50 protein-coding genes and 1 pseudogene (1 of these 51 cut by a window edge) are annotated in these 57263 nt (G+C 72.3%); 12 read left to right on the forward strand and 39 right to left on the reverse strand.

From position 1 onward, the window contains the following. The 7 genes and pseudogenes from ACFV2J_RS08855 to ACFV2J_RS08885 all read right to left on the reverse strand — a co-directional run. Nucleotides 1-258, reverse strand: a pseudogene (locus ACFV2J_RS08855) (dihydropyrimidinase); the annotation flags it as partial. Between the two features lie 145 nt (nt 259-403). After that, on the reverse strand, nt 404-1246 hold the full coding sequence (locus ACFV2J_RS08860; RefSeq protein ID WP_385094988.1) for a nitrilase-related carbon-nitrogen hydrolase: 843 nt from the start codon (nt 1244-1246) through the stop codon (nt 404-406). 145 nt (nt 1247-1391) lie between these two features. Further along, nucleotides 1392-2951, reverse strand: a complete 1560-nt coding sequence (locus ACFV2J_RS08865; protein WP_385094991.1) for a PucR family transcriptional regulator — start codon at nt 2949-2951, stop codon at nt 1392-1394. Nucleotides 2952-2977: 26 nt separating this feature from the next. Next, nucleotides 2978-4261 (reverse strand): aspartate aminotransferase family protein, encoded by a 1284-nt coding sequence (locus ACFV2J_RS08870; RefSeq protein WP_385094994.1) that lies wholly within the window; start codon nt 4259-4261, stop codon nt 2978-2980. Further along, entirely contained in the window at nt 4258-5100 is an 843-nt protein-coding gene (locus ACFV2J_RS08875; protein ID WP_385094997.1) for a nitrilase-related carbon-nitrogen hydrolase, read from the reverse strand. Before ACFV2J_RS08875 ends, ACFV2J_RS08870 begins: the two co-directional genes overlap by 4 nt. 180 nt (nt 5101-5280) lie before the next feature. Then, nucleotides 5281-7116 (reverse strand): hypothetical protein, encoded by a 1836-nt coding sequence (locus ACFV2J_RS08880; RefSeq protein ID WP_385437864.1) that lies wholly within the window; start codon nt 7114-7116, stop codon nt 5281-5283. Between the two features lie 56 nt (nt 7117-7172). Next, a complete protein-coding gene (locus ACFV2J_RS08885; RefSeq protein ID WP_385088490.1) occupies nt 7173-7445 on the reverse strand; it encodes a helix-turn-helix domain-containing protein in 273 nt (90 codons plus the stop codon). Between the two features lie 32 nt (nt 7446-7477). On the opposite strand from ACFV2J_RS08885, the gene map reads away from it, so the two are divergent. Next, nucleotides 7478-8245 carry a type I methionyl aminopeptidase gene (map, locus tag ACFV2J_RS08890; RefSeq protein ID WP_385088492.1) on the forward strand — a complete coding sequence of 256 codons (768 nt, stop codon included), beginning with the start codon at nt 7478-7480 and terminating at the stop codon, nt 8243-8245. Nucleotides 8246-8327: 82 nt separating this feature from the next. Here the strand turns inward: map and ggt are convergent, their stop codons facing one another. After that, nucleotides 8328-10145, reverse strand: coding sequence for a gamma-glutamyltransferase (gene ggt, locus ACFV2J_RS08895; protein ID WP_385088494.1), 1818 nt, complete (start codon nt 10143-10145; stop codon nt 8328-8330). A 104-nt stretch (nt 10146-10249) separates the two neighbouring features. On the opposite strand from ggt, the gene ACFV2J_RS08900 reads away from it, so the two are divergent. Beyond that, nucleotides 10250-11041 (forward strand): hypothetical protein, encoded by a 792-nt coding sequence (locus tag ACFV2J_RS08900; protein WP_385088496.1) that lies wholly within the window; start codon nt 10250-10252, stop codon nt 11039-11041. Nucleotides 11042-11177: 136 nt separating this feature from the next. Further along, a complete protein-coding gene (locus tag ACFV2J_RS08905) occupies nt 11178-12746 on the forward strand; it encodes a CocE/NonD family hydrolase (RefSeq protein WP_385088498.1) in 1569 nt (522 codons plus the stop codon). Nucleotides 12747-12793: 47 nt separating this feature from the next. Here ACFV2J_RS08905 and ACFV2J_RS08910 read toward each other — a convergent pair whose 3' ends face one another. The 8 genes from ACFV2J_RS08910 to pcaC all read right to left on the reverse strand — a co-directional run bounded on the left by ACFV2J_RS08910 (nt 12794) and on the right by pcaC (nt 19584). Further along, on the reverse strand, nt 12794-13609 hold the full coding sequence (locus ACFV2J_RS08910) for an amino acid ABC transporter permease (RefSeq protein WP_385088514.1): 816 nt from the start codon (nt 13607-13609) through the stop codon (nt 12794-12796). Between the two features lie 113 nt (nt 13610-13722). Next, a complete protein-coding gene (locus tag ACFV2J_RS08915; protein WP_385088500.1) occupies nt 13723-14367 on the reverse strand; it encodes an amino acid ABC transporter permease in 645 nt (214 codons plus the stop codon). An 11-nt stretch (nt 14368-14378) separates the two neighbouring features. Beyond that, nucleotides 14379-15296, reverse strand: coding sequence for a glutamate ABC transporter substrate-binding protein (locus ACFV2J_RS08920; RefSeq protein WP_385088502.1), 918 nt, complete (start codon nt 15294-15296; stop codon nt 14379-14381). Nucleotides 15297-15313: 17 nt separating this feature from the next. After that, nucleotides 15314-16057: an amino acid ABC transporter ATP-binding protein gene (locus tag ACFV2J_RS08925; protein WP_385088504.1), complete on the reverse strand. Its 744-nt coding sequence runs from the start codon at nt 16055-16057 to the stop codon at nt 15314-15316. Between the two features lie 158 nt (nt 16058-16215). Next, the gene (locus tag ACFV2J_RS08930; RefSeq protein WP_168530852.1) at nt 16216-16656 is read right to left on the reverse strand and encodes a DUF6278 family protein; all 441 of its coding nucleotides are present in this window, start codon (nt 16654-16656) and stop codon (nt 16216-16218) included. A gap of 76 nt (nt 16657-16732) precedes the next feature. Then, nucleotides 16733-17512 carry an exodeoxyribonuclease III gene (locus ACFV2J_RS08935; protein ID WP_385088506.1) on the reverse strand — a complete coding sequence of 260 codons (780 nt, stop codon included), beginning with the start codon at nt 17510-17512 and terminating at the stop codon, nt 16733-16735. A 73-nt stretch (nt 17513-17585) separates the two neighbouring features. Continuing rightward, nucleotides 17586-18221: an MBL fold metallo-hydrolase gene (locus tag ACFV2J_RS08940; protein ID WP_385088508.1), complete on the reverse strand. Its 636-nt coding sequence runs from the start codon at nt 18219-18221 to the stop codon at nt 17586-17588. A 64-nt stretch (nt 18222-18285) separates the two neighbouring features. Further along, nucleotides 18286-19584: a 4-carboxymuconolactone decarboxylase gene (gene pcaC / locus ACFV2J_RS08945; RefSeq protein ID WP_385088510.1), complete on the reverse strand. Its 1299-nt coding sequence runs from the start codon at nt 19582-19584 to the stop codon at nt 18286-18288. 163 nt (nt 19585-19747) lie between these two features. On the opposite strand from pcaC, the gene ACFV2J_RS08950 reads away from it, so the two are divergent. Then, complete coding sequence (locus tag ACFV2J_RS08950; protein WP_385088512.1) at nt 19748-20689, forward strand: helix-turn-helix domain-containing protein; 942 nt, start codon at nt 19748-19750, stop codon at nt 20687-20689. Nucleotides 20690-20792: 103 nt separating this feature from the next. Here the strand turns inward: ACFV2J_RS08950 and ACFV2J_RS08955 are convergent, their stop codons facing one another. The 6 genes from ACFV2J_RS08955 to ACFV2J_RS08980 all read right to left on the reverse strand — a co-directional run bounded on the left by ACFV2J_RS08955 (nt 20793) and on the right by ACFV2J_RS08980 (nt 27421). After that, a complete protein-coding gene (locus tag ACFV2J_RS08955) occupies nt 20793-21704 on the reverse strand; it encodes a dioxygenase (RefSeq protein WP_385091904.1) in 912 nt (303 codons plus the stop codon). After that, nucleotides 21701-22756 carry a maleylacetate reductase gene (locus tag ACFV2J_RS08960; RefSeq protein ID WP_385091907.1) on the reverse strand — a complete coding sequence of 352 codons (1056 nt, stop codon included), beginning with the start codon at nt 22754-22756 and terminating at the stop codon, nt 21701-21703. Before ACFV2J_RS08960 ends, ACFV2J_RS08955 begins: the two co-directional genes overlap by 4 nt. A gap of 6 nt (nt 22757-22762) precedes the next feature. Further along, entirely contained in the window at nt 22763-24556 is a 1794-nt protein-coding gene (locus ACFV2J_RS08965) for an FAD-dependent oxidoreductase (RefSeq protein WP_385091910.1), read from the reverse strand. Nucleotides 24557-24873: 317 nt separating this feature from the next. Next, complete coding sequence (locus tag ACFV2J_RS08970; RefSeq protein WP_385091913.1) at nt 24874-25548, reverse strand: 3-oxoacid CoA-transferase subunit B; 675 nt, start codon at nt 25546-25548, stop codon at nt 24874-24876. Further along, the gene (locus tag ACFV2J_RS08975) at nt 25545-26219 is read right to left on the reverse strand and encodes a 3-oxoacid CoA-transferase subunit A (RefSeq protein ID WP_385091916.1); all 675 of its coding nucleotides are present in this window, start codon (nt 26217-26219) and stop codon (nt 25545-25547) included. The genes ACFV2J_RS08970 and ACFV2J_RS08975 overlap by 4 nt, the downstream gene beginning before the upstream one ends. Beyond that, nucleotides 26216-27421, reverse strand: coding sequence for a thiolase family protein (locus tag ACFV2J_RS08980; RefSeq protein WP_385091919.1), 1206 nt, complete (start codon nt 27419-27421; stop codon nt 26216-26218). The genes ACFV2J_RS08975 and ACFV2J_RS08980 overlap by 4 nt, the downstream gene beginning before the upstream one ends. Nucleotides 27422-27504: 83 nt before the next feature. Here ACFV2J_RS08980 and ACFV2J_RS08985 point away from each other — a divergent pair, with 83 nt between their 5' ends. Beyond that, nucleotides 27505-28392, forward strand: coding sequence for a LysR family transcriptional regulator (locus ACFV2J_RS08985; RefSeq protein WP_385091921.1), 888 nt, complete (start codon nt 27505-27507; stop codon nt 28390-28392). Between the two features lie 217 nt (nt 28393-28609). Here the strand turns inward: ACFV2J_RS08985 and ACFV2J_RS08990 are convergent, their stop codons facing one another. From ACFV2J_RS08990 to ACFV2J_RS09030, 9 genes are all read right to left on the reverse strand, one after another. Further along, nucleotides 28610-30634 (reverse strand): SWIM zinc finger family protein, encoded by a 2025-nt coding sequence (locus ACFV2J_RS08990; protein WP_385437879.1) that lies wholly within the window; start codon nt 30632-30634, stop codon nt 28610-28612. Nucleotides 30635-31023: 389 nt separating this feature from the next. After that, a complete protein-coding gene (locus ACFV2J_RS08995; RefSeq protein ID WP_385437882.1) occupies nt 31024-33981 on the reverse strand; it encodes an SNF2-related protein in 2958 nt (985 codons plus the stop codon). 96 nt (nt 33982-34077) lie between these two features. Beyond that, on the reverse strand, nt 34078-34659 hold the full coding sequence (locus ACFV2J_RS09000) for a sugar kinase (RefSeq protein ID WP_385437884.1): 582 nt from the start codon (nt 34657-34659) through the stop codon (nt 34078-34080). Next, a complete protein-coding gene (locus ACFV2J_RS09005; RefSeq protein ID WP_148013102.1) occupies nt 34656-35801 on the reverse strand; it encodes an ROK family glucokinase in 1146 nt (381 codons plus the stop codon). The genes ACFV2J_RS09000 and ACFV2J_RS09005 overlap by 4 nt, the downstream gene beginning before the upstream one ends. Nucleotides 35802-36377: 576 nt before the next feature. Further along, nucleotides 36378-37196 (reverse strand): ATP-binding cassette domain-containing protein, encoded by an 819-nt coding sequence (locus ACFV2J_RS09010; RefSeq protein ID WP_385090680.1) that lies wholly within the window; start codon nt 37194-37196, stop codon nt 36378-36380. Continuing rightward, complete coding sequence (locus ACFV2J_RS09015; RefSeq protein WP_385437889.1) at nt 37193-38254, reverse strand: ABC transporter permease; 1062 nt, start codon at nt 38252-38254, stop codon at nt 37193-37195. Before ACFV2J_RS09015 ends, ACFV2J_RS09010 begins: the two co-directional genes overlap by 4 nt. After that, a complete protein-coding gene (locus ACFV2J_RS09020) occupies nt 38251-39255 on the reverse strand; it encodes a sugar ABC transporter substrate-binding protein (RefSeq protein ID WP_385090683.1) in 1005 nt (334 codons plus the stop codon). Before ACFV2J_RS09020 ends, ACFV2J_RS09015 begins: the two co-directional genes overlap by 4 nt. Nucleotides 39256-39395: 140 nt before the next feature. Further along, nucleotides 39396-40391 (reverse strand): sugar ABC transporter substrate-binding protein, encoded by a 996-nt coding sequence (locus tag ACFV2J_RS09025; RefSeq protein ID WP_385090685.1) that lies wholly within the window; start codon nt 40389-40391, stop codon nt 39396-39398. A gap of 272 nt (nt 40392-40663) precedes the next feature. Beyond that, entirely contained in the window at nt 40664-41401 is a 738-nt protein-coding gene (locus ACFV2J_RS09030; protein WP_385437983.1) for a GntR family transcriptional regulator, read from the reverse strand. 128 nt (nt 41402-41529) lie between these two features. On the opposite strand from ACFV2J_RS09030, the gene ACFV2J_RS09035 reads away from it, so the two are divergent. Then, the gene (locus tag ACFV2J_RS09035; RefSeq protein ID WP_385090691.1) at nt 41530-42540 is read left to right on the forward strand and encodes a Gfo/Idh/MocA family oxidoreductase; all 1011 of its coding nucleotides are present in this window, start codon (nt 41530-41532) and stop codon (nt 42538-42540) included. Nucleotides 42541-42681: 141 nt separating this feature from the next. Here the strand turns inward: ACFV2J_RS09035 and ACFV2J_RS09040 are convergent, their stop codons facing one another. Both ACFV2J_RS09040 and ACFV2J_RS09045 read right to left on the reverse strand, forming a co-directional pair. Continuing rightward, on the reverse strand, nt 42682-43854 hold the full coding sequence (locus ACFV2J_RS09040) for a cytochrome P450 (protein ID WP_385090694.1): 1173 nt from the start codon (nt 43852-43854) through the stop codon (nt 42682-42684). 44 nt (nt 43855-43898) lie between these two features. Next, nucleotides 43899-44570, reverse strand: coding sequence for a response regulator (locus tag ACFV2J_RS09045; protein WP_385090697.1), 672 nt, complete (start codon nt 44568-44570; stop codon nt 43899-43901). 136 nt (nt 44571-44706) lie between these two features. Between ACFV2J_RS09045 and ACFV2J_RS09050 the strand changes: the two genes are divergently transcribed. Beyond that, the gene (locus ACFV2J_RS09050; protein ID WP_385090699.1) at nt 44707-45735 is read left to right on the forward strand and encodes an aldo/keto reductase; all 1029 of its coding nucleotides are present in this window, start codon (nt 44707-44709) and stop codon (nt 45733-45735) included. Nucleotides 45736-45945: 210 nt separating this feature from the next. Here ACFV2J_RS09050 and ACFV2J_RS09055 read toward each other — a convergent pair whose 3' ends face one another. The 3 genes from ACFV2J_RS09055 to ACFV2J_RS09065 form a co-directional block, all read right to left on the reverse strand. Further along, nucleotides 45946-47250, reverse strand: coding sequence for a histidine kinase (locus ACFV2J_RS09055; RefSeq protein ID WP_385098359.1), 1305 nt, complete (start codon nt 47248-47250; stop codon nt 45946-45948). A 426-nt stretch (nt 47251-47676) separates the two neighbouring features. Then, nucleotides 47677-48069 (reverse strand): ribonuclease domain-containing protein, encoded by a 393-nt coding sequence (locus ACFV2J_RS09060; protein WP_385097669.1) that lies wholly within the window; start codon nt 48067-48069, stop codon nt 47677-47679. A gap of 87 nt (nt 48070-48156) precedes the next feature. Continuing rightward, nucleotides 48157-49062, reverse strand: a complete 906-nt coding sequence (locus ACFV2J_RS09065; protein WP_385097672.1) for a DMT family transporter — start codon at nt 49060-49062, stop codon at nt 48157-48159. Between the two features lie 234 nt (nt 49063-49296). On the opposite strand from ACFV2J_RS09065, the gene ACFV2J_RS09070 reads away from it, so the two are divergent. After that, on the forward strand, nt 49297-50304 hold the full coding sequence (locus ACFV2J_RS09070; RefSeq protein WP_385437896.1) for a CorA family divalent cation transporter: 1008 nt from the start codon (nt 49297-49299) through the stop codon (nt 50302-50304). Between the two features lie 99 nt (nt 50305-50403). Here ACFV2J_RS09070 and alc read toward each other — a convergent pair whose 3' ends face one another. Together alc and allB are read right to left on the reverse strand one after the other, a co-directional pair. Continuing rightward, complete coding sequence (gene alc / locus ACFV2J_RS09075; protein ID WP_385088534.1) at nt 50404-51519, reverse strand: allantoicase; 1116 nt, start codon at nt 51517-51519, stop codon at nt 50404-50406. Between the two features lie 152 nt (nt 51520-51671). Beyond that, complete coding sequence (allB, locus tag ACFV2J_RS09080; protein WP_385088536.1) at nt 51672-52994, reverse strand: allantoinase AllB; 1323 nt, start codon at nt 52992-52994, stop codon at nt 51672-51674. A gap of 297 nt (nt 52995-53291) precedes the next feature. On the opposite strand from allB, the gene ACFV2J_RS09085 reads away from it, so the two are divergent. After that, on the forward strand, nt 53292-54107 hold the full coding sequence (locus ACFV2J_RS09085; RefSeq protein WP_385088532.1) for an IclR family transcriptional regulator: 816 nt from the start codon (nt 53292-53294) through the stop codon (nt 54105-54107). A 285-nt stretch (nt 54108-54392) separates the two neighbouring features. Then, nucleotides 54393-55868: a PLP-dependent aminotransferase family protein gene (locus tag ACFV2J_RS09090; RefSeq protein WP_385088530.1), complete on the forward strand. Its 1476-nt coding sequence runs from the start codon at nt 54393-54395 to the stop codon at nt 55866-55868. A 15-nt stretch (nt 55869-55883) separates the two neighbouring features. Here the strand turns inward: ACFV2J_RS09090 and ACFV2J_RS09095 are convergent, their stop codons facing one another. Further along, nucleotides 55884-56198 (reverse strand): DUF5955 family protein, encoded by a 315-nt coding sequence (locus ACFV2J_RS09095; RefSeq protein ID WP_148013112.1) that lies wholly within the window; start codon nt 56196-56198, stop codon nt 55884-55886. Between the two features lie 198 nt (nt 56199-56396). Between ACFV2J_RS09095 and ACFV2J_RS09100 the strand changes: the two genes are divergently transcribed. Both ACFV2J_RS09100 and aceB read left to right on the forward strand, forming a co-directional pair. After that, nucleotides 56397-56996: an NTP transferase domain-containing protein gene (locus ACFV2J_RS09100; RefSeq protein WP_385088528.1), complete on the forward strand. Its 600-nt coding sequence runs from the start codon at nt 56397-56399 to the stop codon at nt 56994-56996. 187 nt (nt 56997-57183) lie between these two features. Next, nucleotides 57184-57263: the beginning of a malate synthase A gene (aceB, locus tag ACFV2J_RS09105; protein WP_385437901.1), read on the forward strand. 1546 nt of this gene lie beyond the right edge of the window; 80 of the gene's 1626 nt are visible here — the first part of the coding sequence; its start codon is at nt 57184-57186; the stop codon falls past the right edge of the window.

A 57263-nucleotide genomic window follows, 5' to 3' on the forward strand; every position in this document is an offset into this window, starting at 1 on the left:
CCCCGGGGGCCCCCTCTCTAGGGTCTGGTGGGGGTTGGGGCCGCCCACCGGAACTCCCTTGGGGGGGGGGGCGGCCCGCCGGCCCGGGATCACGTACTTCCCGGCGGCGTCGATGGTCCGCTCGGCCGTCCACGACTCGGCCGTCGGGGTGCCGCTCGCGGCGAGCGCGACGACCCGGCCGTCCTCGATCAGGACGTCGGCGTGCATCTCGTCGGACGCGGTGATGACGAGGCCACCACGGATGACGGTACGGCTCATGCTCCCTCTCCTTCCGGTCGTGCGTGCACTGGGGGAATTCCGAAGCTGTCAGAAGCTGAGGTCAACGCTGTTTCCTCGGGGGCCCGACGAGTGGGAGGGCCCGTGGGCCCGGCCCCCGCCGGCCGGGCCCACCGGGGGCCGTCCGTCAGGGAGCCGTCAGCGGCCCGTAGGCCCCCGGGGCGCGGTCGCGGTAGAACTGCCACCGGTCGCGCACCTCGCGGAGTCTGGCCATGTCCAGGTCTCGGACGACGAGTTCGGACTCCTTGTCGCTCGCCACCTCGCCGACGAACTGTGCCTCCGGGTCGACGAAGTAGCTCGTCCCGTAGAAGTCGTCGTCGCCGTACTCCTCGACACCCACCCGGTTGATCGCGCCCACGAAGTACTCGTTGGCGACGGCCGCGGCGGGCTGTTCCAGCTGCCACAGGTAGCCGGAGAGTCCGCGCGAGGTGGCCGAGGGGTTGAAGACGATCTCCGCACCCGCGAGGCCCAGCGCGCGCCAGCCCTCCGGGAAGTGCCGGTCGTAGCAGATGTACACACCGATCCTGCCGACGGCCGTGTCGAAGACCGGCCAGCCGGAGTTGCCCGGCCGGAAGTAGAACTTCTCCCAGAACCCCGCGACCTGCGGGATGTGGGTCTTGCGGTACTTGCCCAGGTAGGTGCCGTCGGCGTCGATCACCGCCGCGGTGTTGTACAGGACCCCGGGCTGCTCCTCCTCGTACATCGGCAGGACGAGGACGAGGCCCAGTTCCTCGGCGAGAGCCTGGAAGCGCCGGACGATCGGGCCCTCCGGGATCTGTTCGGCGTACGCGTAGAACGCCTTGTCCTGGACCTGGCAGAAGTAGGGCCCGTAGAAGAGCTCCTGGAAACACAGGACCTGTGCGCCCTGCGCGGCGGCGTCGCGGGCCGCCTGCTCGTGGACCTGGATCATCGACTCCTTGTCGCCGGTCCAGGCGGTCTGGAAGACGGCGGCGCGGATCACTCTGCTCATCGGGACCTCCGGTCGCTCGGTGTGCGAGGAGCCTAGGAAGCCCGGCGGACGGCTTTGAGATGCACCGTGTCACGTCTGAGGTGCGTTGTCGTTCCACGGTGTCACCCCCACGTCGTCGCATGTTTCACCTGAGTCATCCGGTGTTTCACCGTTGTTGAGCGTCGTGCGCGAGGAGCGCGATGTGCACGGAGGCCGCCTGTTCGAAGTCGTCGAGGTCCACCGCGAGGCGTGCCTCTATCGCCTCCAGCCGTCGGTAGAGCGCGGGCCTGCTGACGTGGTGGAGCTGCGCGGTGCGGGACTTGTTGCGGCCCGTCGCGAGATACGTCCGCAGCACGGGCAGCAGCTCCGACTCCGCGTCGGCCCCGCACAGCAGCCCGTCCAGCTCCCGTTCGGCGAAGGACTGGACGTGCGGGTCGTCCCTCAGCAGCCGTACCAGACCGCGCAGATGGACGTCACGCAGCCGTACGGGCACCGGACGGTCCTCCCGGCCGACGGGCGGGTCCGCGGCCGCCTCGGCGACGTGCAGGGCCTCCCGCAGGCCGCCGGGGACGTCCTCCCAGGCGTGGCGCGCGGCGGCGGCCGCCACGGTCACGGGGGCGCCGGTCTCGTGGCGCAGCCGGGCCGCGAAGTGCGCGGCCAGTGCCTCGGCGTCCTGGTCACGGGCGAGGCTGAGCAGCACGGCGGTCGCACCGTCGGCGAGTTCGGCGACGAGTCCGGACAGGCCGAGCAGCCTGAGCACCCGGTCCAGCCGGGCGGGGTCGCCGTCCCGGACGGCCAGTGGCACGAACAGCCGCCGGTTCACGGGCAGTCCGGCCGCGCGCGCACGCGGGAGCAGCTGCCGCGCCGGTACGACTCCGCTCACCAGGTCGGTGAGCAGGCTCTGCGCGGACTCCTCCTCCCAGGTGTGCGCGGAGCCGGCGAGCATCCGGTGCAGGACCAGTGCCTCGGCGGCCCGGTCGGCGAGCAGCCGCCCGGTCACCGCGTCGCCGCGGTGACCGCACAGCACGATGCGGCCCCAGCGCTCGCCCCGCCCGCCCAGCTCGGCCCGGATCCACCCGTCGCCCTCGCTGCCGCCCGCCTGCCGGGCGATGCGCTCCCAGTCGCGCAGCACGTCGTCCACCGCGGACCGCTCGCCCGCGGTGGCGAGGACCCGGTGGGCGAGGTTGGTGACGACGACGGGGCAGGCCGCGTGGCCCGCGATCTCGTCGAGGATGCGCTGCATGGGAGCGCCGGAGGTGATGAGGCCGGTGAGCGCGGTGCGTACGGACTCGGAGAGACTCACGGCCGCGAACTTGCTGGAGACCAGCCGGGACTGCACCTCTTCCGTCAACTCGGCGAAGGGGAAGGGCCGGTGCAGTACGACCATGGGCAGCCCGCACCGCTCGGCGGCCCGGCGCATGACGTCCGGCGGTGCGGGGAAGGCCCGGCCGAGTCCGAGGACGACGGCCGCGGCCTCCGCGCGGTGCAGCGAACGGATGTACTCGGCCTGCGCGTCCGGGTCGCCGGCCAGCAACACCCCGGTGGTGAGCACCATTTCGCCGCCGCTGAGCATCACGCCCACGTCGGCCGCCTCGGCGACGTGCACCCAGCGCACGGGCCGGTCGAGGTGGCCCGCGCCCGCCACCACCTCGGGCTCTCCGGCGAGCACCCGTTCCAGGGTGAGGACCTGGCGTACCGACAGGGCGGTGTCCGAGGCGGTGGTCATGGCGACGTTCCCTTGCTCGGGTTCTCTTACCGGGTGCACCTCAGCGCGCGATCCAGGATCGCCGCGCCCTCCTCCGCCTCCGCGACGGTGAGGGACAACGGCGGTGCGATGCGCAGCACGCTGGTGTCGTGACCGCCGCCCTTGCCGATCAGCAGGCCCTCCTCGCGGGCCGCCTCCAGCACGGCGGCGGCGCCCTCGGGATGTGCCTCGTCGGTGCCGGGCTTCACCAGTTCGACGCCGATCATCAGCCCGCGGCCGCGGACCTCCCGTACGCCGTCGACCTGCGCGGCGATCGCCCGCAGCCGCTCGATGAGCAGCCCGCCGACGCGCCGGGCGTTGCCCTGGAGGTCGTGTTCGAGGAGGTAGCCGAGGTTCGCCAGTCCCGCCGCCATCGTGACCGGCGAGCCGCCGAAGGTCGAGATGGAGTTGGAGTCCAGGCAGTTCATGATCTCGGCGCGGGCGACCACGCCGCCGATGGACATGCCGTTGCCGATGCCCTTGGCGAAGGTCAGCATGTCCGGCGGGCCCGCGGCGTCGTGCGCCTGCCAGCCCCAGAAGTGCTCGCCGGTGCGCCCCCAGCCGGTCTGCACCTCGTCGGCGATCCAGAGGATGCCGTGCTCGTCGAGGACCTCGCGGAAGGCCGCGTAGAGGCCGTCGGGCGGGATCGTGAACCCGCCGACTCCCTGGACGGGTTCGGCGATCAGGGCCGCCGGCGGCCGGACGTGGCCGAGCAGGTCCCTGAGGTCCTCGACGCAGGCCGCGATGAACTCGGCGTCGGACAGGCCCGCGTAGGGGCCGCGGGTGCGGACGCCACCGTGGACGTACAGCGTCTGAAGCGGCGACAGCGAGGTCGGCGACCAGCCCCTGTTGCCGGTGATGCCGACCGCGCTGAAGGAACGCCCGTGGTAGCTGTTGCGCATCGCCAGGATCTGGTTGCTGCGCCGGTGGGCGGTGGCGAGCAGCAGGGCCGTGTCGTTGGCCTCGGTCCCGGAGGTGGTGAAGAAGACACGGGCGTCCGGGATGCCGGACAACTGGGCGATCCGCTCGGCGAGTTCGACCATCGGCCGGTTGAGGTACAGCGTGGAGGAGTGGATGATCCGGCCGGCCTGCTCGCTGACGGCCTTGGTCACCTCGGGCAGCGCGTGCGCGGTCATCGTCGTCAGGATGCCGCCGAAGAAGTCCAGGTACTTCTTGCCGTCGGCGTCCCAGACGTGGCGGCCCTCGCCGTGGGTGATCTCCAGCGGGTCCTGGTAGTAGAGGGCCAGCCAGTCGGGCAGTACCGCCTTGTGACGTGCGTACAGGTCGCTCACGGCCGCACCAGCCCCTCGTACGCGTCGGGCCGGCGGTCGCGGTAGAACGCCCACTGCTGACGCACCTCCTCGATCAGGTCGAAGTCGAGGTCACGGACGACGAGTTCCTCGGCCTTGTCACTCGCGGTCTCCCCCACGAACTGGCCGCGCGGGTCGACGAAGTACGAGGTCCCGTAGAAGTCGTTGTCCCCGTACTCCTCCTGCCCGACCCGGTTGATCGCCGCGATGAAGTACTCGTTGGCGACGGCCGCGGCGGGCTGTTCCAGCTGCCAGAGGTAGGCGGAGAGGCCGCGGGAGGTGGCGGAGGGGTTGTAGACGAGCTGGGCGCCGTTGAGGCCGAGTTGCCGCCAGCCCTCGGGGAAGTGGCGGTCGTAGCAGATGTAGACGCCGATCCGGCCGACCGCGGTGTCGAAGACGGGCCAGCCCAGGTTGCCGGGTTTGAAGTAGTACTTCTCCCAGAAGCCCTTGACCTGGGGGATGTGGTGCTTGCGGTACTTGCCGAGGAAGGTGCCGTCGGCGTCGATCACGGCCGCGGTGTTGAAGTAGAAGCCGGACTGCTCGACCTCGAAGACGGGCACGACGACGACCATGCCGGTCTCGCGGGCGAGTTCCCGCATACGGGTCACGGTCGGCCCGTCGGGCACGGGCTCCGCCCAGCGGTAGTGCTCGGGCTCCTGGACCTGGCAGAAGTAGGGGGCGTTGAAGACTTCCTGGAAGCCGATCACCTGCGCGCCCTGCCGGGCCGCCTCGCGGGCGTGCTCCTCGTGCTTGGCGACCATGGATGCGGTGTCGCCGGTCCAGGTCGCCTGGACCAGAGCGGCACGTACGACGTTGGCCATGAGCTGCTCCTTCGACGGGACGTCAGAGAGCCTCTACGCCCGTAGACAAAGGCGGTAGAGGCTCGAAAGTAAGCCCCCTGGACAGCCTTGCCAAGACCATCGGGGTTAACCCGCTGAGTCGATCACGTTTCACACCCCTGTGGGTGAGAGGCTGACCGGGGCGTGGGCCGCCCGGGTGACTCAGGCGGTGAAGCCCGCCACCCGGAGGGCGTGCACCAGGTCCCAGTGGCGTTGTTCCGAGATCCCCCGGGCGGCGTCCAGCAGGAGCGGCACGAGCCGCGCCGGGTCGTGCCCGGCGCTGCGGGCGGCCTCCTCGGGGGTACGGACCCGTACGTAGGCGTCGAGCAGTGCCCGGACCTCGCGCCGCCGGCCCTCGTCGGCGAGGCCGAGCACGGCGGCCCCGATCTCCGGTGCGGGGCGGGCGACACCCTGGCGCAGCATCTGCTGTCCGTCGTCGTCGCGGCCGGCCGCGACGAGCGCGTCGGACGCGGCGACCAGCCGGTCCGCGGGGAGCGAGGCGGCCTCCCACAGCAGGGTCGCCCAGTCCGCGCCGAGGCCCGCGTCGTGCAACCCGGCGGCGAGCAGGGGGAAACGGGCGGCCGGCCAGTACGCGGCCTCGACGAGCGTGGCGTGCGCCTCACCGCTGCGGCCCTCGGCGCGCAGGCGGACCAGGGCCCGGACGGTCTCGGCGGTGGCCCGGCGGGCGTCGTCGTCCAGGGGCTCGGTCCGTGGTTCCGCCCGCTCCTCGGCGACCCCGGCGAAACGCGCGCCACGCGGTGTGCGGCGGTTCGGCGCGGCCGGGGCGGAGGGCAGGGGCGCCGGCGTCCCGGGGACCGGCTCGGGGGTTTCGCCGGCCTCGATCATCCCGGCGAACCGCGCGCTGCCCCGGGGACGGCGCCTGGAACGCTTTCCGGGCGCCGACGCGGGGGCGGGGGCGGGCCCGGGGATCGTGGAGTGCGCGGCCGGCGGCCGGGGCCCCTCGTGGGGCCGTACGGCGCCGGAGCGCTCCTCCGGCCGGACCTCGGGGTCGTACGCGTCGTACCCGGGGCCGGACGCGGGCGCGCCGGACCCGAAGCCGTCCCCGCCCGCGGCGGCGCCGGCATCCGTGAAGGTCTCACCGGCCCCGGGGCCGCCCGCGTCACGGGCGTCGGCCCGACTGCCGGGACCGCCGCGGGCGAAGGCGTCGCCGCCGCCACCGGGACTGCCGGCACCACCGGGACCGCCGGGACCGCCGGGACCGCCGGACTCGTCCGCCCCGGTGGCGGGGCCGCTCGGGGCGGGCCAGTCGTCGGGCGTGCCGGAGCCGCCGCGGTGGAAGGCTTCCGGGCCAGGCCCCGGAGAGGCGGCCGACGGGTCGTAGGGGCCCGGCCCCGCGGTCTCGGGCCGGGCCGGCGCCGAGGGGTCCGCGAACGGCGCGCGTCGCCCCCTCCACTCGGCGACCGCCGCCCGGCGTACGCCCCCGGCGGCCCCCGGGAGGTCCGGCGCGCCCGACACGTGGGTGCGCAGGGCGCTTCGGTCGAGGTCCTCCATACGGTGACGGAGTTCGGCGCAGCGGGCCGTGGCCCGTTCGTGGTCGTCGCGGGCCCAGGCCAGGTCCAGTCGTACCGAGTCGGCGTCCTGAGGGGTGGCGGCCTCCCCCAGCAGCCGGTTCAGGCCGGTGCGGCGGTCCGCCGCGTAGCGCTGTTCGCGGAGCATCACGTCGAGACGGTCACCGAGGGCGTCGCGCCCGCCGGGCCGGGCGTCGTACGCGGCGAGCGAGGCACCGTGCAGCGAACGGGCCCGCCGTGCCTCCTGTGCCGCGGCCCCGCCGCCGTACTCCGCGTCGAGGTCCTGGAGGAGCGCCTCCACCACGTCCCAGGGCGGCACCTCCCGGCCGTCCAGACAGGCCCGCATGCCTTCGGGGTCACGCTGCCAGAACACCCCGCACCAGCCGCCGCCCTGATCGAGCCGTCGCATCAGCCCGTCCAGATAGCTCGCGAACTCCCGTATCGCCTCGGGGAGTTGATCCACAGCCATCACACAACTCCCCGCCCGACTGGAGTACTCCGGTCCGGTAGAAAACACCCTCCGTGTTACGGGACGGCTACGGGGAGTTTTCGGGCCGGACGCAGAGTCCCGCGATCGAGGTCGTCCATGGACAGCCCGAGCGCCCTCGCCAGCGCCGCCACGGTGAAGAAGGCGGGGGTGGGCGCCCGGCCGGTCTCGATCCTGCGCAGGGTCTCGGCGGAGATCCCGGCGGTCGCCGCGACCTCCGCCATGCTCCGGCCGCCACGGGCCTCACGCAGCAACCGCCCGAAGCGTGCGCCGCGTTCGCGCTCTTCGGGGGTCAGCGGGGTACGCACCATGACCCCATTCTAATACCGGTATAGTAATTGGCATGGTGGAACTCAAGACGGACACTTCGATCGACGCGATGCACGAGGCGGGACAGGTCGTGGGCAGGGCGCTCACGGCGGTACGGGAAGCGGCCGCCGTGGGCGTCTCGCTGCTGGAGCTGGACGAGGTCGCCCACCAGGTGCTGCGCGACGCGGGCGCCCGCTCCCCCTTCCTCGGCTACCGGCCCTCCTTCGCACCCACCCCGTTCCCCGCCGTCCTCTGCGCCTCCGTGAACGACGCGATCGTGCACGGCATCCCCACCGCCTACCGGCTGCGCGACGGTGACCTCGTCTCCATGGACTTCGGCGCCGAACTCGGCGGCTGGGTCGGCGACTCGGCGATCAGCTTCGTCGTCGGCCGGCCGCGCGCCGCCGACGTGCGCCTGGTCGAGACCGCCGACCGCGCCCTCGCGGCGGGCATCGCGGCGGCCGTCGTCGGCAACCGCATCGGGGACATCGCGCACGCCGTCGGCACGGTCTGCCGCGCGGCGGGGTACGGCATCCCGGACGGCTTCGGCGGCCACGGCGTGGGCCGCCGCATGCACGAGGACCCGCCGGTCCCCAACGAGGGGCGCCCCGGCCGCGGTCTGCCGCTGCGCCACGGCATGGTCCTCGCCATCGAGCCGATGCTCATCGGCGGCGGCACCGACGGCTACCACGCGGCGCCGGACGGCTGGACCCTGCGCACGGACGACGGCTCCCGCGCGGCCCACGCCGAGCACACCGTGGCCATCACGGACTCGGGGCCCCGCATCCTGACGGCGCGCTGACCCCGGGTCCGTGCGAGCGTGTCGTGCACGGCGCGGGAGACCCGCGCCGTGCACCGCGTGCTGCGATCCGCCCCTCGTCCCGCTACGACGCGGGGCGCACCACCATCGCCGATCCTCCCCCGCGCCGTACGGTCTCCGCGGCGGCCAGCCACCTGCCGTCCGCGAGGCGCTGGACGCCCGTCGCCGCGCCGATCTCGGGGTTGAGCTTGAAGGAGTGCCCGAGCGCCTCCAGACGGGACCTGAGCGCGCTGTCGTAGAGTCCCGGTTCCAGTTCCGTCTGTGCCGCGTTGCGCTGGCTGGCGCGCGGCGCGGCGATCGCGTCGACGAGCGGCAGTCCGCGGTCCAGGAATCCGGTGAGCGTCTGCAGCACGGTGGTGATGATGGTCGCGCCGCCCGGCGAACCGAGCGCCACCACCGGCCGGTCGTGCCGGTCCAGCACGATCGTCGGCGAGATCGACGAGCGCGGCCGCTTGCCGGGTCCCGGCAGGTTCGGGTCGTGCACGGCCGGGTTTGCCGGGGTGAACGAGAAGTCCGTCAACTCGTTGTTGAGGAGGAAGCCGCGGCCCGGGACGGTGATGCCGCTGCCGCCGGTCTGCTCGATGGTCAGCGTGTACGAGACCACGTCGCCCCACTTGTCGGCGACCGTGAGGTGCGTGGTGTTCTCGCCCTCGTACGTCGTCGGAGCGGCGGTCCCGGCGGTGGAGCAGGCCGCCGGGTGGCGCGGGTCGCCCGGTGCGAGCGGGCTGGTCAGCACCGAGTGGTCCTTGACGAGGCACGCGCGTGAGTCGGCGTACCTCTGCGAGAGCAGTTCCTTCGTGGGGACGTTCTCGAAGGCGGGGTCGCCGACCCAGCGCCCCCGGTCGGCGAACGCGATCCGGCTGGCCTCGATGTAGTGGTGCAGGTACTGCACGTCGCTCGCCCTGGAGAGGTCGGTCCTCTCCAGGATGTTGAGAGCCTCGCCGACCGTGGTGCCGCCGGACGAGGAGGGCGCGATCGAATAGACCTTCCGGCCGCGGTACGAGGTCTCCGTCGGCGCCTGCTTCTTCGCCCGGTACGCCGCCAGGTCCCTGAGCGACAGCTTGCCCGGCCGGGCGTTGTAACCGGAACCGGCCCCCACCGGCGGCTTGTTCACCGTGGCGACGATGTCCTTGCCGAGGTCGCCGTGGTAGATCGCGCCGACGCCCTTCGTGCCCAGCTCCTCGTAGGTGCGGGCGAGGTCGGGGTTGGTGAAGGTCGAGCCGACGGCCGGGAGCGAGCCGCCGGGCAGGAACAGCTTCGCGGTGGCCGGGAAGTTCTTGAAGCGGGCCTGGTTGGACTCCGTCTGGGAGCGGAAGGTCGCGTCGACCTTGAAGCCGTCCCGCGCGATCCGTTCCGCGGGCTTGAGCACGCTGCTCAGCCGCCTGCTGCCCCAGCTGTCCAGCGCCGTCTGCCAGGTCGCGGGTGTACCCGGCGTCCCGACGCTCAGGCCGCTGGTGACGGCGTCCGCGAAGGCGAGGGGCTGTCCGTTCTCCAGGAACAGGCCCGAGTCGGCGCTCAGCGGCGCCGTCTCGCGGCCGTCGATCGTGTGCACCGTACGGGACTTGGCGTCGTAGTAGACGAAGTAGCCGCCTCCGCCCACGCCGGAGGAGTAGGGCTCCGTGACGCCGAGGGCCGCGGCCGTGGCGACCGCCGCGTCCACCGCGTTGCCGCCCTTCCTGAGGACCTCGATGCCCGCGGCGGAGGCGTCGGCGTCCACGCTCGCCACCGCGCCGCCGTACCCGACGGCGACCGGTACCTTCGCCGGCGTGCCGACGGCGGACACGGCGGCCTTCCCCGCACCCGGGGGCGCTGCCGCACCGACCGAGACCACCGCGGCCGAAACCGCCAAGACCGCCAGATTCCGCGCAACAGGGCGACGCATCCGTACCTCCAGTCAACAGCCGTCCGCGCAGCGTAACTTCACCTCCGCCCTTCCGTCAGGACCCCCTCGAACACCGTTGCGCATTGCGGCTAGCATGCGCGCCCATGAATGACGACGTGCGCAACATCGTCCTCGGCGTGCTGGCTGCGGGCATCAGCGCCGCCCTCGGCTGGCTCGCCCGCACCTATCTGTGGAAGCGGAGGCTCCGGCGCAAGCAGGCGTTCTTCGGGCTGCCCGACAACTCCGAGTCGTTGCTGGTGGTCAACCGGGAGGCGGGCGGGCCCGAGCTCACGGTGATGCGGCACGACGTCTTCGCACTGCTCGAACTGTCCGCGCTGATCAAGGACTGCGGTGCGCACGCCCAGGTCATCGCGCACGACGCGACCCAGCAGGGCTTCGGGGAGCGGACGGAGTTCTGCGTGGGCGGTCCGTCCTCGAACCGGAGGATGGCGGCACATCTGCACTCCCTGCTTCCGGGCGTCGAGGTGAACGTCGACGCCGAACCGGGCCCGGAGCGCGGCGCGTTCCGGATCGGCAGCGAGCGCTACCTCCTGGAGTCGGGCAAGGGTGAGTACGTGATCCTCGCCCGGCTGGTCGCCGGCCAGGAGCGCGGGACTCGGCCGGTGTTCCTCTTCTGCGGCCAGCGCGCGATCACCAACCAGGCCGCGACCCGCTACCTCGCCCGCAACCACGAGCGGCTGGCCCGCAAACACGGCGGGAACTCCTTCGTACTGCTCCTGAAGGTGGTGAACTCGCAGGCGTACGGACCCGACGTGGTCGAACTCGTCGCGGACGTGACCCGCGCCGCGCGGGCCCCGCTGCCCACACCGGCGCCGGACCCGGCGCCCGCGCCTGCACCCGCGCGCACCGCACGCACTTCGCGCCGCGCGTCGTAGAAACCGGTACACAACGGACCCACCCGCCACCTTACCGGAACCTTTACCGGTGCGTAACTTACCGACGGGTTACTTCTGGTAAGCCCCCGCGGTTACCGTCGGGTCACTTTCCCCCCACACGAGTGAGGAGTGGCCCGTGGGACACCGTCGCCATGCCCTGCGCACGACCGCCGTCGGTGCCGTCTCGGCGGCCCTGATCACCGGCGGCTCCCTCGGGCTCGCCCCCGCCGCCGGGGCGGCCGCGGACGGCGTCCGTTTCGTCGACATCACCGGCGACGGCGGCACGGTCCTCAAGGGCAACGTCGTCACCCCCGCGGACGCCGACGGCAGCCGCACCTACCCGCTCATCGTGCTGCCCACGAGCTGGGGCCTGCCCCAGGTCGAGTACCTCGCACAGGCCCGGAAACTCGCCGACTCCGGCTATGTGGTGGTCGGTTACAACGTCCGAGGCTTCTGGCAGTCCGGCGGCGAGATAGAGGTGGCCGGGCCGCCCGACGTGGCCGACACCTCCAGGGTGATCGACTGGGCGCTCGCCAACACCCCCGCCGACGCGCGGCGGATCGGCGTGGCCGGGGTCTCGTACGGCGCCGGGATCAGCCTGCTGGCCGCCGAGCACGACAAGCGGATCAAGGCGGTCGCCGCGCTCAGCGGCTGGGCCGACCTCATCGACTCGATCTACTCCGGCCGCACCGAGCACACCCAGGCCACCGCCCTGCTCGGCGGCGTCGGCGCCGTCACCGGCCGCCCCAGCGCGGAGCTCCGCGGGATCCTCTCGGCCTTCTTCTCCTCGGACCTCTCGAAGGAACAGGAGATGATCGCCTGGGGGCGGAAACGCTCCCCCGAGACCTACGTCGACCAGCTCGACAAGAACGGGCCGGCCGTCTTCATGGCCAACGCCTGGGGCGACACGATCTTCCCGCCCAATCAGTACGCCCGCTTCTACGAGGAGCTGACCGGCCCCAAACGCCTGGAGTTCCGCCCCGGCGACCACGCCACCGCCGAGCTCACCGGTCTGTTCGGAGTCCCCAACGACGTGTGGACGGACACCGGCCGCTGGTTCGACCACTACCTCAGGGGCGAGGACAACGGAATCGACCGCGAGCAGCCGGTCCAGCTCAAGTCCCGCTCCACCGGCGGTTACGAGGGCTACCCGGACTGGAAGTCGGTCGGCGCCACCACCCGGAAGGTCGCGCTGGCGGGCACCACCACGATCCACACGAACGTCGACTCGGGCGCGGACGGCGGGATCATCTTCCTCTCCAGCCTCCTGGACCAGGTGGCCCGGATCCCTCCGACGGCGGCCGTCCCGCTGCTGCCGCGCCGCTGGGCGGCCGTCTGGCAGTCGGAACGGTACGCGAGCGCCCAGCAGGTGCGCGGCACCGCCCGGCTGCACACCACGCTCACCCCGACCGAGGAGAGCGGCACCCTCGTCGCCTATCTGTACGACGTGGGGCCGCTCGGCCTCGGCAGGCTGGTCAGCAACGCGCCGTACACCTTCCACGGGCGGACGCCCGGCGAGTCGTTCGGCGTCGACCTGGACCTGTACTCCACGGCCTACGACGTCCCCGCGGGACACCGGCTCGCCCTGGTCGTCGACACGGTCGACCCGCTCTACAGCGAGCACAACCCGCCCGGCGCGCAGCTGACCTTCTCCTCACCGGCGAACGACCCGTCCTACGTGTCGATTCCCCTGCGCGAGCAGTGATCTCCGGCTGCCGCCGGCCGGGCCTGGCCCTGTGAGCTGCTGCTCCCCTATGGGGCGGTGGGGGGCCGGCCCCCACCCCGCAGCAGCGTCCCTGGTTCGGCCGGTGCCACCTTCACGGCCTCGGTCTTGGGACTGCGCCGCTCCCACCGGGACACCCACCGGGCGAACCAGGAGAGCAGCATGCACATCCCGATGTAGATCGGCGAGATCACCATCACCACGGGGATGAACGGCAAATCGTAGTCCAGGTTGGACGCGATCAGTTTCCCGGCGTGGAGGAACTCCTCATAGGTGATGAGATAACCGAGCGAGGTGTCCTTCAGGGCCACCACCAACTGGCTGATGATGGCGGGCAGCATCGCCCGTACGGCCTGCGGTACGAGGACATGGGACATGACCTGGGTCTTGCGCATGCCGAGCGCGAACGCGGCCTCCCGCTGGCCGCGGTCGACGGAGTTGACGCCGGAGCGGAAGACCTCGGCGAGCACCGAACCGTTGTAGAGCGTCAGTCCGGCGACCAGCGCGGGCAGCGGCTGCACCTTGAGCGCCACGAAGATGAAGAAGATCATCACCAGTACGGGCATGGCGCGGAAGAACTCGACGACCAGTGTGGAGATCCAGCGCACCGGGCCGTGGTCGGAGAGGCGCCCCGTGGCGAGCACCGCGCCCAGCGCCAGCGAGAACACGGCGGCCAGCGCGAAGGCCTTGAGCGTGTTGCCCAGTCCGCGCAGCAGGAGTTCCTGGATGCCCTTGTACTCGAAGGGCGTCCACTTCGTGTGGGTGAACTGGCCGGTGTCGAACAGGAGATACAGGATCCAGCCGATCAGGGCGAGGATCAGGGCGGTGGACACGAACCCGTACATCCGGTGCCGTCGCCGGGTCCTCGGCCCGGGGACGTCGTAGAGGGCGGTGGACCGGTGGGTGGCGGACCGGCGGGCCGGGGGCCGGGGGGCGGCTGGCTGATGGGCGGTGGCGGTCATCGGGCGACTCCCCAGCGCTTTTCGAGAACATTGAAGACCGCGCTGATGGCGAGGGTGATGATCAGGTACCCGACGGCGATCCAGACGAAGGTCCAGACGATGTTGTAGCCGAGCTCACTGAGCGTCTTGTAGGTGCCGAGCAGTTCGGTGACGCTGAACGCCCCGGCGATGGCGGAGTTCTTGGCGAGCGCGATGAGGGTGGAGCCGATCGGCGGGATCACGGACCGGAAGGCCTGCGGCAGGACGACCAGCGAGAGCGTCTGCCGGAACGTCATGCCGAGGCTGCGGGCCGCCTCGCCCTGTTCCCTGGGCACGGTGTTGATGCCGGCGCGCAGCGCCTCGCAGATGAACGCCGAGGTGTAGCAGCCGAGTGCCAGGACCGCGAACACCTGGAAGGGCAGCACGAGTCCGAAGCGCGGCAGGCCGAGCAGGACCGCGAAGAACAGCAGGGTCAGCGGGGTGTTGCGCAGCACGGTCACCCAGGCCGTGCCGAGGGCCCGCAGGGAGGCGACCGGCGCGACCCTGAAGGAGGCCATCAGGAAGCCGAGCAGGAGCGCCAGCACCGAGGCGTAGACGGTGAGTTCGACCGTGCCGAGGAATCCCTCGGCGAAGGTGGAGAAGTTGTCTGTCAGTACGTTCACGTCGGCCTCGTTCAGCTCGCCGGGTAGCGGTCGATGGCGGGCGGGGCGGGCGCGGGTACTCCGGAGAGCCCGAGCGTGGCCTCGTACGCCTTCTTCCAGTCGCCGTTCTTCTCCCGGGCCTCCAGCGCGTCGTCGAGTGCGTAGCGCAGCGCGTTGTCGCCGCGCGGGACGCCGATGCCGTAGGGCTCCTTGGAGAACGGCTTGCCGACGACCTTGAGTTCGTCGGGGGCCTTCGCCGCGTAGCCGATCAGGATCGCGTCGTCGGTGGTGACGGCGTCGACCTGGTAGGTGAGCAGGTTGTCGACGCAGACCGAGTAGGTGTCGTAGGCGACGAGTGTGGCCTTCGGGTAGTCCGTCCTGATGCGCTGGTACGGCGTCGAACCGGCCGCCGAGCAGACACGTCTGCCGGCCAGGTCCTGGGGTCCGTGGATGTCGTTCTCGTCCTTGCGGACCAGCAGGGACTGACCGGCCATGTAGTACGGGCCGGCGAAGCCCACGAGCTTCTTGCGCAGGTCGTTGATGGTGTAGGTGCCGACGTAGTAGTCGATCTGGCCGTTCTGCAGGGCGGTTTCGCGGTTGGCCGAGGCGACCGTCCTGAAGTTGACGGTCTTCGGGTCGAAGCCGAGCGAGGCCGCCATCATCCTGGCGATCTCGATGTCGAAGCCGGCGTAGGCGCCGGTCGCCGGGTCCCTCTCTCCCAGGTACGGCTGGTCCTCCTTGACGCCGACGTTCAAGTGGCCGCGCCTGCGCGCCCGTTCCCAGGTGGGTGAGTCGGGGAGCTCGAAGCCCTTCGCGATTTCGTAGGTGGGCAGCTTCTCCGCGGCCGGTCCCTTGGCGGGCGGGCTGCCCTCCTTGCCGCAGCCGGTGACGGTGGCGAGCAGCGCGGTGACCGCCACCAGGACGAGGCGCACACGTGTGGTACGGATCATGCGGTGCACTCCCCCGCTCAGTGCTTGAGGATCTTGGAGAGGAAGTCCTTGGCGCGGTCGCTGCGCGGGTTGGTGAAGAACTCCTCGGGGGCGCGGTCCTCGACGATGCGGCCGTCGGACATGAAAACGACACGGTTGGCGGCGGAGCGCGCGAAGCCCATCTCGTGGGTGACGACGACCATGGTCATGCCGTCACGCGCGAGTTGCTGCATGACCTCCAGGACCTCGTTGATCATCTCCGGGTCGAGCGCCGAGGTCGGTTCGTCGAACAGCAGGGCCTTGGGGTCCATGGCGAGGGCGCGGGCGATGGCGACGCGCTGCTGCTGGCCGCCGGAGAGCTGTGCCGGGTACTTGGGGGCCTGCGCGGCGAGGCCGACCCGGTCCAGGAGTTCACGGGAGCGCCGGTCCGCGTCCTCCCGCTTGCGTCGGCGGACCTTGATCTGGGCCAGCGAGACGTTCTGGAGAACCGTCTTGTGCGCGAAGAGGTTGAAGGACTGGAAGACCATCCCGACCTCGGCACGGAGCCCGGCGAGCGCCCTGCCCTCGTCCGGCAGCGGCCGGCCCTCCAGCCTGATGGCCCCCGACTGGACGGTCTCCAGGCGGTTGATCGTCCGGCACAGCGTCGACTTGCCCGACCCCGACGGGCCGATGACGACGACCACCTCCCCCTTGGCGACGGTGAGGTCGATGTCCTGCAGGACATGCAGCTCGCCGAAGTACTTGTTCACACCCTGCAGTTCGATCAGAGGATCGACAGCCATGCCCGGCCCTACCCACTCTCAGCTGTGTCGCAGATGCCGAAAGCTATACGGGCAAGATGGCGCTTAATACCCGACACGCACTTTTCGGGCATTAGCCGTATTTATCAAATTTCAGGTTTGCGGCGCGGCACTTGGGGGCGGGAGCGAGGGCCGCCGGGTCACCCCTCGGACACCTCCGCGTACAGCTGGGACAGCTCGGGGGCACCGCTGGCCGCCCAGGTGTGACCGGAGGCGACGACGTCGATCTCGCGGCCCGAGGTCAGCCGCACGACCGGCTGGCCGTTGGGCCAGATCTCCCAGGCGGCACCGGAGACCGTGCGCACGATGACCGAACCGAGGTAGAGGCCCGCGTCGTTACCGAGCCAGGGCAGGCTCTCCTCGTCGTCGCGCCAGCGCGGCAGCAACTGGTCCAGCGCCTCCAAAGAGGTCGCGGAGTCGTCGAGTTCGACGCCCGCCTGATGCGCCTGCGAACGCAGCAGCTCACACTCGGCGAGGAGTTCGGCGATGCCCGCCGGATCGTGGTCGCCCTCGGTGAACACGGCCACCCCGAAGGCGAGACCGTGCTTCTTGCGCCAGGTGCCCAAAAAAGGGATGTTCATACGCCCAGCGTGTCATTCCCTCCCTCCGGCACACCACAGGCGCGCCCCGGAACGCACCCGGCCGCCCGAGGACGGATCACACGTCGAGGTCCACCACGACCGGCGCGTGGTCCGAGGCCCCCTTGCCCTTGCGCTCCTCACGGTCGACGTACGCGTCGCCGACCGCCTTGGAGAACGCCTCGTTGCCGTACACCAGGTCGATGCGCATGCCTCGGTTCTTGGGGAAGCCGAGCTGGCGGTAGTCCCAGTAGGTGAACGGGTGGTCGTACTTGAGGGGGCGGGGGACCACGTCCGACAGGCCCGTCTCACGCAGCGAGGTCAGGGCGGCGCGCTCGGCCGGGGTGACGTGCGTGGCGCCGTCGAACAGGGAGATGTCCCAGACGTCGTCGTCCGTCGGCGCCACGTTGTAGTCCCCGAGGACGGCGAAGGGCCTGCTGCCCGCCGCGTCACCCGCGACCGCCGCCTTGAGGGCCTCGAACCACTGGAGCTTGTACGCGTAGTGGGGGTGGTCCACCTCACGGCCGTTCGGCACGTACACCGACCAGACGCGGACCGGGCCGCAGGTCGCGGAGACGGCCCGGGGCTCCTCCACGCCCTCGTAGCCGGGGTCGCCCGGCAGTCCCCTGACCACGTCCTCCAGGCCGACGCGCGAGAGCACCGCCACGCCGTTCCACCGGCCGGTCGCGTGCACGGCCGCCTCGTAGCCCAGCTCGCGCAGCGCGTCGACGGGGAACTGCTCGGCGGCGACCTTGGCCTCCTGGAGGCACAGCACGTCCGTGCCGCTGCTCTCCAGCCAGGCCAGCAGCCTCGGGAGGCGGGCGGTGATCGAGTTCACGTTCCAGGTCGCGATGCGCATACCCGACAACCTACCGGGCGGGTACGACAACGGGTCCCCGCGGCCCGCTCGGGCCCGGGGCCCGCCCCCGCGCTCAGATCTCCGCCGACGTCCCCGGCGCGAGCCGCAGGTGCTCGGCGCCGCCCAGGGCGCCGATCTGGTGGTCGTAGATCGGCCGGGCCAGGTCCGTCAGCAGCGCGTCGTGGATGTCGTACGCGCGCTGGGGCCTGACCTCGCGGACGTACTCGATGACCTCGGCGATCTTGTTCCACGGGGCCATCACCGGGAGCATCAGCGTCTCGACCGACCCGTCGGGGACGGTCAGGGCGTCGCCCGGGTGGAAGACCCGGCCGCCGTCGACGAGATAGCCGACGTTCGTGATGCGCGGGATGTCCGGGTGGATCACGGCGTGCAGCTCGCCGTGCACCTGGACGTCGAAGCCGGCGGCGGTGAACGTGTCGCCGTGGCCGACGGTGTGCACCCGGCCCGGGAAGGCGGCGGTGAGCCGGTCCGCGACCGATTTCAGGGTCCAGACCTCGGTCCCGGGGGCGGCCTCCAGAACGGCCCGCAGCCGCTCCTCGTCGAAGTGGTCGGGGTGCTCGTGCGTGATCAGGACGGCGTCCGCGCCGACGGCCGCGTCCTTCTCGCTGAAGACGCCCGGGTCGATGACGAGCGCGCGCCCGTCCTTCTCCAGGCGGATGCAGGCATGCGACTTCTTCGTGAGCTTCATGGATCCATCCTGCCCCCGCCGGGCGGCCCGGGGCCTGCTCAGCCTGGTGCTCCTGCCCGGATGATCACTCCTGGGGCGTGGTCTCCTCCCGGATCACCGCCTGCGCCACCCTGAACGCGCTGTTCGCGGCCGGGACACCGCAGTACACCGCCGCCTGGAGGAGCACTTCCTTGATCTCGACCGGGGTCAGGCCGTTGCGGAGGGCGGCACGGGTGTGGAACGCGAGCTCGTCGAGGTGGCCGCCCGCGACCAGCGCGGTGAGCGTGACACAGCTGCGCGAGCGCCGGTCGAGGCCCGGCCGGTCCCAGATCTCGCCCCAGGCGTAACGGGTGACGAACTCCTGGAAGTCCGCGGAGAACGCGTCCGCCGAGGCCAGCGCCCGGTCCACGTGCGCGTCGCCGAGCACCTCGCGGCGGACCTTGATCCCCGCGTCGTACGGGTCGGCCCGGCCCACGCTGTCGGGCTGGGCGAGGACGGCCGGGGCGATCTCGGCGACCGGGGCGAGGGGCGGCGGCGAGGCGAGCGCGGGCTTCACCGGGGCCGCCGTGATGGCCACCTGGCCGGTCGACGAGTCGTAGGCGGGCTGCCAGGCGGTGGAGAAGTGCCGTACCAGCAGGTCGGTGACGGCCGCGGGCTGCTCCACCGGGACCAGGTGCGAGGCGCCGGGCACCACCGCGAGCCGGGCGTCCGGGATGCCGGCGACCAGGGTCCGCGCCTCGGCGGGTCCGGTGACCTGGTCGTCGGAGCCCACGAGGACGAGGGTGGGGGCGCCGATCCGGCCCAGTTCGGCCCGTACGTCGAACGCGGCGAGCGCCTCGCAGGCGGCGATGTAGCAGCCGGGGTCGGTGGTGCGCACCATCTGCACGGCCCACTCGGTGATGGCCGGCTGGGCCGCGGCGAACCCGGCCGTGAACCAGCGTTCCGGCGAGGTGCGCGCGATCGGGTCGAGTCCGTTGGTCCGCACGATCACCCCGCGCTGGCGGAACTCGTCGGCGGATCCGAAGCGGGGGGACGCGGCGATCACCGCGAGGGAGGCGATCCGCTCCGGGTGGCGCAGGGCCAGTTCGATCCCGAGGGCCCCGCTGAACGCGCAGCCCGCGTAGCCGAAGCGGTGCACCCCGAGCGCGTCGAGTGTGGCGAGCAGCCGCCCCGCGAGTTCGGCGAACGAACCGGCCGGGTAGGCGGGCGCCCCGCCGTGGCCCGGCAGGTCGAACCGGAAGATCCGCCAGTTCTTCGCCAGCTCCGGGACCTGTCGGTCCCACATGTGCCAGGTGGTGCCGAGCGAGGGGCCGAGGATGAGGACCGGGGCGTCCTCCGGTCCGTCAAAGCGGTATTGCAGGTGTTCAGGCGTCGTCGTGCTCACCCGTTCACGTTCCCACATCCCACATTTTCTCATGCCGGGGGTTCGGGACGCCCGCCAAACCTCCCCACACCTTCGCGCCCCCTCGCAGCTCCTCCACGCCGGGCTTCACGCCCCCCTCCTGACGGCCCCGGGCCTCGGCGGGGAACGCCGTTACCCTGGGGGGATGACAAGCGGGATGGGAACCGGCCCTGTTCGCTTCAGCACGGTCGGTCTCCCGGAGGGCCAGCGTGTCGCCCTGTGGGAGGCGCACAACGCGGCGTCCCTCATCGGTGTGCACTGCCGCTCGCTGCGTGACGACGCGCTCGAGGCGACCGAGATCAACCTCCAGCTGCCGCACGTCCACCTGGCCCGTGTGGCGGGCAGTCCCCATGTCGTGGAACGGACCCGGTCGGTGGTCCGGGACCTGCCGTCCGAGGCGATCGCGTGCTACTTCGCGCTCGCCGGGGACGCCTTCTTCTACCACGACGACGGAGTGCGGGTGCTGCACCCGGGGCAGCTGATCGTCTGCGACGCGGACCGGCCCTTCATACGGGGTTTCTCGCAGGGGCTGGAGGAGCTCGCGGTGAAGGTGCCGCGGTCGGTCTGGCAGGAGCTCGGCGGCCCTCCGCTGTCCCGGCCCATGGTCTTCGACGTCGACGAAGGGGCCGCGCAGGCAAGGGCTCTGGCCCGGATGGTCGACCGGGCGGTGCTGCCGAAGTCCGCGGAGGCGGTGGAGGAGGACATCGTGCTGGAGCTGCTCGGCAGCGTGGTGTCGGGCCGCCCACCGACCACGGCGGCCGTGCACCTCGCGACGGCCCGGGCCTACATCGACGAGCATCTGACGGAGCCCGGACTCTCCGCGGCGCAGGTCGCCCGGGGTATCGGGGTCAGCGAACGGCATCTGTCCCGCGTGTTCGCGCACGGCGGTGAAAGCCTTCCGCAGTACCTCATCGGCCGCCGTCTCGACCGCGCCCGCGCGATGCTCGCGGCGGGCCGGGCCGGGAGCGTCGCCGAGGCGGGAGCGGCCTGCGGTTTCGGGTCGGCCTCCTACTTCTCGCACCGGTTCAAGGAGCGGCACGGCGTGGGCGCCGCCGAGGTCCTGCGTGGGGGACGCGTCGGGCGGTGAACACGGGACCCGGCCGCCGGCGCGGATGCCGGCGGCCGGTCGGCGCGCTCCGCCCGGGCCCCGCGGCCGTCCGGGACGTCCAGGTGCGGTCGGGGGGCGGCGGTCAGGTGCCGTCGGGGGCGAGCACGATGTCGAACCGCACCCGGGACCAGGCCCGGTCACCGAGGTCACGTCCGTCCGGGGTCGGGCTGCCCGGTCCCTGGGGGTGGAAGTCCTTGACGAGGGACTCCTTCACGCCGAAGACGGCGTCGCCGTCGAGGTGTTCGTCTCCGCGGACGAAGATGTGGGTGACGAGGGTGCGCAGCGCGGGGGCGCTGACCATGAAGTGGAGGTGCGAGGCGCGCATGGGTGACCGGCCGGTGGCCGCCAGGAGCTGCCCGACCGGACCGTCGTGCGGGATGGCGTACGGGGTGGGGGTCAGCCCCCAGAAGCGGTAGCGGCCGTCGGTGTCGGTGAACAGGTGGGCTCGCGCGGCGGTGCGGTCGTCGTCGTACTGGGTGTCGTAGAAGCCGTCCTCGTCCGCTTCCCACACCTCGACGCGCGCGCCGGGGACCGGGGTGCCGGCGGTGTCGGTCACGGTGCCCTCGACCCAGCACGGTTCGCCCACGGCGCCGAAGGCCATGTCGCCCCCCGGCTCGATGCCGGGACTGTCCTCGACGAAGAACGGTCCGAACACGGTGGCTTCCGTCGCCTCGCCGTAGGCCTCGTTGTTGACGGCGACGGTCTGCATCGAGACGCCGAGGACGTCCGACAGGAGGATGAACTCCTGGCGCCGGTCGTCGGTGATGTGACCGGTGCGGGTGAGGAAGTCGATGCCCAGGTCCCATTCCTTCTCGGTGAGCCGGACGTCCCGGACGAACGCGTGCAGGTGCTGGACGAGGGACTCCAGCACCTGCCGCAGCCGCGGATCGGTGCAGTCGGCGAAGGACTCCAGGACTCGGCGTGTGACCTCGGCCTCGATGTCCCGCTGCTTGTCGCCGGGGGCGTCTTCGGTGGTGTCGGGGGTGTGGGTCATCGCGGTTCGGCTCCTTCCCAGGCCGTGCGGAGCAGGTCGGTGATCGCCGGCAGGGTGACAGGGCTCGGGTTGCCGGCCGGGGCGGCGGCGACCACGGCCTCGGCCGCGGCGGCGATGCCGCCGGACGGCATGCCGAGGTCGCGGAGCGAGCGCGGTGCGTCGAGCCGGTCGCGCAGCCGGGCGAGGCCCTCCCGGGCGGTGGGTGCGCCGAAGGCCTCGGCGAGGCGCTTCTCGGCCTCGGGCGCGGCGGTCCCGTTGAAGGCGAGGACGTGCGGGAGGACGACGGCGTGGGTGGCGGCGTGCGGGAGGTTGAACATGCCCCCCAGCACGTGGCAGATCTTGTGGTGGAGCCCCGATCCGGCGGACGCGAAGGCGAGGGCGGACAGGTACGCGCCGTAGAGCGCCTGCTCACGGCCCGGCAGTGCGCCGGGTTCCTCGACGACCAGCGGCAGTCCGGTGCGGAGCGCCCGGACGCCCTCCGCCGCGAGGGCCTGGTTGATGGGGTCGGCCCGGGGGGCCCACAACGAGTCGACGCAGTGCGCCACGGCGTTCAGGCCGGAGGCGGCGCTCAGGGCGGCGGGCAGGGTCAGCGTCAGCGCGGCGTCGTAGACGATCACGCGCGGCAGGACCCTGCGGTCGGTGCCGGTGGTCTTGGCGGAGCCCTCGGTCAGTCCCCAGACGGGGGTGGCCTCGGAACCGGCGTAGGTGGTGGGAACGGCGACGATCGGCAGCCCGGTGGTCAGCGCGACCGCCTTGGCCAGGCCGGTGGTCGAGCCTCCGCCGACGCTGACCAGGACGTCGGCGTCGTGCGCGGCGGCTGCCGCACGGGCCCGTTCGGCGACCTCGACGGGGACGTGCATCACGACGTCGTCGTGCCGGTGGACGACGGGCAGGCCGTCCGTGACGCGCTCGGCGATCTCGCCCTCACCCGCGCCGGCGATCACCATCACGCGGCGCGCGCCGAGGAAGTCGATCTCGTCCGCGAGGCTCTCCGCCGCCTCACCGGAGGCGAAGCGCACCCTTTGCGGCAGGGTGTCGTGGAGGAAACGCATCGTGGCTCAGTCCCTTCCCAGGATGGAGAGCAGGGCCTGTCGCAGCCGGCCCTCGGGGTCTTCGGGCAGCGTCATGGAACGCCACGCGATGTGCTTGTCCGGACGCACCAGCAGCACTCCGCTCTCCTCGACCTCGCGCAGCTTGGCCCAGTCGTAGTACAGGTCGGTGACCTCGCGGCCCGGGCCGATGACGACCGTCTCGAGTGGGACGCCGAGTTCCTGGGCGATCTTCTCGCCCGCCCGTGCCCACGCCTCGCCGGCGATACCGGTGAGCAGTGTCCACCGGGTGTAGGGCGCCAGGTCCATCAGCGCGAGGCGCCGGCTGCTGTCGCCGACCCAGGCGTGCGGCAGGTGGGAGCCGGGAACCGTGGACATCTCGTAGTAGAGGTCCGTGTCCCGGGTGGGGGCGGGGAGAGCGGAGCCGTCGGACAGGACGGCCGAGGAGGCGTAGAACTGGCCCAGTTCGACGCCGTGCGCGTTGAACTCGTAGTTCTTCAGGTCCATGGCCCGTACGAGCGCGGCCCGTTTGGCGGCGCCCGCGGGGGTGTTGTCCTTGCGTTCCTCGATCGCGGCTGCCATGTCCGCCTCGGTCCGCGCGTCCAGGACGCCGAGGGCTTCGAATATGTCCACGAACTCCCGGCTGGAGCGGTTGGCCCGCTTCACGATGCGTTCCGCGACGGGGGCGCGTTCGTCGGTGTAGGTGTCCAGCAGTGCCGGAGCGGCCTGGCCCCTGAGCACGGCGGCCAGTTTCCAGGCGAGGTTGTAGGCGTCCTGGACCGACGTGTTGGAGCCCAGGCCGTTGCTCGGCGGGTGCCGGTGCACGGCGTCGCCGGCGCAGAACACCCGCCCGAGGTGCAGGCGGCTCGCGTACATCTCGTTGTTGCCCCAGAGGCTGGTGCCCGTGATCTCGACGTCCAGGTCCGGCATGCCGAGGAGGTTCCGTACGATCTGGATCGCCGCCGGCTCGTCGACGACGGGGGGCTCCTCCGCGATGTCGTAACCCCACACGATCAGCCACTCGTTCCAGGGGCGGATCATGCGGACCAGACCCGCGCCGATGCCGCCCACGTTCGACCCCGGCTGTACGACCCAGTACAGGACCGAGGGCCGGTGGGACACGTACGGGGAGATGTCCGCCTTGAAGGTGATGTTCATCGATCCGGCGACGTCCATCGCGCCCTCGAACGGCAGACCGATGTCGGCGGCCACCTTCGAGCGGGCACCGTCGGCGCCGATCAGGTACTTGGCGCGGATGCTGTACCGCGCGCCGGTCAGCCGGTCGAGGACCTCGACGGTGACGCCGTCGGCGTCCTGGGTGTGGGAGAGGTACTCGGTGGAGAACCGTGTGTGGGCGCCGCGCTGTGCCGCGTTCCGTACCAGGATCGGTTCCAGGTAGGTCTGGGGGATGTCCACGGTCAGGCAGGGGGACGCGAGCCGGTAGTCGGCCTCACGGTCGGGGCGGGTCCCCCAGGTGTGGATGCGGCCGATCTCCTCCCCGGTGATGCTCGTGCAGAACACGGTGTCGCCGACCAGGCCGTGCTCGGTGGCGTCCGCGAGGACCTGGGACTCGACACCGAGGTCGCGGAAGACCTCCATGGCGCGCTGGTTGGTGATGTGCGCGCGGGGCGTGTTCGCGGTCCACCGGTACTTGGTGATCATGATGGTGTCGATGCCCAGGGTCGCCAGCAGCAGCGCGGCGCTGGCGCCGGCCGGCCCGGATCCCACGACGACGACCTCGGTGGTCACAACGGAGTCGGAGGGCGGTTCTGTCTCTGGGGTCCCGTCGTTGAATTCCGGCATGTTCGTGATCGCCTTTCGTGAATCCGGCGTCATTGCCGGAGACGTCAGTGTGGAACCGGGTGGGCGGCCACGGAATGGCGTGAGGCGATGTCGGCGGGAACGCCAAGGAGTGGCGGATTCGGGAAGGACGGCGGCCGCGGGACGCGCCGGACACGGCCCGGCGAGGACCGTGCCGGCCTCGCCTCCCCCGCACCCGGGCCTGTCGTGGGGGCCGGCGGGGGCGGTGCGTTCCGGCCCGGATCACCGGCCGGTGACGACCGCCCGGGACACGCGGATACGACCCGACGGCCGTGCACCGCCGGGCTTTTGACGAGGGGTCAGGCCGAGGTGGGCAGGAGCGGCAGTTCGAGGCGGCCCGCGAGCTCGTCGACGCCGATGCCGAAGGTCTCGCGCACCGAGACGCCCGCCGGGGTGATGTCGAAGACCGCGACGTCGGTGTAGACGCGGTCGACGCAGCCCAGCCCGGTCAGCGGGTAGGTGCACCGCGGAACCAGCTTGGGGGCGCCGTCCTTCGCGAACAGCGTCATCATGACGAAGACCTTCTTGGCGCCGATCGCCAGGTCCATGGCTCCGCCGACGGCGGGGATGGCGTCGGGTGCGCCGGTGTGCCAGTTCGCGAGGTCCCCGGCCGCGGAGACCTGGAAGGCGCCCAGGACGCAGATGTCCAGGTGGCCGCCGCGCATCATCGCGAAGGAGTCGGCGTGGTGGAAGTAGGCCGCTCCGGGCGGTTCGGTCACGGGGACCTTGCCGGCGTTGGTGAGATCGTGGTCGATCTCGTCGCCCCGGGCGGCGGGCCCCATGTTGAGCATGCCGTTCTCGGTGTGGAGCACCACGCCGGAGTCGGCCGGCAGGTGGTCGGCGACGAGCGTCGGCTGACCGATGCCGAGGTTGACGAAGGCGCCGTGCGGAATGTCGCGGGCCACCAGGGCGGCGATGCCGGACTTGTCCAGCGGGCCGCGCCCGCTGTCCGTCCCGCGTCGGATCGGGGTCATGCGGTCGCCTCCTGTACCTGTACCACGCGGTCGACATAGATGCTCGGCGTCACCACGGCCTCGGGGTCGATCATGCCGGTGTCGACGATCTCGCGGACCTGTGCGATCACGGTGGTCGCGGCGGTGGCCATGACGGGCCCGAAGTTGCGGGCGGTCTTGCGGTAGACGAGGTTGCCCATGCGATCGGACCGGTGGGCGCCGATCAACGCGACGTCGCCCTTGATCGGGTACTCCAGGACGTGGGTGCGGCCGTCGATGACGCGGGTCTCCTTGCCTTCGGCCAGCAGGGTCCCGGCTCCGGTGGGGCAGAAGAAGGCACCGATGCCGGCACCGGCCGCCCTGATGCGCTCCGCGAGGTTGCCCTGCGGCACCACTTCCAGCTCGATCCTGCCGGCCCGGTAGAGGCCGTCGAAGACGTACGAGTCGGACTGCCGGGGGAAGGAGCAGACGACCTTGCGGACGCGGCCCGTCGCCAGCAGCGCGGCCAGCCCGGTGTCGCCGTTGCCTGCGTTGTTGGACACGACCGTCAGGTCCTTCGCGCCCTGGCGGATGAGCGCGTCGATCAGAGCGACCGGCATCCCGGCCATCCCGAAGCCGCCGACGAGCACCGTCGAGCCGTCCTCGATCCCGTCGACGGCCTCGTCGGCATGGGCACACAGCCGTATGGTCATCGTCCGGTCTCCGTGACGTTCTCCAGCACGACGGCGAGCGCCTGGCCGACACCGATGCAGATCGCCGCGACGCCCCATCGCCCGCCGGACTCCTTCAGCCGGTGGGCCAGCGTCCCCAGGAGCCTGCCGCCGGAGGCGCCCAGCGGATGGCCGATCGCGATCGCCCCGCCCTTGGTGTTGACGATCGCGGGGTCGATCCCCCAGGCGTCCACGCAGGCCAGCGCCTGCACCGCGAACGCCTCGTTGAGTTCGACCGCGGAGACGTCCGCCCAGGTGATGCCGGCGCTCCGCAGGGCCCGGGCCGCCGCCTCCACCGGCGCGAAGCCGAACATCTGCGGCTCCAGTGCGAACACCCCGCGCCCGGCGACGCGGGCCAGCGGATCGACGCCGATACGCGCGGCGGCGGCCCCTGAGCCGAGCAGCACGGCGGAGGCGCCGTCGTTCAACGGCGAGGAATTGCCCGCCGTGATCGCACCGTCGGGGCGGAAGGCCGGCTTGAGAGCGGCGAGCTTGTCGATCGTGGACCCGGGCCTGATGCCCTCGTCCCGGGCGAGCGTGCCGCCCTTGCCGTCGGTCGCGACCGGCGTCACCAGGTCGTCGTAGAAGCCCGCCTCCCAGGCGGCGTCGGCGAGGTTGTGCGAGCGGACGGCGAACTCGTCCTGCCGCCCGCGCGGGATGCCGAAACGGTCGGCCAGCTGCTCGTTGGCCTCGCCCAGGGAGACCGTCCACTCCTTCGGCATGCGCTCGTTGACCAGCCGCCAGCCGACAGCGGTGGACACGGCGGTCACGTCGCCGACGGGATAGCCGCGCTCGGGCTTGGGCAGCACCCACGGAGCCCGGGTCATCGATTCCACACCGCCGGTGAGCACGATGTCTGCGTCACCGGTCTCGATGGCACGGGAGGCCATGATCGCCGCGTCCAGGGAGGAGCCGCACAGCCGGTTGACGGTCGTGGCGGGAACCGAGGTGGGCAGTCCGGCCAGGAGTACGGCCATCCGGCCGACGTTGCGGTTGTCCTCGCCCGCGCCGTTGGCGTTTCCCCAGACGACGTCGTCGATACCGCTCGGATCGAGCTCCGGCACCTTGGCCAGGACCCCGTTCACGGCGAGCGCCGCGAGGTCGTCGGGCCGGATGCCGGCGAGAGCGCCGGAGAACCGTCCGAAGGGCGTTCTTGTCGCTGCGTACACGTAACTTTCGCTCACGCCCTCACGGTAGGGTCGTCCGCTTCATCACGTCCAAGACACAGTGCGAAGCAATTCATAAGAGCGCCTTATAAGCTGGGGTCATGGAACTGCGTCAGGCCCGCTATTTCCTCACCCTCGCGGAGGAGTGCCACTTCGGGCGCGCGGCGGCCCGCCTGCACGTCGCCCAGCCGGCCCTCTCACAGCAGATCAAGGCACTGGAGCGCGAGCTCGGCATCGCCCTCTTCCACCGCTCGACCCGGCACGTGGAACTCACCGAGGCCGGCCGTCACCTGACCCCGTACGCCCGCACGCTGGTCACCGAGGCCGAACGCGCACGGGTCCACATGGCGGAGCTCGCCACCGGCCGTGCCGGCCGCGTCTCCGTCGGGTTCATCGGCACCGCCACGTACGACGTCCTGCCCCGCGTCGCCCGCACCGTACGGTCCGAGCTCCCCCACCTCACCCTCGACCTGCGGGGCGAGCTGATCACCCCGCAGCTCGTGGAGGGTCTGCTCACCGGCACCTACGACCTCGCCGTCTCCCGTGCCGGCGCGGCCGGGACCGAGGGGGTGCACATCACGCCCTTGCGCACCGAACCCCTGATGGCCGTGGTGCCGGCCCACCATCCGCTGGCGGCCGACCCGCGGATCGCGCTGAGCGCGCTGGCCGACGAGCCCTTCGTCATCCACCCCTCGCAGCCGCGGTCCGCGATGTACGACCGTGTCCTGGCGGCCTGTGCCCGGGCCGGTTTCCAGCCCTCGTCCCTCATCGAGGTCGGTGAGACCGCGACGCTCGTCGTCCTCGTGGCCGCGGGGCACGGTGTCGCGCTCGTGCCGCAGTCGGTACGGAGCCTGCGGCTCGACGGCGTCACCTACGTGCCGCTCGCCGAGACGGAGACCATCGATCTCGTCCTGGCCCGCCGGGCGCACCGCAACCCGCCGGCCGTGCAGCACGTCGCCTCGATCATCGAACAGTGCGCGCACGCCTGAGTCCCGCCGAGGACGCTCCCTCTCCCGCGTGAGTGTCGCGGCCCGCGCGGCTGCCGCCGTCCGCGGAGCCTGCTTCCTTTCAAGGGTTCGCTGACAGGTTCGCGGGGTCCGCGGGCGGGTCCGGCTGACGGGTCCGCGTGCGCGGGTTCGGACCCCGCGCACGCCGTCCGCTCGGGTCCCTCGCCTGCACGGCGCCGCCCGGGGCCGGGCGCCGGCGTCAGAACTCGCCGGGTGCGCCCAGGCCCGTGAGTGCTCCGACGGGGTCGAGGTCGGGGGTGCCGCGCGGCCACCAGTCGTCCTGTCCGGGTTCCGATTCGTACGCGTACCAGAGTCCGTCGTGCCCCAGGCGCAGTTGGGCGTGGCCGCGGGGGTGCGTGAGGTGGTTGCGCCAGGGTCGGAAGGCGGGGAGGTCCGCGGCGAGCAGGAGCGGACGGGCTCGGTCGAAGCGGCCCGCGGGCGGATCCCAGGGCTCTTCGAGGACGCTCAGCCCCTCGATTCCGCCCTGACGCCAGGCGGCGACCGCTCGCGCCAGGTCGGCCGGGGTGCGGCCGGCGGCCGAGGCGAGCGAGGAGTAGAGGGCCCGGGTGGCCGCGGTGAGCCCGGAACCGGGGCGGGCGGCGGCGAGCCGCACCGCGTCCTGCCAGAGCGTCAGCTCGGCGACCGGGTCCCGGCCCGCGGTCAGCAGCGCGTGCGCGCGGGCCGCCGCGTCCGTGGCCAGCTGGTCCAGCGCGAACGGGTCGGGACCACCCGGCGCACCCGGGTACGTCGGCGGCTGCTCGGGGTGCGCGGGCGCGGGCAGGGGTGCCGGAAGGGGCGGCAGGGTCCGACGGGCGACGGCGTCCCGGGCCCGTACGCCGGGAAGGGGCGCCGGCTCCTGCTCCTGGGCGGCGCGCGCCGCACGGGCCGCGTTGCGACGGGAGAGTCCGTCGAGCAGCTCGCGCTCGCCCCGGCCGCGCAGCAGGAGCAGGACGAACGGGTCCTCGTCCAGCAGGCGTGCCGTCTCGTAGCAGAGCGCCGCCGCGTGTTTGCAGGGGTGTCCGGAGTCCGGGCAACTGCAGTGCGGTTCCAGGTCGCCGGGGCCGGGGAGCAGGTCGACCCCGCAGTCGGCGAGCGAGCGGGGCATCTCCTTGTCGAGCAGCGCCGCGATGTGGCCGGGCCGCTCGGCGGCCGCGTCGAGGAAGCGGTCCCAGTCCCCGTCGTCCAGCGTCCGCAGGGCGACCTGCACACGGTAGGGGCGCGGCCGGCTCCCCTGCACGTACGCGAGCACCAGCCCCGGTGTGACCGTGATGGCGTCGACCCGCCCCCTGTCCGCGTAGGCCCGCCCCCGCGCCAGCCGGGCCGCGTCGAGCGCACCCTTCTCCAGGGCACCCACCCAGGCATTGCCCCACCATGTCCGCGCGAACAACGGCTCGGCGTCCGGCGTCCGCGCCGGGAGCGTGGAAAACGTACGGCGCAGCTCTCCGTCCCGCCCCGGGGACGCCATGGACCGCGGCAGTGCGCCCGCCCGGGACGCGCTCCGCTCCCCGGACACGACGGAATCGACACCTCCGGGCCCGGCCGTCCCGGCGGCGGTCCGGGTGCGCCCGGGGGTCGCCCGGGGAAGCTCGGTGCTCCCGGCGGTCACCGTGCCCTCGGCGGTCGTGCCACCGGTTTCTGTGTCCCGGCCGGTCGACCCGGTGGTCTCCATGCCCTCCATGCCCTCGGCGAGGTCGGAGGGGTCGGCCCCCGCGGCGTGCTCCCGAGGGGTCTCCGGGCGCGTGGTTCGGCGGCTTCGCGTCTCTGCGTCGGGCGTCTCCGGAGGCGCGGCAGGAGCGGCGGTACGCACGCCGGGCGGCGGCGCGGGGTCGGGGCCCGGCGGTCGCGTCGTACGGGGCCGGGGGTCGGCGTCGGGCAGCTCGAAGGCACCGGCGAGCAGGTCCCGTACGTCCCGGATCCGCGCTCCCTGATCATGGACGCGCGGGGTCCGCCGGGCCGCGGAACCGGTCGGCGGTGTGCGGTCGGTGAACCTGCGCCGGGACTCGGCCGCCTCGCTCGCCGCGTCCGTCCGTGCCTGCCGTGCCTCGCCGCGTGCGGCGCGCAGGGCCTGGCGGGCGACGTCACCCGGACGGGGGGCACCCGGGACCGGACCGACCTGGCCGGCCGGCGCGGTCGCGTCCGTGGTGGTGGACCGACGGAGCGCCGAAGGGTCGCCGGGCGCCGCGGGCTCCGGGCTCGACCCGGACGTGGCGTCGGCTGCGGACACGTCGTCGGCAGGGGCAGCCGGACCGGCACCGGCAGCCGGACCCGGCCCAGCGTCACCGTCTGCACCCGCACCCGCACCAGCACCAGCACCAGCACCAGCACCAGGGACGCTCCCCCGCGTGGTGGCGCGGCGCAGCGCCCGGCGGGCCGCGTCGCCCGGTCGGGCGCCCGGGGTGGCGGGGGTGGTCGGGGTCGCCCCGGTCGGCGGGCCCGGCTCGTCCGCGGCCGGCGCCGTCTGTCCCTCGCGTTCGCGGGCGGCCCGCAGGGCGCGGCGGGCCGCGTCGGCGGGGCGCGCGCCGTCGGTCGCGGGGTGTGGGGAACCTCCGGCGCGGGGCTCGCCCTGTCCGTCCGTTCCGGGGGTCTCCGGCCGTCCCTCGTCCGTGGCGGCGCTCACTCGGTCCTCCGGAGTGAGACCAGGTCCGACAGTTCTCGGTCGGTCAGCTCGGTCAGCGAGGCCTCTCCGGAGCCGAGGATCGCGTCGGCCAGCGCCCGCTTCGCTTCGAGCATCTCGGCGATGCGGTCCTCCACCGTGCCCTCGGTGATGAGGCGGTGGACCTGGACGGGCTGGGTCTGGCCGATGCGATAGGCGCGGTCGGTCGCCTGTTCCTCGACCGCCGGGTTCCACCAGCGGTCGAAGTGGACGACATGACCGGCCCGGGTGAGGTTCAGGCCGGTGCCCGCGGCCTTGAGGGACAGCACCAGGACCGGGGTCGCGCCGCTCTGGAAGCGGTCCACCATGCGTTCGCGTTCGGCGACCGGGGTACCGCCGTGCAGGAGCTCGACGGGGACGGCCCGCGCGGCGAGGTGCGCGGTGATCAGGCGGGCCATTCCCACGTACTGGGTGAAGACGAGTGCCGAGCCGTCCTCGGCCAGCAGGGTGTCGAGGAGTTCGTCGAGCAGGGCCAGTTTCCCGGAGCGCGTGGCGGGCCCGTGCGCGGCGGCCTGCGCGTCCTCCTTCAGGAACAGCGCCGGATGGTTGCACACCTGCTTGAGGGAGGTCAGCAGTTTGAGGACGAGCCCGCGCCGGGCGATGCCCTCGGCGGTCTCGATCGCGAGCATCGACTCACGGACCACCGCCTCGTACAGCGAGGCCTGTTCACGGGTCAGCGGCACCGGGTGGTCCGTCTCCGTCTTGGGCGGGAGCTCGGGGACGATCCCGGGGTCGGACTTCTTGCGGCGGAGCAGGAAGGGGCGGATCAGCCGGGCCAGGCGGGCCACCGCCTCGTCGTCCTCACCGTTCTCCACCGCGCGCGCGTGCCGGGCGCGGAAGGACTTCAGAGGGCCGAGCAGGCCGGGGGTCGTCCAGTCCAGGAGCGCCCACAGTTCGGAGAGGTTGTTCTCCACGGGGGTGCCGGTCAGGGCGACGCGCGCGGGCGACGGGATGGTCCGCAGGGCCTTCGCCGTCGCCGAGTACGGGTTCTTGACGTGCTGCGCCTCGTCCGCGACGACCATGCCCCAGGTCTGCTGGGCGAGCCGGGGGGCGGCCGAGCGCATCGTGCCGTAGGTGGTGAGGACGAAGCCTCCGTCGAGGTCGTCGAGGGTGCGATCGGGTCCGTGGAAGCGGCGGACGGGGACCCCGGGGGCGAAGCGGTTGATCTCCCGCTGCCAGTTGCCCAGCAGCGAGGCCGGGCAGACGACCAGGGTCGGTTCGGCGTGGGCCCGGCGCAGGTGCAGGGCGATGACGGTGATGGTCTTGCCCAGACCCATGTCGTCGGCGAGGCAGCCGCCGAGGCCGAGGGAGGTCATGAGGTCCAGCCAGGCGAGGCCCCTGAGCTGGTAGTCCCGCAGGCGGGCCTGGAGGCCCGGTGGCGGGTCCACGGGGGTGATGCCGGCCGTCAGACGGTCGCGCAGCACGGCGAGCGCGCCGACCGGCACGGCCTCGACCGTCTCGCCGTCGACCTCCGCGGTGCCGGTGAGCGCCACGGAGAGGGCGTCGACCGGGTCCAGCAGGCCCAGTTCCCGCTTGCGGGCCTTGCGGACGAGCGCCGGGTCGACCAGCACCCACTGGTCCCGCAGTCGGACGACCGGACGGTGGGCCTCGGCGAGCGCGTCCATCTCGGCCTCGGTGAGGGGATCTCCGCCGAGCGCCAACTGCCAGCGGAACTGGAGGAGTTCCTCGCTCTCGAAGAACCCGGTGCCGTCCGTGGCCGACCCGGGGGCGGAGCGGACCACCGCGGCCGCGCTCAGGTCGTGGGCGAGGTCCCGGGGCCAGTGCACGGCGACGCCGGCCGCGCCGAGGCGGGTGGCCGCGATGCCGAGCAGGTCGGACAGCTCCTCCTCGGAGAGCGCGAGGACGTCGGGCACGTCCTGCTCACCGAGCCGGTCCAGGGGAGGCCAGACACGGGCCGCGCGGCGCACGGCGAGTGCCGCGTCCACCCGGGCGCGCGGACCGAAGGTCGCGTCGGCCTCTCCCGCCCACAGCGCCGCGGCGTCGACGACGAGCGTCGGGTCGGCGAGGCTGTGCACCTGGACGACGGCGGCGCCGGCGCGGCGCGCTCCCTCGCCGTCGTCGAAGAGCTGGTACGCCGACAGGTCCAGGCGGAGCGAGATCCGTACGCCCGCGTCCATGCCGGCGGCGACCTCGGCGGCCCACGCGTGGGCGCCGGGCAGCCGCTGCGGTGCGCGGGCCGCGAAGGGCTTCCCCGAGGTGTGCGGAGCGGCGGGGGTACGCGGCAGGGTGTCGGCGACCGCGTCCAGGAAGGAGCGCATCAGCGCTTCCGGTTCGGGCAGCCGCAGGGGGCCCTTGCCGGGGAGGGGGACGGCGTGTCCCTCGTACGGCAGGGCGGCGGCGACCGCGCGGAGGTGCGCGATGTCCTCCGGGTCCAGCGGGCCCGCGCGCCAGGCGTCGAGGCCCTCGGGTGTCAGTCCGGGCAGCAGCCGGCCCCGCGCGACGAGGCGCAGCGCGTGCAGGGCCGCCGCGCCCCAGCAGGCGGTGGCGGGGTGGGCGGCGCGGTCGCGGCGGGCTCCGGCGAGCAGCGGCAGGGCCTCGGCGATCGGCAGGGTGAGCGCGGGGACGGTGCTCCGGCGGACCCCGGAACCGTGCGGTCGTACCACCGTGAGCCGGGTCTGGGCGCGGGACGGCCCGCTCGCGGCGTCGTCCGGGAAGGCCGATCCCCCGTCGGGGGAGGCCGGCGACCCCTCGTCCGGAGGGGTCGGCGCTCGGCCGTCCGGCGCGGGGAGTGGTCCGCCGTCCGACGCGGAGGGTGGTCCGCCGTCCGACGCGGGGAGTGGGCCGCCGTCCGGGTCCCAGAAGGCGACCCGGCCGTCACGCGGCAGGGGTGCGGGCAGGAACACGGCGGCGAGGCGCACCGGCACGGCGATGTCGCTCCTCGGGGCTGCCTCGCCCATACGTCCGGTCACCTCCCGCCCTCGGTCGCGTCAGTCGTCTTCGACTCTACGGGCGGGGTCTGACAACGGGTCCGGCGACGGCCCGGGACCGGCTCGTCACGGCACGGTGCGCGAGACGACGTACACCATGGGGTACGTCGGATTGGTCAGGTTCACGACGACGTCCTGCGTGGGCGCCGGGTCCTTCTGCTTGCGGGTGAACCCCCACCACTGGCCGGGGACCGAGAACTTCCAGCCGGTGACCTTCTGGTCGCGCGCACTGATCGTGACGTCGTCCTTCGTCAGCGTCTGCCGGTCGGCTCCCAGGCTGGCGAGGAAGGTGTCCAGGCCGGCGTTGGTGAGCTGGAACTGCGCGTAGAGGCGACTGGTCTTCCAGTTGTTGGTCTCGTAGAACGCGACCTTGGCGGCCGGGTGCGGGATCTCCACCTGGTAGAGGCGGCGCTGGACCTTCGACGGCCAGCCCGCCGTGAGACCGGTCGCCGAGTACTTGTCCTCCTTCTGCTTGCCGCTGTCGCGGCTCTGGTTGGCGGAGATCACCAGGTATCCGGCCGGCACGCCGATGAGCAGCACGATGATCAGCAGGGTCAGGGCGCGGCGGCGGAACTTGCGGCGCGGGTCCTCCGGCGGCCGCCGCGGTTCGTCCGGCGGCGACGCCTGGCGCGGCAGCGAGGCGGTCACGGCGTGCCCTGGGTCGTGCGACGGGACTCGGTGTAGCGCTCGTACCGCTCGTAGCGTTCCACGCGGCGGCGCTTGGCGCGGCGGAAGCGGCGGGCGACGAGGCGCGCGAGGTCGGCGGCGCCGACCATGCCGGCCTCGGGGCCGAGCTGGGCGCGGGCGATGCGGGCCTCGGGGCGGTAGCCGCGGCCGGTCAGGTGCCGGCGGAAGGCGTCGCGGGCCGGGCCGATCAGGAGGTCGTCGGCGGCGCTGACGCCGCCGCCGATGACGAAGCAGGAGGGGTCGAGGGCGGCCGCCAGGTTGGCGATGCCGACGCCGAGCCACTGGCCGATGTCCTGGAGCAGCTCGATGCACATGGCGTCGCCCTCGCGGGCCAGCTCGGTGATCATCGGGCCGGTGATGTCGGCGATGTTCCCCTTGACGTGCTCGATGATCCCGTACGCGACCGGGGAGTCCGCGGCGGCGAGTTCGCGGGCCTCGCGGACCAGCGCGTTGCCGGAGCTGTACTGCTCCCAGCAGCCGCGGTTGCCGCACGCGCAGCGGTGGCCGCCGGGGACCACCTGCATGTGACCGAACTCTCCCGCGACGCCGAACCTGCCGCGCCTGACCTGACCGTCCTCGAGGAGCGCGCCGCCGATGCCGGTACCGAGCGTGATCATGACGAGGTTGTCCTCGCCGCGGCCCGCGCCGAAGCGCCATTCCGCCCAGGCGGCGGTGTTGGCGTCGTTGTCGACCAGGACCGGTACGGCGAGGCGGCCGGCGAGGCGGTCGCGCAGGGGTTCGTTGCGCCAGGAGAGGTGGGGGGCGAAGAGGATGCGGTTGCGCTCCGCGTCGACCCAGCCCGCCGCGCCGATGCCGACCGCGTGCACGTCGTGCCGGTCGGAGAGGTCCAGGACCAGCTCCATGATGGTGTCCTCGACGACCTTGGGGCTCTTGGACTTGTCCGGCGTCTCGGCGCGGAGCTTCTCCAGGATGTTGCCGTCGGCGTCGACGACGCCCGCCATCACCTTCGTACCGCCGATGTCGATACCGACGGTGGGGACGCGGGGCGCCGTCAGGTGGGAACGGCGCTCGCGCGTCCCGACGGTCCGCAGGACGGTGGCCCGCGCGGAGCCGCGGTGTGCGAGGTCGCGGTAGGTGCTCATCGGGCCGATTCTGCCTCACGCCGCCGTGCTTCGCTCCGCCGGGGAGGCGTGGGGAGCGGGGGGTGGCTGTGGCGTGCGGTTACCTGCGGTGGCGGGTGGTGACGCGGGGCGATGAAACGGTGTCGCTCTCATGATGCGGGACCGTTGCGGCTCGTCGCGCGGTTCCCGGCGCCCCTGGGGAAGGACGCGCCCGCCCCGTCCGGGCAGCTGCGCCGGCCGATGAAATCCGTGGGCGGGTCTCATGATGCGGGACGGTTGTGGCTCGTCGCGTTGTTCCCCGCGCCCCTCGGGTGGGAGCCGTCGGCCAGGGTCCGAGAAGCGACGCCCGCCTGACGCTGACGGATACCCGGGCCGTTCCCGAAGCCGCGGGCCGGACATGGCCTGACGCGCGGTTCCCCGCACCCCCTTGCGCGGGGACCAGCCGGCCCCCGGCCGGGAAGCGATCCCTCCCCGGACGGGAAGCGGCGCCCCTCCCCGGCCCGCCCGATGCCGCCGAGCCGGGGCCTGGCCGGGGCCTGGCCTCGGCCTGACCGGGGCCTGACCGGGGCCTGATCCGGGCGGAGCCTGACGTATCGGCTACGTCGTGCGTTCCAGCTCGTGACGGAGGTCGTCCAGCTCGCTGCCGCCCGCCATCTGACGGGTGAGCTCGTCGAGGGTGATCTCCTCGCGCGTGTGGCTGCCGAACATCGCGCCGCGCTTGAGCAGCACGAAGCGGTTGCCCACCAGGTAGGCGTGGTGCGGGTTGTGGGTGATCAGGACGACGCCCAGTCCGGCGTCCCGGGCGGCGGCGACGTACTTGAGGACGACGCCGGACTGCTTCACACCGAGCGCGGCGGTGGGCTCGTCCAGGACGAGGACCTTGGCGCCGAAGTACACGGCGCGGGCGATCGCCACGCACTGGCGCTCACCACCGGACAGCGTGCCGATGGGCTGGTCGACGTCGCGCAGGTCGATGCCCATGCGCAGCAGCTCCGCGTGCGTGGTCCTGCGCATGAACTCGACGTCCATGCGCTTGAAGGGACCCGAGCCCTTCGACGGCTCCGAGCCGAGGAAGAAGTTCCGCCACACCGGCATCAGCGGGACGACGGCGAGGTCCTGGTAGACCGTGGCGATCCCGCGGTCCAGCGCCTCGCGCGGGGACGACAGCCGGGTCTCCTCGCCCTCGATGCGCAGCGTGCCCGCGTCGTGCTGATGGAGACCCGCGATGATCTTGATCAGCGTGGACTTGCCCGCGCCGTTGTCGCCGAGGACGCAGGAGATCTCCCCGGCGTGCACCACCAGCGAGACACCTTCGAGGGCGCGGATGTTGCCGTAGTACTTACTGACGTCGTCGAGCTCGACGAGTGGCGTGCCCTCCGTGGAGGCCGCTTCCGTCTTCTCCGTGTCCGTCGTCATTTCGTCACCTCCGCGCGCTTGCGGACCCAGTGGTTGAGCAGGGTCGCCAGGAGCAGCATCACTCCGAGGAAGAACTTGAACCAGTCCGGGTTCCATTCGGCGAACACGATGCCCTTGCTCACCATGCCGAAGATCAGCGCGCCGACCGCCGCGCCGACCGCGGAGCCGTAGCCGCCGGTGATCAGACAGCCGCCGATGACCGCCGCGATGATGTAGATCAGCTCGTTGCCGACGCCCTCACCGGACTGCACGACGTCGAACGAGAACAGCAGGTGCTGACCGGAGATCCAGGCGCCGAAGGCGACGCCCATGTAGAGGCCGATCTTGGTCTTGTTGACCGGGACACCGACCGCGCGGGCGGCCATCTCACCGCCGCCGACGGCGTAGATCCAGTTGCCGACGCGGGTGCGCAGCAGGATCCAGGTGGCCACGACGACCAGGGCCAGCCACCACAGGATGGTGATCTTGAAGTCGACGCCGCCGATCGTGAACGTCGAGGCGAAGACGTCCTTGGCGGAGGAGAACCCCTGCATGTCGGCGATCGACTTGGTGGAGACCGTGCCGCTGATCAGCTTGGTGAAGCCGAGGTTCATACCGGTCAGCATCAGGAAGGTGCCGAGCGTGATGATGAAGCTGGGCGGGTCGGTGCGGGTGAGCATGACGCCGTTGAAGACGCCGATCCCGAGCGTGACGACCAGCGACACGAGGACGCCGACCCAGACGTTCGCCGTCAGCTGGTAGCTGAGCATCGAGGAGATCAGCGCGGAGCTGGTCACCATGACACCCGCTGAGAGGTCGAACTCGCCGCCGATCATCAGCAGCGCGACCGGTACGGCCATGATGCCGATGGTCGACGAGGCGTACAGGACCGTGCTCAGGCTGGCGGCCCGTACGAAGCTGTCCGCGAAGATCGCGAAGAAGAGGAAGACCGCGATCGCGCCGACCACGGAGCCCAGCTCCGGCCGGCCCATGAGCTTGCGCAGCGGCGAGGTCTTCACGAGGCGCTCGTCGGCCTTGGTGCCGGGCGACGGCGCGGGTGCGGGTGCGGTCGCGGTCATCGGGTCCCCCGCTTCGTGTACTCCTCCAGCGCGGCGGCCTGATCCTTGGTGATGATCTGCGGTCCGGTGAGTACCGGCTTGCCGCCGCCGAGGACATCGGCGTTGTACTTGTAGAGCCAGAGCAGGTCCACGGCCTCGTACCCCTGGAGGTAGGGCTGCTGGTCGACGGCGAAGCCGAGCGTGCCGTCCTTGAGCTCCGCGGCCACCTTCGCGTTCAGGTCGAAGGTGTCGACCTCGGCGTCGCTGCCGGCGTCCTTCTTGGCCTTGACCGCGGTGTCCGCGTACGGGGCACCGAGCGTGACGACCGAGTCGATGGACTTGTCCGCCTGCAGCTTGGCACCGATGGAGGACTGCACGTCGGGCATGCTGGTGCCCTGGACGTAGAGGTCCTGCACGGTGCCGTGGAAGGTCTTCTTCACGCCCGCGCAGCGCTGCTCGTGGCCGACGTTGCCCTGCTCGTGCAGGATGCACAGGGCCTTCTTGCGGCCCCGCTTGTTGAGCTCGTCGCCGACCGCCTCGCCGGCGATGGTCTCGTCCTGGCCGATGTGGGTGAGCGCGCCGAACGCCTTGGACTGCTCGGAGCCGGAGTTCACCGTGACCACGGGGATACCGGCCTTCTCCGCGCGCGCCACGGCCGCCTTCATCGCGTCCGGCTTGGCCAGCGTGACGATGATTCCGTCGACCCGCTTGTCCACCGCGGCGTCGACGAGCTGCGCCTGCTGCTGCGCCTCGGCGTTGTGCGAGTACAGGAAGTTGATGTTGTCCTTGACGGCGGCCTGCTTGGCGCCGCTCTGCACGATGTCCCAGAACGTGTCGCCATCGCCCGAATGGGTGACCATCGCGAAGGTCCACCTGGGGGTGTCCACCGCGGCCCTGCCCTGGGCGGACGCCGCCTTGCGGGCGTCCTCGGCCCGCTTCCCGCCGGTGCTGCTGCATCCCGCGAGGGACGCCCCCAGCGCCCCTGCGAGCGCGATGCTTACCCAGGTCCGAGTCCGTGCCACGAGGCCGTGCCCTTCTTGCTGTGCTCCTTGGTGCGCCGGGGCCCGCGGAGCGGCCCGGCGGGCCGTTCCGTAGGCCCCGGGGGCCGGCCTCTCGCCGGCCCCAAACGCCCAAGTATCGAACACGGGGAGCATGCACCCCATCAGCGGGTCCCGCGCGCGGTGTACTTCTCGAGCTGCGGCGCGTCCTTCTCGGTGACGATGGCCGGGCCGGTGAGGACCGTCTTGCCGCCGCCGAGCACGTCGCCGTTGTTCTTGTAGAGCCACAGCATGTCGATGGCCTCGTAGCCCTGGAGGTAGGGCTGCTGGTCGACGGCGAAGCCGACCTCCTTGGCCTTGAGCCGCTTGACCACTTCGGCGTTCAGGTCGAAGGTGTCGATCTCGGCCTTGCTGCCCGCGTCGGCCTTGGCCTTGACGGCGACGGCGGCGATCGGGGCGCCCAGCGTGATCACGGCGTCGATGCCCTTGGTGGCCTGGAGCTTCGCCTCGATGGAGGACTGGCTGGCGGGCGCGTTGGTCCCGTCGACGTTGAGGTTCTCGACCGAGCCGTCGAAGGTCTTCTTCACACCGGCGCAGCGCTGCTCCAGGGAGACGTTGCCCTGTTCGTGGATGACGCAGACCGCCTTCTTGAGTCCGCGTTTGTTGAGTTCGTCACCGATGGCCTCACCGGCGACCGACTCGTCCTGGCCGAAGTGCGCGAGCGCCCCGAACTGCTTCGAGAACTCGGCGCCGGAGTTGATCGTGACGACCGGGATGCCGGCCGCCTCGGCCTTGGCGAGAACGTCCTTCATCGCCTCGGGCTTGGCCAGGGTGACGACGATGCCGTCGACCTTCTTGTCGATCGCGGCCTGGACGAGCTGGGCCTGACCGTTGGCTTCCTTGTCGTTCGAGTACAGGAAGTCGACGTTGTCCTTGCCGGCCGCCGCCTTGGCGCCGCTCTGGACGATGTCCCAGAAGGTGTCGCCCTCGCCGGAGTGCGTCACCATCGCGATCTTCAGGCGGGGCGTGCCGGCGGCCTTGCCGCTCCCGCTCCCGCTGCCACTCGCCTTGTCCTCCGAGTCCTTGCCGCCGGAGCTGCTGCACCCGGCCGCGAGCGCGATCACAGCTATCACCGCTGCTGCTGTTCGGGCTGTACGCATGGTGGGACCACCCTCTCTCCCGCCGCTCCTTTGCGGCTGAGGGGAGTTCTAGCTCCGGGTCCGCACACCAGTCAATGGGTTTGTCAGAACATTCTTACGATTGAGATTCGGCCACGCCCCAGCCGATTCCCATCCCCACCAGGAGCTTTCCGATCACGAGCGGAATTCACCACCCCGCGAAGATCCAAACATTCACAGCGGCATGAGGATTCACGGCCGCACGACAATTCACCGCCGTACACGGATTCACCGGTATAAGCGGATTCGCGGATTCACGGACGTACGAGGAGCTGGAACTCGAAGGAGTAGCGGGAGGCGCGGTAGGTGTGGGAGCCGAACTCCACCGCCCGCCCGGTGTCGTCGAAGGTGGTGCGCTGCATGGTGAGCAGCGGGGCCCCGGCGGGTTCGCCGAGCCGCTCCCCCTCCTCCTCGGTGGCCGCGCGGGCGCCGACGGACTGACGGGCGCTGTGCAGGGTGATGCCCGCGGCACGCATCAGCCGGTACAGCCCGGTGGCCTCCATCCGGGCGCTGTCCAGCTCCAGCAGGGCGGGCGGCAGGTAGTTGCAGAGGTACGCCATCGGCTCCCCGTGGGCGAGGCGGAGCCGCTCCACGCGGTGGACGTCACTGCCCTCGGCCACGCCCAGCGCGGCCGCGACCTCGGCGGACGCCGGCACGAGGGTGTTGACGAGCACCCGGGTCGCGGGGCGCTGCCCGGCCGCCTCCAGGTCGTCGTACAGGCTGCTGAGCTCCAGCGGGCGCTTGACCTGGCTGTGCACGACCTGGGTGCCGACGCCTCTGCGCCTCACCAGCAGTCCCTTGTCGACAAGGGACTGGATGGCCTGCCGGACGGTCGGCCGGGACAGGCCGAGCCGCCCGGCCAGCTCGATCTCGTTGCCGAGGAGGCTGCCCGGGGTCAGCGTTCCGTGCTCGATCGCGGCCTCCAGCTGCTGGGACAGCTGGAAGTACAGCGGGACCGGACTGCTGCGGTCGACGCTGAGCTGGAGCGACACGGTCGGGTCCACATCTGGTTTCGGCACGCGCCGAGCGTAGCTCCGGGAGATGTTGACGGGAAGTTGTGAAGTTCGATTGTCCGGACAAACCATTGACACGGCACCCGGCACGCCCTCAGTTTGTTCCCATGCGCATCGGACTCATCGGAACGGGTCGTATCGGCACATTTCACGCGACCACTCTTGACCGCCACCGCGAAGTCGGTTCCCTCATCGTCACGGACGCGGACCCCGTGCGGGCCCATGAGCTCGCGGACCGTCTGGGGGCCACGGCGGCACCCAGCGTGGACGAGATCTTCACCTGGGGCGTGGACGCCGTGGTCATCACCGCCTCCACCGCCGCCCACGCGGAACTGATCGGCCGGGCGGCGCGCTCCGGGCTCCCGGTGTTCTGCGAGAAGCCCATCGCCCTCGACCTGCCGGGCACGCTGGCCGCGCTCGCCGAGGTCGAGGCGGCCGGAACGGTCCTGCAACTGGGCTTCCAGCGCCGCTTCGACGCGGGGTACACGGCCGCGCGGGAGGCGGTGCGGTCGGGGCGGCTCGGACGGCTGCACACCGTGCGCGCGATGACGTCCGACCAGTCGCCGCCGCCGGCCGCCTATCTGCCGCTGTCGGGCGGGCTCTACCGGGACTGCCTGGTCCACGACTTCGACATGCTGCGCTGGGTGACGGGCCACGAGGTCGTCGAGGTGTACGCGATGGGCTCCGACGCCGGACCCGCCATGTTCCGCGAGGCGCGGGACATCGACACCGCCGCGGCCGTGCTCACCCTCGACGACGGCACCCTCGCGACGGCCACCGCGACCCGGATGAACGGCGCGGGCTACGACATCCGCATGGAACTGGCCGGCGAACTGGACCAGATCGGCGTCGGCCTGGACGACCGTACGCCGATCGCCTCCACCGAACCGGCCGGGCCGCCGCCCGCCGACAAGCCCTGGACCGGCTTCCTGGAACGCTTCGGCCCCGCGTACGAGGCCGAGCTCGCCGCGTTCGTCGAGGTCGTCCGCGGTGAACGCGCCAACCCGTGCGACGGGCACGAGGCCCTGCACGCGCTGCGCATCGCGGAGGCCTGCGAGCTGTCACGGCTGGAGCGGCGCCCGGTGCGGCTGGCGGAGATCCCCGGCGGACGGGACTGAGCCCGGATCGCGGCCGGCCCGGAACGCGGGGGTCCGGAACGCGGGGGTCCGGATCACGGCGGGCCCGGATCACGGCGGGCCCGGATCACGCGGTGCGGCTCCCAGTCCGGGGCGGCACCGGCGCGACCGGAGCACTGGCACTCACCAGCGCACCGGCAGACGGCGCACGCCGCGCATCAGCATCCCGGGCAGCGGTTCGCCCGGGGGCCCGTCGAGAGCGAGGTCCGGACAGCGCTCCAGCAGCGAGCGCAGCGCGACCCGCGCCTCCAGCCGGGCCAGGGGCGCGCCCAGGCAGTGGTGGATGCCGTGCCCGAAGGCGAGGTGGCCGCGGGGGGCGCGGCGGATGTCGAAGCGGTGCGGGTCGGGGCAGTGCGCCGCGTCGCGGTTGGCGGCGTCGAGTCCGATCATCACCGGGTCCCCCACCGCGATGGCCCGGCCGCCGATCTCCATCGGCTCCGCCGCGTAGCGGTACGTCGCCGTCTCGACCGGTCCTTCGAAGCGCAGCACCTCCTCCACCGCCCCGTCCAGCAGGCTCATGTCGGCGCGCAGCGCGGCGAGTTGGCCGGGGTGGGCGAGCAGGGTGTGCACCCCGTTCGTGATCAGGTTGACCGTCGTCTCATGGCCCGCGACCAGCAGGATGAACGCCATACCGCGCAACTCGCCGCGGGAGAGCCGGTCGCCGTCCTCGGCCCGGGTACGGATGAGGTCGCCGAGCAGATCGCCGGCGGGCGCCGTGCACCGCTTGTCCTCGATCAACTCGTCCAGATATCCGGCCAGTTCCTTCACGGCCGCGAACTCGCCCACGCCGTCCGCCGGTGTCACGATCTCGTTCGACATCCTGCGGAACGCGGCCCGGTCGATGTCGGGCACCCCCAGCAGCTCGCAGATGACGGTGATCGGCAGCGGATAGGCGAAGGAGTCCACCAGGTCCGCGCGCCCCGCGGGCAGCATCGCGTCCAGCAGCTCGTCCGTGATCTGCTGGACACGCGGGCGCAGCGCCGCCACCCGGCGCATGGTGAACGCGCCCGAGACGAGTGAGCGCAGCCGGGTGTGTTCGGGCGGGTCGGTGACGAGCACATGGCGGCCCATCAGCTCGTCCTCCAGGGAGGTCAGCCCCGTCTTGGTGCTGTCCTTGGACAGTCTCGGGTCGGCCAGCGCGGCCCGCGCCTCCTCGTACCCGACGACGAGCCAGCACTCGTACGCGCCGGGGGCGGGCATGCGCACCCAGTGGACGGGGCCCCGCTCGCGCAGCTCCGCGTACACCGGATAGGGGTCCTTCGTGAACCGCGTACCGTACTCACCGAGGTCGATCATGGCTCCACCCTCCCGTTGCCCGGAACAACGCGCGGGGTCCGCGCTCAGTGCCCGCCCTCCTCCAGAAGTCCGGCGTCGTACGCCAGCAGGGCGATCTGGACGCGGTTGTTGAGTCCGAGCTTGGCGAGGATGCGGGAGACATGGGTCTTGACGGTGGCGACGCTCATGTACAGCTCGCCGGCGATCGCCGCGTTGGACGCGCCCCGGCCGACGGCGACGGCGACCTCCCGTTCACGGTCGTTGAGGGCGGCGATCCGGTCGCGGGCGGTGCTGCGGCGGGTGTCGGCGGAGCCACCGGCCGCCTGCTCCATCAGCCGGCGGGTGACGGTGGGCGACAGCACCGGGTCGCCGGCCGCGACCCGGCGTACCGCGTCGACGATGTCGGCGGGCGGGGTGTCCTTGAGGACGAACCCGGCGGCGCCGGCGCGCAGCGCCCGCAGTACCTGCTCGTCGGCGTGGAAGGTGGTGAGGACCACGACCTGTGGGGCGTCCTGACGACCGCGCAGCCGCTCGGTGGCCGCGAGGCCGTCGACCGTCGGCATCCGGATGTCCATCAGGACGACGTCCGGGCGGGTGCGGTCGACGAGCGCCTCGACCTCGCTGCCGTCGGCGGCCTCGCCGACGATCTCGATGTCCTCGGCGCCGCCCATCATGAGGGACAGGCCCGCCCTCACCAGCGGATCGTCGTCGACCAGAAGCAGTCGGATCGCTTTCATGGTGCCTACCGTAGTGATTCCGGGGGACGATTCCGTCCCCCGAACCCTGTCCGGCGACTACGGTCGGTCGACCGGGGCCGACGCACCACGCCGGCCGACCGTGCGACGTGACAGCCGACCTCGGAGGAGTTTCCCAGTGCGCTACCGGCTCTTGGGCCGTACCGGCCTTCGTGTCTCCGAACTGTTCCTCGGCGCCATGACGTTCGGGGAGCAGGACGGGGTGGGCGCGCCGAAGGAGGAGTGCGCGCGGATCCTCGACGCGTACGCGGAGGCCGGCGGGAACGTGGTCGACACCGCCGTCAACTACCGTGGCGGGGCCAGCGAGGAGATCGTGGGCGGGTTGCTGAAGGGGCGGCGCGACCGCTTCGTGCTCTCCACCAAGTACACGATCTCCCGGGACGGAGCGGACCCGAACGCCGCCGGGAACCACCGCAAGAACCTGGCCCTCTCCCTGGAGACGAGCCTGCGGCGGCTGGGGACCGACTACATCGACGTCTACTGGGTGCACATCTGGGACCGGAACACCCCGGTCGAGGAGACGATGCGCGCGCTCGACGACGCCGTACGGTCCGGGAAGGTCCTGTACGTGGGCATCTCGGACGCCCCGGCCTGGGTGGTGGCACGGGCCAACACCCTCGCGGAGTGGCGGGGTTGGTCACCGTTCGCCGCGCTCCAGGTGCCGTACAGCCTGCTGAGCCGGGACGCCGAGCGCGAACTCCTGCCGATGGCCGAGGCGTTCGGCATGTCGGTCGCCGCGTGGAGTCCGCTCCAGAACGGCATCCTGTCCGGCAAGTACACCCGGCCGGGCGGTGTGCTCCCAGGCACGGCGACCCGGCTCTCCCCGGAGGCCATCGGGGAACTGGAGCGGAGCGTGGCCGAGGCCGTCCAGAAGGCGGCCGACGAACTCGGTGCCACTCCGGCCCAGGTCGCCATCGCCTGGACGATGGCCCGCTCCCCCGCCGTGCACCCCATCGTGGGCGCCCGCCACGTCACCCAGCTCGTCGACAACCTCGGCGCGGCCGAACTGACCCTGCCCACCGAGCTGGTGACCGGCCTGGAGGAGGCCACCGGCTTCCGCACCGGCTTCCCGACCGATTTCATCGACGAGACGTCGGCCTGGGTGTACGGAACGGCGGGCCGCCGGGTGATCCCCCGTACACCCTGAGACAACCGGAAACCGCTCGAACCACGCACTCTCCGCACCCGACGACGCACGCGAGGGGCCGTGCCGGTACGTCGAGCCCGTCGCTTACGCCCGGATCGAGCAGCGGCTCCCTCGCCCGGCCCACGTCTGATCCAGCGGCGACGGACTCGACGTACCGGCACGGCCCCACCCCACCCCCGCCCGCTCAAGGCCGCCTCCCCGCCCGCCCGTTCAGGGGGTACCCCACGGCAACCAGGCCCGCACCTCGAACCCCCCGTCCCCCTCCGCCCCGTGCGACAACCGCCCACCCGCGAGGACCGCGCGCTCGGTCAGTCCGATCAGCCCCTGCCCGGACCCCGGCACGTGCGGCACCTCTCCCGACGGTGCCGGATTGCGGACGGACACGGTCAGACCGTCCCCGAACCCGCCCGAGACACGGACGGTGACCTCCGCGCCCGGCGCGTGCTTACGGGCGTTGGTCAGCCCTTCCTGGGCGATGCGATAGGCGGTGCGGCCGACGGAGGCGGGCACGTCCGTCGGATCGGCGACGAGCTGATCGAGGACCACCTTCATACCCGCCTCCCGCGACTCCGCGACCAACGCGTCGAGGGCCGCGAGCGTCGGCTGCGGCCGCCCCGCGTCGTCGGCGTCGCCCGCCCGCAGCACGCCGATGATCTCCCGCAGGTCCTGCAACGCCTCGTGCGCGCTCTCCCGGATCACCCCCGCGGCCCGCGCGACCTCCTCGCGAGGCGCGTCCGGCCGGAACTCCAGCGCCCCCGCGTGCACGCTCAGCAGCGTCAGCCGGTGGGCCAGCACGTCGTGCATCTCGCGCGCGATGGCCTCGCGGGCCAGCCGCTGCGCCTGCTCGACCCGCAGCGCGGCCTCCGTCTCGGCCCGCCGCGCCCGGTCCCGCAGACTCAGCATGAGCTGGCGCTTGGAGCGTACGAACATGCCCCAGCCGACCACCGCGGCGGTCAGCAGCGCGGTGACCAGCACCGCGGCGAGGTACGGCAGATCGGGGTCGGGGCGCAGCCAGAAGTACGCGGGGAGCAGGGCGAGCTGGCTGCCGGCGACCCAGGCCACGTACGGGAAGGGCCGGTGCACGGCGAGGGTGAAGAGGGCGACCAGCCCGGCGCCGCCCGCGGTGTTCGAGACCATCCCGACGGGGATCATCGCCAGGGCCAGCCCCAGCGGCCAGCGCCGCCGCAGCCAGACCGCGGCGCAGGCGAGCCCGCCGAGCCACTGGTCGGCGACGGCCAGACCGTGCGGGATGTTCGGGTCGCCCGTCAGCGTGTCCGCGGCGAGCGCTCCGATGAGGACGGCCAGCAGAAACCATCCGAAGTCGACGATCCAGTCGCGCACGGTCCGCCGGGGGCGCCCGCCCCTCCCGGTCCGTCCGGGGTCGAGCTCGGCGGCCACGGCCGACGGCAGCAGCCAGCGCCGCCCGGGCAGGAGCAGCGCCGGGGCCACCGGCAGGCCCGGCGCGGACAGGTTCCCCGGCAGGGGCGGTGGATGGTCAGCGGTCACGGTCGACAAATCTACGCAGTCGGGTCCGCCACGACCTCCTTCCGCCCGGCATCTGCGACCAAAGTCGCAGAGCCGGGGACTTTCGTCCCGCCTCCTCGCCCGCGTGCGGACTTCAGGACGGGCATGCCTCGCCCCGCGGCCGGTGGACATGGGGGGTCCGCGGGGCGAGGGTCCTGCCGTGAGACGAACACGCGAGGGGGCGCCCGGCGGCGCCCGGCGCCCTCACGCCGGCGCGGGACGTTCTCGTCCCGTCGCACGGGACGAGAGGCCGCCGGCGAGGGTGGGGCCTCGCACGGCGGCTCGGAGTCCTCGACGGCCACGGGAGAGCGCCGTTCTCCTCGCCCTTCCGTCCTCCCGTTCGCCCTGTTCGCCGCCGGGAGCCGGAGGTCCGGCCGAGCACGGACCGGACCTCCGGTGAAGCGGGTCGCCCTCGGATCAGCAGCTGAAGTTGATCAGCTTGAACGTGACGTAGTGGTCCGAGGTGTAGTAGTCCTCACGGGTCTTCTTGCCGGTCACGATGCGCTTGGCGCCACGCGTCGAGGAGCCCGGCGTGATGACGGTGTACTCGTGGTAGTAGCCGGTGGACTGACCGGGCAGGACGCCCTCGCGGTTCTGGAAGACGACCCCGTCCTGCGAGTACGGGAAAGGGCCTCCGGAGGCGATCAGGTCCAGTGTGTCGTACGCCTGCGACGGCAGCTTGCCGTAGCAGATGCTGCCCACCGCGGCGGCCGAGGCGTGGGCGGGGACGACCGTGCTCCCGCCGACGAGCAGCGCGGACATGAGAGCGACCAGGGAACCGATGCGAGTGATTCGTGGGGGGAATCTCATGCACCCTAGAATGACGCGCGTAGACAGTGACATGTCAATGTCAAGGTCGATGATTTCTCCCGTCGAGTCCGATGAGTTTTCCGCGAGTTAACCTGCCGCCCGGCGTCCCCACACGGTCCCGGCGACGACGAGAACGCCGCCCAGCAGCCCCGCGGCGCCGAGTCGTTCGCCGCCGAGCGCGATGCCCGCGGCGGCGGCCCACAGCGGCTCGGTGCCCAGCAGCAGACCGACCCGGGACGGCGAGGTCCGGCGCACGGCCCACATCTGCACGAAGAAGGCGAAGAGCGTGCAGAACACGGCGAGGAACAGCAGGCCGGCCCACTCCCGTGCCCCGAAGTCCGCGGCCGCGCCCCAGGGCGTGGTGCCGGCGCCGGCCGACAGCAGCGCGAACACGAGTACCGCGGTGCCCAGTTGGACCGTGGTCAGCGGTAGCGCGGCGGCGCCACGGACCGCCTTGCTGCGGGACATGACGAGTACGTGCACGGTCCGGGCGGCCGCCGCCAGCAGCATCAGCAGATCCCCCGGCGAGGGGCGGGTGAAGCCACCGCTCTGGGTCAGCAGGACCACGCCGAGCACGGAGAGCCCGGCCGCGGCGAGGAAGGCGCGGGCGGGCCTGACACGGGTCACGGCCGCCTCGGCGAGCGGCGTGAAGATCATGGTGAGGCTGATGACGAGGCCCGCGTTGGTCGCCGAGGTGTGCACGACGCCGTAGGTCTCCAGAAGGAAGATCCCGCTCAGGATCAGGCCCAGCACGGCGGCCCCGCGCCACTGCGCGGCGCTCAGCGCGCGCAGGGAGCGCCATCCCACCGCCACCAGCACCGGCAGCGCGACGGCGAAGCGCAGCACCAGTACGGCGATCACCGTCCGCGCGGTGGTGACGTCCTTGGCCGCGAGATAACTGGCTCCCCAGACCACCGCGACGAGCAGCAGGGGGAGGTCGGTGAGCCACGCGCGGCGGGGCGCGAGCGCGCCGGGTACGGCGATCGTCGACATGGGAGCGGTCTCCAGCGGGGCGGGCGCGGGCGTGGAGACGACACCGGCTCGCACGGGGGGACGATCACCGTACCGACGGGAACGCGTGAGGGCTACACCTTTCCGGGGGACACGGCGGTCTCCCCGTTAGGCCGTGCGCGGCACCTTCGGCGGTAGTGTGCGGTGGACGTTGCAGTTTGCACATGCCGAGGCGTCCTGCGTCATGACCGGCCACGTCATCCACGGTGAGGGACGATGATCGTATCGGTGGTGTCGATGCCGGAGGGCGTCGTCGTGCGCACGGACCTGGAGGGGGCCCGCGAGCGCCTGACGGCCTCCGGTTTCGTGATCGTGGACGTCGACCTGGGCGAGGATCCCCCGCCCGGCGCCGACCGGCCCCTGTCGCGCCGGCTCGGGCTGGACGACGAGATCTGGGAGTGGCTCGGCGAACGTCAGGAGCACGCGCGCGCCCACTTCCACGAGGGCGCGGCCGCGGGCATCGTCCCCGTGGTCTGCGGCGACCGGATCGTCTACGTCCAGATCCACGCGGACGAGGACCACGTGATCACGGTCCATCGCGGGCCCGTGGAGCTGATCGACACCTTCGTCGAACGGCTGCGGCACGACCGGCCCGTCGACTCGGTCACCGCGCTGTATCTGATCCTCCAGGGCGTCCTGGAGAGCTTTCGCCGGGCCGTCACGGCGGCTCACCTGGAGGTCGAGGACCTGGAGGAGGCGATGTTCGAGGAACGGCAGCCGCAGCACGCCCAGGCGCTGGCCCGGCTGCGGCGGCGCGCGGCCCGCCTGCACCGCGTGTTCCTGCCCTACGCCTCGGTCGTCCAGGAGATCCTTGTCCGCCGGCGGATGACCGCTCACGGCATCCCGGAGGAGCGGCGGGCGATGAACAGCTTGCACGAGCACACGGTGCGGCTCGTGCTGCTGGAGATCGAGTCGCTGCGGGACGCGACCCGGCGGGCGGCGGGCAGTTACGCGTCGATCGTCGCCGATCAGCAGAACCTCGTGATCAACAGGCTCACCGTCGTCTCGATGATCTTCCTGCCGCTGTCGTTCCTGACCGGGTTCTTCGGCATGAACTTCAGCTTCCTGACCAACCGCCTTTCGAGCGAGGACTCCTTCCTGGCGCTCGGGCTGGGACTGCAGGCCGCTTCCGTGGTCGCCGCGCTCTACTACGTGCTCTACCGCACGCACTGGCGCCAGCTCAGGGACAGCCGTTCCCGCGACGCCGCCGACGACGGGCTCTGACGCCCGTCGGCGACCGGCTCTGACGCCCGTCGGCGAGGCCCCCGCGCGCCGGCGGGGGGGGGGGCGCGGGGGGGGGGCGCGGCGCCGCACGGCGCGGAGTCAGCCGCCGAGCTCCTGGTGCCTGGCCTCCAGACCGGCCGCCCCCTCCTGCGTCAGTGAGCCGAACAGCCGCAGCCGGGAGATGCCGCCGTCCGGGAAGATGTCGACGCGCGCGTGGGTGCCGACGGCCGGCGCGGCGAGCGGGAAACGGTGGTTGGTGTCGGGCTGGAGGCGGGTACGGGGGAGGATCTCCCTCCACTCGCCGTCCTCGCCGTCCCGCACCGACACCGACGCCCAGCCCGCGCTGTTGCCCTTCAGGTAGGCCGTGTCGATCTCCAGGGCGCGGATCTCGGACCGTGCGACGAGCCGGTAGCGGATCCAGTCGTGCCCGGTGTCGCGGCGGCGGCGTGTCTCCCAGCCGTCGTCCATCTTGTGGGAGCGCCCCGGCTGGATGGTGTTGGTGGCGGGCGAGTAGAAGCGGTCGGAGGCGTCCTCGGCCCGGCCGCCGTTCTCCAGGGCGACGACGTCGAACGTGCCGAGCGCGGAGAGCCACGCCGGGTCGGGGACGACCTCTCCGTGGACCCGCAGGCGCGCGATGCCGCCGTCGGGGTGCTGGTTGACGCGCAGGTGCGTGAAGCGCTGTTCGACGTCGACGGCGAAACCGTTCGCCGCGTGGCCGCCGACCGCCGTGCGCGGGACGAGGGTCGTCCACTTCACGTCGTCCGCCAGCAGTTCCCGCGGTGACGGGGACCCGGGCATCGACACGCCCTCGACCGACACCGCCTGCGGGTAGTTGCCGCGGAAGTGGGCCGTGTCGACGACGATGCCGCGGATCACTCCGGGCGCGCCGAGGCGGACCAGCGCCCAGTCGTGGTCCTCGGCCGTCGGCCACGGGTGCTCGGCCGAGACGCCGCGCCTGCGGCGGGTCTCCCAGCCGTCCATGATCTTGCCCTTGTGCCCGAAGTGCTCGGGGTCGAACTCGGCGCGCCCGGGCACGAGGAGGTTCTCCCGCTCGGCGAAGAACTCGTCGTTGGCGGCGACGACGCCCGCGCCGAGCCGCCGGTCCGCGAGGTCGGCGTCCTGCGCGAACGGGAAGTCGGCGGTGCGGTAGTCGGCGTACGGGTCGCCGCCGCCGTAGGGGTTCGCGTCGCCGGTGAAGCGGGGAATCGCCGTCACGATGATCAGGTCTGCCTTTCGGGAGTCGGCCGGTGCGGGAGCACGTGCGGGTGCGGGTGCCGGTACAGCGGGTGCCTGTACAGCGGCTGCGGGTACGTCTCGTGGCCACGGACGCCGTGGACGGGCACCGTGGCCGGGGACGGCTACGGGGGTCATGGGCGCCGTGAGAGGAGTTCGCCCGCCGGCTCGGTGAACCGGCCCTCGGACATGACGCGTTCGCCACGCAGCCAGGTGGACTTCACGACCCCGCTGAGGGTCCTGCCCGCATAGGCCGTGACCCGGTTGCGGTGTTCCAGTGCGGCGGGGTCGACGGTGAATGTCTCGTCGGGCGCGAGGACGGCGAAGTCGGCGTCGTGGCCCGCCCGGATGGCCCCCTTGCGGTGGTCGAGGCCCACCAGTCGCGCCGTACGTGTGGACATCCAGCGGACCACGTCCTCCAGGCCGTGGCCGCGCCTGCGGGCCTCGGTCCAGACGGCCGGCAGGCTCAACTGAAGGCCGGAGATACCGCCCCAGGCGGTCGCGAAGTCGTCGGTCTTCAGGTCGGCCGTCGACGGCGAGTGGTCGGTGACGACACAGTCGATCGTGCCGTCGGCCAGCGCCTGCCACAGGAGGTCCTGGTTGGCGGCCTCGCGGATGGGCGGACAGCACTTGAACTCGGAGGCGCCGTCCGGGACTTCCTCCGCGGTGAGCGTGAGGTAGTGCGGGCAGGTCTCCACGGTGAGCCGGACGCCCTCGGCCTTCGCCGCGGCGATCAGGGGCAGCGCGTCGCAGGACGACAGATGCAGCACGTGTACGCGCGCGTCGAGACGCCGGGCCTGCGCGATCAGGTTCCCGATGGCGGTGTTCTCGGCGTCGCGCGGGCGTGAGGCGAGGAAGTCGGCGTACCGCCGGCCGCCCTTGTGGGGGGCGGCGTCCAGGTGGTGCGGGTCCTCGGCGTGCACGATCAGCAGGCCGCCGAACCCCGAGATCTCGGCGAGGGACCGGGCGAGCCGGTCCTGGTCGAGCTCCGGGAACTCCTCCACGCCGGACGGCGACAGGAAGGCCTTGAAGCCGAACACACCCGCGTCGTGCAGGGGGCGCAGGTCCTTGACGTTGTCGGGCAGCGCGCCGCCCCAGAAACCGACGTCGACGTGCGCCTTGGTGCGCGCCACGTCCTGCTTCGTACGGAGGTGGTCGACCGTCGTCGTCGGCGGGAGGGAGTTGAGCGGCATGTCGACGATCGTGGTGATGCCACCGGCGGCCGCGGCCCGCGTCGCCGTCCAGAAGCCCTCCCACTCCGTGCGGCCGGGATCGTTCACGTGCACGTGGGTGTCGACGAGCCCCGGAAGGAGGACGTCGTCCCCGAAGTCCTCCAGGCGGGCGCCGGACGGCACCTCGGCGTCGTACGCGAGCACGGCCGCGATCCTGCCCCCGGCGACCGCGACCGAGGCGGCGCGTGTTCCCTCGGGAGTGATGACACGCGTCGAGCGCAGCATCAGCTCGACCCCTCCGACCTCCGACACCCGGACCCCTCTCTCCGCCGCTGTCGCCTTCCGGTACCGCTGTTTACTTCCACGTAACGGAATTCAACGTTCTGTTGAAGAAGTCTTCACTCCCACCCTCTCGCCGTCAAGAGCACGCTCACCCCTCCGCGCCGGGCCCGCACTCCCTGGATGTTTCCACAGAATGGAATTAGACTTCCGCAAAGCAGAACGTAGTCATGTGCCACCGAGGAGTCAACCGACACCCGGGTAGGCTGCATCACTGCCTGTCAGCCTCGAAAGGACCGCGCCGTGCCGACGTCCCGCGCCAGCGACGCCCCAGCGCAAAACGCCTCCGCCAAGTCATCCGCGCCGAGCGGCGGTGTCCAGTCCCTCGAGCGCGCCTTCGATCTGCTCGAGCGCATGGCCGACGCCGGGGGCGAGGTCGGCCTGAGCGAGCTCTCCGCGAGCAGCGGGCTGCCGCTGCCGACCATCCACCGGCTGATGCGCACGCTGGTGGTCTGCGGTTACGTACGCCAGCAGCCGAACCGCCGGTACGCGCTCGGCCCGCGGCTGATCCGGCTCGGCGAGTCCGCGTCCCGGCTGCTCGGCACCTGGGCCCGCCCCTACCTCGCACGCCTGGTCGAGGAGACCGGCGAGACGGCGAACATGGCACTGCTCGACGGGGACGAGATCGTCTACGTGGCGCAGGTGCCCTCCAAGCACTCGATGCGCATGTTCACCGAGGTGGGCCGCCGGGTGCTGCCGCACTCCACGGGCGTGGGCAAGGCACTGCTCGCGAACACCCCGGCGGACGAGGTACGCGCGCTGCTCGCCCGTACCGGCATGCCCGCCGCGACGGAGAAGACGATCACCACTCCGGACGGTTTCCTCAGCGCGCTGGAGGAGGTGCGCCGGCTCGGCTACGCGGTCGACGACAACGAGCAGGAGATCGGCGTGCGGTGCCTCGCCGTCTCCGTCCCCGACTCCCCCACCTCCGCCGCCATCTCGATCTCGGGCCCCGCGGGCCGTGTCACCGAGGCGGCCACGGAGAAGATCGTGCCCGTGCTGCAGCAGGTCGCCGTGGAACTGTCGGAGGCGCTCGCGAGCTCCGGCCCGAACGCCTGACGGAACCCGCCGCCCGGCTCCGCGCCGGGAACGCGCCACGACCCGCGCCCGACCCTCACCGAGCCGTCACGACTCTTCCCGCCGAGCCCGTGCCGGCCGGTCCGCGCGCCCCGCGGCCGGCCCACGCATCCACTCCCCCGGCGACACCCCCGGCACCCGCTCCTCCTCACGGCCCCGTCCCGCGCCGCCCACCCCTTGGATGGACGACTCGCCCGCGACACCCCCGCGCCTTCGCGTCTGTACGCTGATTGGACTGCCCCACAGGGCCGATGCGAGGGAGTTGGCATGGCGAACGGACCGGTCGTCCACGGAATGGACAGGACGCTGGGAAGCCGGCAGCTCGCCGGGCTGCTGTCCGCCGCGCCGCGCGGCGACGGCCGCCTCGGATACCGCGCCCTGGCCGACGGGATCCGTACGCTGCTCCTGCACGGCCGGATCCCGCTGCACGTCCGGCTGCCCGCGGAGCGCGAACTGGCCTCGACACTCGGGATCAGCCGGGCCACGGTGACGGCGGCGTACGACCTGTTGCGGGAGGACGGGTTCGCGCGCAGCAGGCGGGGCGCCGGGACGTGGACGGAACTGCCCGACGGCCACCGCCCGGCCAATGTGGCCTCCTTCCCGGTCGACGACGGGGTGATCGACCTGGCCGTCGCGGCGCCCGGCGCGCCCGAGCCGCAGCTCTCGGAGGCCTTCGCGGAGGCGGCCGGACAACTGGCGCGGCAATCCTCGACACCCGGCTATCACCCGTACGGGATAACGGAGTTGAGGGCCGCCGTCGCCGAGCGGTTCACCCGGCGCGGGCTGCCGACGCTGCCGGACCAGATCCTCATCACGAACGGGGCGCAGCAGGCCCTCTCGCTGACCCTGGGGCTGCTCGGGCGGCCCGGTGACCGCGTCCTGGTCGAGAACCCCTCGTACCCGAACGCGCTCGACACGATGCGGCGCATCGGCCTGCGCGCCACCCCCGTTCCGGTCACGGAGGACGGCTGGGACACGGGGCTGATCGACGGCGCGCTGCGGCAGGCGGCACCCCGGCTCGCGTATCTGATCCCCGACTTCCACAATCCGACGGGCCGGCTGATGCCGCCCGAACAGCGCCTGGCCGTACTGGAGTCGGTGCGCGCGACGGGTACCTGGCTGGTGGTCGACGAGACGATGACGGACATCGCGCTGGAGGTGCCGTCGGCCGCGCCGTTCGCCTCGCTCGCTCCGCGCGGGACGGGCGAACAGATCGTGACCGTCGGGTCGTTGAGCAAGACGCACTGGGGCGGGCTGCGGCTCGGCTGGGTACGCGCGGGGACGCGGCTGATCACGGAGCTGGCGACCGCGCGGGTGCCGGTGGACATGGGCGGTTCGGTCCTGAACCAGCTGGTCGCCCTCGGTCTGCTGGCGCGCACGGACCAGGTCCTGGCCGAACGGCTGCCGCGGCTGCGAGTCCAGCGGGACGCGCTCGCCGAGTCGTTGGGGCGTCATCTGCCCGACTGGCGCTGGAAGTTGCCGCCGGGCGGTCTGTCCCTCTGGGTCGACCTGGGACGTCCGGTCGCCTCGCCGCTGGCGCGCGCGGCCCTCGCGCAGGGCGTGCGCATCGAGGGCGGCGCCCGCTTCGGCGCGGACCCGGGCACCCACGAGTCCCGGCTGCGCTTCCCCTACACCCTGGCGCCGGAGGTCCTCGACGAGGCCGTACGCCGGGTCGCCACCGCCCTGCACGGCGGCCTCGACGCGGCCGGCGCGGACACCGGACGCCCGCGCTGGGTCGCCTGACCGCGCCCGGCCCGGCTATCGCAGCGGTGGCCGTCCGAACAGCTCCACCGCGCTGCGCACCTCCGCCAGGCCCGTGGCCAGCGCGCTGACCGAGCCGATCGCGCCCGCGATCAGCAGCAGGGAGCGGCGCAGCCGCGGGATCTCGGGGACGCCGCTGAGGGCCATCGCGGCGAGCGCCGCGAGTTCGTCCTCGGCGATGCCCCGGTCGGGGAACTCCACCGGATGCACCGCGAGTTCACGGCGCAGCCGGGAGACGGCGGTCCGTAGTTCCGCCACTCTCGGGTCCTCGTCGCTGCCGGTCACTGACCTCTGCCCCAAGCTCCGCAACACAGCCCTCTCCCCCCTCGTACACCCCGGTGCGCGGGTGTGTCGCCCGCACGCCCGCATGTCCCGCGCCCCAGGGCGTCGGTCGGGCACCGAGGGACGCGGGTCAGTAAACGCCACCCGGCGAGGTGGGCGCCACAGCACGGACCGAAATTCAGCCCCTCGAAACCGTGCGGTCGACGCGCGGTCAGGTATGCAGGACGTATGACGCACAGGGAAGACCAGGTCGCCGGGCTGCTCCTCGCGGCGGGCGGGGGGCGACGGCTCGGCGGGCGGCCCAAGGCACTGCTCGAACACCGGGGCCGCCCCCTCGTCGAGTACGCGGTCGGGGTGTTGCGCGCGGCCGGGTGCACGCGTGTCCACGTGGTGCTGGGGGCGGACGCGGCCGTCGTACGGGAGCGGGCACGGCTCGACGGATGTGTGCTGGTCGACAACCCGGAGTGGGAGCGCGGGATGGGTTCGTCGCTGCGGGCCGGGCTCGGCTCGCTCGACGGTACGGGGGCGCGGGCGGCACTGGTCTCGCTGGTCGACCAGCCCGGCATCGGCCCACGGGCGGTCGCCCGGGTGCTCGCCGCGTACCGGGACGACGCCTCCCTGGTCTCGGCCGCGTACGACGGCAGGCGTGGCCATCCCGTCCTCCTCGGCGCCGCGCACTGGGCCGGCGTCGCGGCGAGTGCGACCGGCGACCGCGGGGCACGTGCCTACCTCAAGGAGCGGGACGCGGCGATCACTCTCGTCGAGTGCGGGGACGTGGCGGAGCCGTACGACATCGACACGGAGGACGATCTGGGACACCTTGAGTGAGCGGCGTGGCACTGAGCGCCACAGTGCCTCGACCCGGAGAATCTCGACATCAACAAATCATTGAACTTCCACCATGAGGAAACTACTATCCACTGTTCAGAAGCGCCCTGCTGCTCTCCAGGCGCTCACTGCCCTGCCCGGGTCGCCTGGCACCCGGTGCCACGCTCGCTGAAGGAAGTGACAGCTCATGTCCGCACCAGCGCCGTCCCCGCTGGCCATCGTCGACGCCGAGCCCCTGCCCCGGCAGGAAGAGGTCCTCACGGACGC

Source organism: Streptomyces sp. NPDC059668 (genome assembly GCF_042734135.1).
In the GTDB taxonomy this organism is placed as follows: domain Bacteria; phylum Actinomycetota; class Actinomycetes; order Streptomycetales; family Streptomycetaceae; genus Streptomyces.

Bases quoted from the DNA above. Each gene is read 5' to 3' on its own strand.
- ACFV2J_RS09040 (WP_385090694.1), bottom strand. From the start codon at position 43,854: ATGATCGACCTCGGTGAGTACGGTACGCGGTTCACGAAGGACCCCTAT.
- ACFV2J_RS08925 (WP_385088504.1), bottom strand. From the start codon at position 16,057: ATGGCTGTCGATCCTCTGATCGAACTGCAGGGTGTGAACAAGTACTTC.
- ACFV2J_RS08900 (WP_385088496.1), top strand. From the start codon at position 10,250: ATGAATGACGACGTGCGCAACATCGTCCTCGGCGTGCTGGCTGCGGGC.
- ACFV2J_RS09010 (WP_385090680.1), bottom strand. From the start codon at position 37,196: ATGACGACGGACACGGAGAAGACGGAAGCGGCCTCCACGGAGGGCACG.
- ACFV2J_RS09035 (WP_385090691.1), top strand. From the start codon at position 41,530: ATGCGCATCGGACTCATCGGAACGGGTCGTATCGGCACATTTCACGCG.
- ACFV2J_RS08950 (WP_385088512.1), top strand. From the start codon at position 19,748: ATGACAAGCGGGATGGGAACCGGCCCTGTTCGCTTCAGCACGGTCGGT.
- ACFV2J_RS08920 (WP_385088502.1), bottom strand. From the start codon at position 15,296: ATGATCCGTACCACACGTGTGCGCCTCGTCCTGGTGGCGGTCACCGCG.
- ACFV2J_RS09070 (WP_385437896.1), top strand. From the start codon at position 49,297: ATGATCGTATCGGTGGTGTCGATGCCGGAGGGCGTCGTCGTGCGCACG.
- ACFV2J_RS08860 (WP_385094988.1), bottom strand. From the start codon at position 1,246: ATGAGCAGAGTGATCCGCGCCGCCGTCTTCCAGACCGCCTGGACCGGC.
- ACFV2J_RS08995 (WP_385437882.1), bottom strand. From the start codon at position 33,981: ATGGGCGAGGCAGCCCCGAGGAGCGACATCGCCGTGCCGGTGCGCCTC.
- ACFV2J_RS08970 (WP_385091913.1), bottom strand. From the start codon at position 25,548: ATGACCCCGATCCGACGCGGGACGGACAGCGGGCGCGGCCCGCTGGAC.
- ACFV2J_RS09060 (WP_385097669.1), bottom strand. From the start codon at position 48,069: ATGAGATTCCCCCCACGAATCACTCGCATCGGTTCCCTGGTCGCTCTC.
- ACFV2J_RS08965 (WP_385091910.1), bottom strand. From the start codon at position 24,556: ATGCCGGAATTCAACGACGGGACCCCAGAGACAGAACCGCCCTCCGAC.
- ACFV2J_RS08935 (WP_385088506.1), bottom strand. From the start codon at position 17,512: ATGCGCATCGCGACCTGGAACGTGAACTCGATCACCGCCCGCCTCCCG.
- ACFV2J_RS08955 (WP_385091904.1), bottom strand. From the start codon at position 21,704: ATGACCCACACCCCCGACACCACCGAAGACGCCCCCGGCGACAAGCAG.
- ACFV2J_RS08865 (WP_385094991.1), bottom strand. From the start codon at position 2,951: ATGACCACCGCCTCGGACACCGCCCTGTCGGTACGCCAGGTCCTCACC.
- ACFV2J_RS08885 (WP_385088490.1), bottom strand. From the start codon at position 7,445: ATGGTGCGTACCCCGCTGACCCCCGAAGAGCGCGAACGCGGCGCACGC.
- ACFV2J_RS08960 (WP_385091907.1), bottom strand. From the start codon at position 22,756: ATGCGTTTCCTCCACGACACCCTGCCGCAAAGGGTGCGCTTCGCCTCC.
- ACFV2J_RS08985 (WP_385091921.1), top strand. From the start codon at position 27,505: ATGGAACTGCGTCAGGCCCGCTATTTCCTCACCCTCGCGGAGGAGTGC.
- ACFV2J_RS08940 (WP_385088508.1), bottom strand. From the start codon at position 18,221: ATGAAGCTCACGAAGAAGTCGCATGCCTGCATCCGCCTGGAGAAGGAC.
- ACFV2J_RS08880 (WP_385437864.1), bottom strand. From the start codon at position 7,116: ATGGCTGTGGATCAACTCCCCGAGGCGATACGGGAGTTCGCGAGCTAT.
- allB (WP_385088536.1), bottom strand. From the start codon at position 52,994: ATGCTGCGCTCGACGCGTGTCATCACTCCCGAGGGAACACGCGCCGCC.
- ACFV2J_RS09065 (WP_385097672.1), bottom strand. From the start codon at position 49,062: ATGTCGACGATCGCCGTACCCGGCGCGCTCGCGCCCCGCCGCGCGTGG.
- ACFV2J_RS09005 (WP_148013102.1), bottom strand. From the start codon at position 35,801: ATGAGCACCTACCGCGACCTCGCACACCGCGGCTCCGCGCGGGCCACC.
- map (WP_385088492.1), top strand. From the start codon at position 7,478: ATGGTGGAACTCAAGACGGACACTTCGATCGACGCGATGCACGAGGCG.
- ggt (WP_385088494.1), bottom strand. From the start codon at position 10,145: ATGCGTCGCCCTGTTGCGCGGAATCTGGCGGTCTTGGCGGTTTCGGCC.
- ACFV2J_RS09045 (WP_385090697.1), bottom strand. From the start codon at position 44,570: ATGAAAGCGATCCGACTGCTTCTGGTCGACGACGATCCGCTGGTGAGG.
- ACFV2J_RS09015 (WP_385437889.1), bottom strand. From the start codon at position 38,254: ATGACCGCGACCGCACCCGCACCCGCGCCGTCGCCCGGCACCAAGGCC.
- ACFV2J_RS09025 (WP_385090685.1), bottom strand. From the start codon at position 40,391: ATGCGTACAGCCCGAACAGCAGCAGCGGTGATAGCTGTGATCGCGCTC.
- ACFV2J_RS08875 (WP_385094997.1), bottom strand. From the start codon at position 5,100: ATGGCCAACGTCGTACGTGCCGCTCTGGTCCAGGCGACCTGGACCGGC.
- ACFV2J_RS08975 (WP_385091916.1), bottom strand. From the start codon at position 26,219: ATGACCATACGGCTGTGTGCCCATGCCGACGAGGCCGTCGACGGGATC.
- ACFV2J_RS09100 (WP_385088528.1), top strand. From the start codon at position 56,397: ATGACGCACAGGGAAGACCAGGTCGCCGGGCTGCTCCTCGCGGCGGGC.
- ACFV2J_RS08910 (WP_385088514.1), bottom strand. From the start codon at position 13,609: ATGTACGGGTTCGTGTCCACCGCCCTGATCCTCGCCCTGATCGGCTGG.
- ACFV2J_RS09090 (WP_385088530.1), top strand. From the start codon at position 54,393: ATGGCGAACGGACCGGTCGTCCACGGAATGGACAGGACGCTGGGAAGC.
- ACFV2J_RS08930 (WP_168530852.1), bottom strand. From the start codon at position 16,656: ATGAACATCCCTTTTTTGGGCACCTGGCGCAAGAAGCACGGTCTCGCC.